The 57,671-nt window shown below is 41.9% G+C and carries 48 protein-coding genes and 1 pseudogene (1 of these 49 running past the window's edge); 30 read left to right on the forward strand and 19 right to left on the reverse strand.

Features of this window, described 5'->3' with window-relative positions:
- The first annotated feature begins 778 nt into the window (after positions 1-778).
- A complete protein-coding gene (locus tag ENH88_RS17245; protein WP_304184101.1) occupies positions 779-2,650 on the forward strand; it encodes a methyl-accepting chemotaxis protein in 1,872 nt (623 codons plus the stop codon).
- A 315-nt stretch (positions 2,651-2,965) separates the two neighbouring features.
- Here ENH88_RS17245 and ENH88_RS17250 read toward each other — a convergent pair whose 3' ends face one another.
- Positions 2,966-3,871, reverse strand: coding sequence for an NYN domain-containing protein (locus tag ENH88_RS17250; RefSeq protein WP_304184102.1), 906 nt, complete (start codon positions 3,869-3,871; stop codon positions 2,966-2,968).
- 607 nt (positions 3,872-4,478) lie between these two features.
- On the opposite strand from ENH88_RS17250, the gene ENH88_RS17255 reads away from it, so the two are divergent.
- The gene (locus ENH88_RS17255; RefSeq protein ID WP_304184103.1) at positions 4,479-5,513 is read left to right on the forward strand and encodes an IS110 family transposase; all 1,035 of its coding nucleotides are present in this window, start codon (positions 4,479-4,481) and stop codon (positions 5,511-5,513) included.
- A gap of 315 nt (positions 5,514-5,828) precedes the next feature.
- On the opposite strand, the gene ENH88_RS17260 is transcribed toward ENH88_RS17255, so the two are convergent.
- Genes ENH88_RS17260 through gpmM form a run of 4 tightly spaced genes read right to left on the reverse strand, consistent with a single transcriptional unit; the run spans position 5,829 to position 10,617 of the window.
- On the reverse strand, positions 5,829-6,593 hold the full coding sequence (locus tag ENH88_RS17260; protein ID WP_304184104.1) for a divergent polysaccharide deacetylase family protein: 765 nt from the start codon (positions 6,591-6,593) through the stop codon (positions 5,829-5,831).
- Positions 6,594-6,634: 41 nt separating this feature from the next.
- Positions 6,635-7,894 carry a S41 family peptidase gene (locus ENH88_RS17265; protein WP_304184105.1) on the reverse strand — a complete coding sequence of 420 codons (1,260 nt, stop codon included), beginning with the start codon at positions 7,892-7,894 and terminating at the stop codon, positions 6,635-6,637.
- A 35-nt stretch (positions 7,895-7,929) separates the two neighbouring features.
- A complete protein-coding gene (locus ENH88_RS17270) occupies positions 7,930-9,069 on the reverse strand; it encodes a murein hydrolase activator EnvC family protein (protein ID WP_304184107.1) in 1,140 nt (379 codons plus the stop codon).
- 3 nt (positions 9,070-9,072) lie between these two features.
- The gene (gpmM, locus tag ENH88_RS17275) at positions 9,073-10,617 is read right to left on the reverse strand and encodes a 2,3-bisphosphoglycerate-independent phosphoglycerate mutase (protein ID WP_304184110.1); all 1,545 of its coding nucleotides are present in this window, start codon (positions 10,615-10,617) and stop codon (positions 9,073-9,075) included.
- A 200-nt stretch (positions 10,618-10,817) separates the two neighbouring features.
- Here gpmM and ENH88_RS17280 point away from each other — a divergent pair, with 200 nt between their 5' ends.
- Genes ENH88_RS17280 through gpsA form a run of 4 tightly spaced genes read left to right on the forward strand, consistent with a single transcriptional unit; the run spans position 10,818 to position 13,076 of the window.
- A complete protein-coding gene (locus ENH88_RS17280) occupies positions 10,818-11,249 on the forward strand; it encodes a rhodanese-like domain-containing protein (protein ID WP_064665456.1) in 432 nt (143 codons plus the stop codon).
- A gap of 31 nt (positions 11,250-11,280) precedes the next feature.
- The gene (gene grxC, locus ENH88_RS17285) at positions 11,281-11,538 is read left to right on the forward strand and encodes a glutaredoxin 3 (RefSeq protein ID WP_304184112.1); all 258 of its coding nucleotides are present in this window, start codon (positions 11,281-11,283) and stop codon (positions 11,536-11,538) included.
- Positions 11,539-11,576: 38 nt separating this feature from the next.
- Entirely contained in the window at positions 11,577-12,065 is a 489-nt protein-coding gene (gene secB, locus ENH88_RS17290) for a protein-export chaperone SecB (RefSeq protein WP_304184116.1), read from the forward strand.
- Positions 12,066-12,068: 3 nt separating this feature from the next.
- A complete protein-coding gene (gene gpsA / locus ENH88_RS17295) occupies positions 12,069-13,076 on the forward strand; it encodes an NAD(P)H-dependent glycerol-3-phosphate dehydrogenase (protein ID WP_304184118.1) in 1,008 nt (335 codons plus the stop codon).
- A 78-nt stretch (positions 13,077-13,154) separates the two neighbouring features.
- On the opposite strand, the gene ENH88_RS17300 is transcribed toward gpsA, so the two are convergent.
- Entirely contained in the window at positions 13,155-16,991 is a 3,837-nt protein-coding gene (locus ENH88_RS17300) for an EAL domain-containing protein (RefSeq protein WP_304184120.1), read from the reverse strand.
- A gap of 163 nt (positions 16,992-17,154) precedes the next feature.
- A complete protein-coding gene (gene trmL, locus ENH88_RS17305) occupies positions 17,155-17,619 on the reverse strand; it encodes a tRNA (uridine(34)/cytosine(34)/5-carboxymethylaminomethyluridine(34)-2'-O)-methyltransferase TrmL (RefSeq protein ID WP_169021215.1) in 465 nt (154 codons plus the stop codon).
- 108 nt (positions 17,620-17,727) lie between these two features.
- Here trmL and ENH88_RS17310 point away from each other — a divergent pair, with 108 nt between their 5' ends.
- The gene (locus ENH88_RS17310) at positions 17,728-18,639 is read left to right on the forward strand and encodes a cation diffusion facilitator family transporter (RefSeq protein WP_145235244.1); all 912 of its coding nucleotides are present in this window, start codon (positions 17,728-17,730) and stop codon (positions 18,637-18,639) included.
- On the opposite strand, the gene ENH88_RS17315 is transcribed toward ENH88_RS17310, so the two are convergent.
- The 3 genes from ENH88_RS17315 to ENH88_RS17325 are packed head-to-tail and all read right to left on the reverse strand — an operon-like array spanning position 18,615 to position 21,653.
- Complete coding sequence (locus ENH88_RS17315; RefSeq protein ID WP_182758424.1) at positions 18,615-19,559, reverse strand: alpha/beta fold hydrolase; 945 nt, start codon at positions 19,557-19,559, stop codon at positions 18,615-18,617. The genes ENH88_RS17310 and ENH88_RS17315 overlap by 25 nt on opposite strands.
- 11 nt (positions 19,560-19,570) lie before the next feature.
- Positions 19,571-20,986 (reverse strand): ATP-binding protein, encoded by a 1,416-nt coding sequence (locus ENH88_RS17320; RefSeq protein WP_304184125.1) that lies wholly within the window; start codon positions 20,984-20,986, stop codon positions 19,571-19,573.
- On the reverse strand, positions 20,964-21,653 hold the full coding sequence (locus ENH88_RS17325; protein WP_304184126.1) for a response regulator: 690 nt from the start codon (positions 21,651-21,653) through the stop codon (positions 20,964-20,966). Before ENH88_RS17325 ends, ENH88_RS17320 begins: the two co-directional genes overlap by 23 nt.
- 169 nt (positions 21,654-21,822) lie before the next feature.
- Between ENH88_RS17325 and ENH88_RS17330 the strand changes: the two genes are divergently transcribed.
- Both ENH88_RS17330 and ENH88_RS23165 read left to right on the forward strand, forming a co-directional pair.
- The gene (locus ENH88_RS17330) at positions 21,823-22,359 is read left to right on the forward strand and encodes a Spy/CpxP family protein refolding chaperone (protein ID WP_304184128.1); all 537 of its coding nucleotides are present in this window, start codon (positions 21,823-21,825) and stop codon (positions 22,357-22,359) included.
- Between the two features lie 399 nt (positions 22,360-22,758).
- Positions 22,759-23,014, forward strand: a pseudogene (locus ENH88_RS23165) (helix-turn-helix domain-containing protein); the annotation flags it as partial.
- 32 nt (positions 23,015-23,046) lie between these two features.
- On the opposite strand, the gene ENH88_RS17340 reads toward ENH88_RS23165, so the two are convergent.
- Genes ENH88_RS17340 through ENH88_RS17350 form a run of 3 tightly spaced genes read right to left on the reverse strand, consistent with a single transcriptional unit; the run spans position 23,047 to position 25,375 of the window.
- Positions 23,047-24,234, reverse strand: coding sequence for a vWA domain-containing protein (locus ENH88_RS17340; RefSeq protein ID WP_304184131.1), 1,188 nt, complete (start codon positions 24,232-24,234; stop codon positions 23,047-23,049).
- A gap of 1 nt (position 24,235) precedes the next feature.
- Positions 24,236-25,084: an AAA family ATPase gene (locus ENH88_RS17345; RefSeq protein ID WP_304184134.1), complete on the reverse strand. Its 849-nt coding sequence runs from the start codon at positions 25,082-25,084 to the stop codon at positions 24,236-24,238.
- Positions 25,085-25,135: 51 nt separating this feature from the next.
- Positions 25,136-25,375, reverse strand: a complete 240-nt coding sequence (locus ENH88_RS17350; RefSeq protein ID WP_304184136.1) for a DUF1653 domain-containing protein — start codon at positions 25,373-25,375, stop codon at positions 25,136-25,138.
- Between the two features lie 60 nt (positions 25,376-25,435).
- Between ENH88_RS17350 and ENH88_RS17355 the strand changes: the two genes are divergently transcribed.
- The 11 genes from ENH88_RS17355 to rpoS all read left to right on the forward strand — a co-directional run bounded on the left by ENH88_RS17355 (position 25,436) and on the right by rpoS (position 33,086).
- Positions 25,436-25,918, forward strand: coding sequence for a DUF2947 domain-containing protein (locus ENH88_RS17355; protein WP_304184138.1), 483 nt, complete (start codon positions 25,436-25,438; stop codon positions 25,916-25,918).
- Positions 25,919-26,008: 90 nt separating this feature from the next.
- A complete protein-coding gene (locus ENH88_RS17360) occupies positions 26,009-26,638 on the forward strand; it encodes a hypothetical protein (RefSeq protein WP_304184139.1) in 630 nt (209 codons plus the stop codon).
- A 62-nt stretch (positions 26,639-26,700) separates the two neighbouring features.
- The gene (gene ftsB / locus ENH88_RS17365) at positions 26,701-26,991 is read left to right on the forward strand and encodes a cell division protein FtsB (protein ID WP_304184141.1); all 291 of its coding nucleotides are present in this window, start codon (positions 26,701-26,703) and stop codon (positions 26,989-26,991) included.
- Positions 26,981-27,682, forward strand: coding sequence for a 2-C-methyl-D-erythritol 4-phosphate cytidylyltransferase (gene ispD / locus ENH88_RS17370; protein ID WP_304184142.1), 702 nt, complete (start codon positions 26,981-26,983; stop codon positions 27,680-27,682). Before ftsB ends, ispD begins: the two co-directional genes overlap by 11 nt.
- Entirely contained in the window at positions 27,679-28,161 is a 483-nt protein-coding gene (ispF, locus tag ENH88_RS17375) for a 2-C-methyl-D-erythritol 2,4-cyclodiphosphate synthase (RefSeq protein ID WP_304184143.1), read from the forward strand. The genes ispD and ispF overlap by 4 nt, the downstream gene beginning before the upstream one ends.
- Positions 28,158-29,207, forward strand: a complete 1,050-nt coding sequence (gene truD, locus ENH88_RS17380) for a tRNA pseudouridine(13) synthase TruD (protein ID WP_304184145.1) — start codon at positions 28,158-28,160, stop codon at positions 29,205-29,207. The genes ispF and truD overlap by 4 nt, the downstream gene beginning before the upstream one ends.
- Entirely contained in the window at positions 29,188-29,952 is a 765-nt protein-coding gene (surE, locus tag ENH88_RS17385) for a 5'/3'-nucleotidase SurE (protein WP_304184146.1), read from the forward strand. The genes truD and surE overlap by 20 nt, the downstream gene beginning before the upstream one ends.
- Positions 29,942-30,580 carry a protein-L-isoaspartate(D-aspartate) O-methyltransferase gene (locus tag ENH88_RS17390; RefSeq protein ID WP_283711149.1) on the forward strand — a complete coding sequence of 213 codons (639 nt, stop codon included), beginning with the start codon at positions 29,942-29,944 and terminating at the stop codon, positions 30,578-30,580. Before surE ends, ENH88_RS17390 begins: the two co-directional genes overlap by 11 nt.
- 9 nt (positions 30,581-30,589) lie before the next feature.
- A complete protein-coding gene (locus ENH88_RS17395) occupies positions 30,590-31,168 on the forward strand; it encodes a YqaA family protein (protein ID WP_304184148.1) in 579 nt (192 codons plus the stop codon).
- Positions 31,169-31,209: 41 nt separating this feature from the next.
- A complete protein-coding gene (locus ENH88_RS17400; RefSeq protein ID WP_304184151.1) occupies positions 31,210-32,034 on the forward strand; it encodes a peptidoglycan DD-metalloendopeptidase family protein in 825 nt (274 codons plus the stop codon).
- 56 nt (positions 32,035-32,090) lie between these two features.
- Complete coding sequence (rpoS, locus tag ENH88_RS17405) at positions 32,091-33,086, forward strand: RNA polymerase sigma factor RpoS (protein WP_064665478.1); 996 nt, start codon at positions 32,091-32,093, stop codon at positions 33,084-33,086.
- 79 nt (positions 33,087-33,165) lie between these two features.
- Here the strand turns inward: rpoS and mutS are convergent, their stop codons facing one another.
- On the reverse strand, positions 33,166-35,736 hold the full coding sequence (mutS, locus tag ENH88_RS17410; RefSeq protein ID WP_304184156.1) for a DNA mismatch repair protein MutS: 2,571 nt from the start codon (positions 35,734-35,736) through the stop codon (positions 33,166-33,168).
- A gap of 21 nt (positions 35,737-35,757) precedes the next feature.
- Between mutS and ENH88_RS17415 the strand changes: the two genes are divergently transcribed.
- Together ENH88_RS17415 and recA are read left to right on the forward strand one after the other, a co-directional pair.
- A complete protein-coding gene (locus ENH88_RS17415) occupies positions 35,758-36,246 on the forward strand; it encodes a CinA family protein (protein ID WP_304184158.1) in 489 nt (162 codons plus the stop codon).
- A gap of 68 nt (positions 36,247-36,314) precedes the next feature.
- Positions 36,315-37,361, forward strand: coding sequence for a recombinase RecA (gene recA / locus ENH88_RS17420; RefSeq protein ID WP_304184159.1), 1,047 nt, complete (start codon positions 36,315-36,317; stop codon positions 37,359-37,361).
- Positions 37,362-37,452: 91 nt separating this feature from the next.
- On the opposite strand, the gene ENH88_RS17425 is transcribed toward recA, so the two are convergent.
- Both ENH88_RS17425 and ENH88_RS17430 read right to left on the reverse strand, forming a co-directional pair.
- The gene (locus ENH88_RS17425; RefSeq protein ID WP_304184162.1) at positions 37,453-39,573 is read right to left on the reverse strand and encodes a TonB-dependent siderophore receptor; all 2,121 of its coding nucleotides are present in this window, start codon (positions 39,571-39,573) and stop codon (positions 37,453-37,455) included.
- A gap of 158 nt (positions 39,574-39,731) precedes the next feature.
- A complete protein-coding gene (locus tag ENH88_RS17430; protein WP_304184164.1) occupies positions 39,732-40,898 on the reverse strand; it encodes a DcaP family trimeric outer membrane transporter in 1,167 nt (388 codons plus the stop codon).
- 304 nt (positions 40,899-41,202) lie between these two features.
- On the opposite strand from ENH88_RS17430, the gene acs reads away from it, so the two are divergent.
- Both acs and ENH88_RS17440 read left to right on the forward strand, forming a co-directional pair.
- A complete protein-coding gene (acs, locus tag ENH88_RS17435; RefSeq protein WP_304184165.1) occupies positions 41,203-43,143 on the forward strand; it encodes an acetate--CoA ligase in 1,941 nt (646 codons plus the stop codon).
- Positions 43,144-43,240: 97 nt separating this feature from the next.
- A complete protein-coding gene (locus ENH88_RS17440; protein ID WP_304184167.1) occupies positions 43,241-43,894 on the forward strand; it encodes a response regulator transcription factor in 654 nt (217 codons plus the stop codon).
- 76 nt (positions 43,895-43,970) lie between these two features.
- Here the strand turns inward: ENH88_RS17440 and purU are convergent, their stop codons facing one another.
- On the reverse strand, positions 43,971-44,801 hold the full coding sequence (gene purU, locus ENH88_RS17445; RefSeq protein WP_304184170.1) for a formyltetrahydrofolate deformylase: 831 nt from the start codon (positions 44,799-44,801) through the stop codon (positions 43,971-43,973).
- A 389-nt stretch (positions 44,802-45,190) separates the two neighbouring features.
- Between purU and ENH88_RS17450 the strand changes: the two genes are divergently transcribed.
- Positions 45,191-48,412, forward strand: coding sequence for an InlB B-repeat-containing protein (locus ENH88_RS17450; protein WP_304184172.1), 3,222 nt, complete (start codon positions 45,191-45,193; stop codon positions 48,410-48,412).
- A gap of 176 nt (positions 48,413-48,588) precedes the next feature.
- On the forward strand, positions 48,589-49,113 hold the full coding sequence (locus ENH88_RS17455) for a DUF1566 domain-containing protein (protein ID WP_304184175.1): 525 nt from the start codon (positions 48,589-48,591) through the stop codon (positions 49,111-49,113).
- Positions 49,114-49,420: 307 nt separating this feature from the next.
- Here the strand turns inward: ENH88_RS17455 and ENH88_RS17460 are convergent, their stop codons facing one another.
- Both ENH88_RS17460 and ENH88_RS17465 read right to left on the reverse strand, forming a co-directional pair.
- Positions 49,421-50,446 carry a helix-turn-helix domain-containing protein gene (locus ENH88_RS17460; protein ID WP_304184176.1) on the reverse strand — a complete coding sequence of 342 codons (1,026 nt, stop codon included), beginning with the start codon at positions 50,444-50,446 and terminating at the stop codon, positions 49,421-49,423.
- Positions 50,443-51,363, reverse strand: coding sequence for a GGDEF domain-containing protein (locus ENH88_RS17465; RefSeq protein WP_304184178.1), 921 nt, complete (start codon positions 51,361-51,363; stop codon positions 50,443-50,445). Before ENH88_RS17465 ends, ENH88_RS17460 begins: the two co-directional genes overlap by 4 nt.
- A 336-nt stretch (positions 51,364-51,699) precedes the next feature.
- On the opposite strand from ENH88_RS17465, the gene ENH88_RS17470 reads away from it, so the two are divergent.
- The 4 genes from ENH88_RS17470 to ENH88_RS17485 form a co-directional block, all read left to right on the forward strand.
- Positions 51,700-54,471: a TonB-dependent receptor gene (locus tag ENH88_RS17470; protein WP_304184180.1), complete on the forward strand. Its 2,772-nt coding sequence runs from the start codon at positions 51,700-51,702 to the stop codon at positions 54,469-54,471.
- 48 nt (positions 54,472-54,519) lie between these two features.
- Positions 54,520-55,842, forward strand: coding sequence for a metallophosphoesterase (locus ENH88_RS17475; protein ID WP_304184188.1), 1,323 nt, complete (start codon positions 54,520-54,522; stop codon positions 55,840-55,842).
- Between the two features lie 204 nt (positions 55,843-56,046).
- Positions 56,047-57,411 carry a hypothetical protein gene (locus ENH88_RS17480; protein WP_304184182.1) on the forward strand — a complete coding sequence of 455 codons (1,365 nt, stop codon included), beginning with the start codon at positions 56,047-56,049 and terminating at the stop codon, positions 57,409-57,411.
- A gap of 107 nt (positions 57,412-57,518) precedes the next feature.
- Positions 57,519-57,671: part of a hypothetical protein coding region (locus tag ENH88_RS17485; protein WP_304184185.1), annotated on the forward strand (this coding region is incomplete at its 3' end). 92 nt of the annotated region lie beyond the right edge of the window; the window shows 153 of its 245 annotated nt.

Here is a 57,671-nt window from a genome sequence, read left to right on the forward strand (position 1 = left end):
GCTTTAAGTCATAAGCTTTAAGTCATAAGCTTTAAGTCATAAGCTTTAAGTCATAAGCTTTAAGTCATAAGCTTTAAGTCATAAGCTTTAAGTCATAAGCTTTAAGTCATAAGCTTTAAGTCATAACTGGCAAACGTGGCCAACTCTATTTTCATTGCCCACTTACAAAATTTTATACAAAAAGAGCTTTAAGTGAATTATTCACAAAGAGGTTTAGAGGCGCTGCGCTTTAGAGATTAACAAAGCATTTTTCTGGTTAGTGCCAAATAGAAAGTGGCACAAGGCAAGACAACCCACCTACTTTGATACCAGTATTGCAAGTGCTGAGGTTGATGGAAAAACGTTACTACTAAAAACTCATGAAGAAGATAAACAGTTGACTAGAAAAATCCTGTTAAACCCTTTCACAGAGGATGATCAGAACAGCAGATCTATAATATCGGTTTCATCCAGAGCGATGGTTTCTTAATCACGGTTTATCATTTTTTTAATGTAGTGATTAGGTAATACAATTATTTTAAATAAAAATATACATGCAGTATTTATACCGTGCTATTTATTTACACTCGTTAGGTTATTAATTTAAGTTTTACATTGAATTAATAATGCTTCTTTTTATATTACCCCTAATTATTTGATTTTAATTTATTTTTCAAATCTTGTATGCGAAAATAAAACAAGGTTGAGATCACTTCTCAATTCATACTCTAAATTAAGCTAACCCCAAGCTGTATTTATCTTCGTTTCTATTTAATTAAAATCAGTATTAGCACTCAATATGAACTCATATTCACTCAAGAAAAAAATATTATTATCGGTTGTTCTCGCGCTGACAATCGTGGTTGTCCTATTGTCATGGTATAGCTACTCCACACAAAAAGCATTATTGTTAAAAAGTAGCGTTGATAGTGTCAGCCTATCGGGTAAGCAACAAGCGGAACGCATTGAAGCATGGTTAGCTGATCGTCAGCGAGTTATTACTTCTGTTGCAGCTAAGATTGAAGATAATACCCTCAATGCACTACAGCAAGCGCAGCGTTCTGGCGATTTTCAGTTAACTTATTATGGCAACAATGATGGCGTAATGATTGACTCAAACCCGAGAATTGACCGTTCAGGGTATGATCCAAGAGCGAGACCTTGGTATCAACAATCACAACAAGCCCGTGAAAGTATTATTACCAAGCCTTATTTAGATGTCGCGTTTAACTTATTAGTGGTAACGATTGCTCAATCTACCCGCGATGGTGTGGTTGGCGGTGATGTATCAATAGCGAGTATTGTTGATAGCGTGAGTAACATGTCATTACCAGCCAATGGTTATGCGATCATGATGCATAACGACGGCACTGTGATTGCTCATCGAGATGCAAGTAAGTTGATGGGTAAAATAACCAATATCGAGGCCAAATTAAATAACCGCCTTATTCAATTAAATGAGCAAACAGGCAAGCTCACCCCAGTGTATTTTTCAGCTGAAGATCGTGAAAAATTATTGTGGAGTGAACAAATTCCTAACACCGATTGGCAACTTGTTTTTGTACTCGACAAACAAACCCTAGAAGCGCCATTACTGAGCCTAATGGTCACTCAGTTAGGATTGGCGAGCTTAGCGCTAATTGTTAGCGTATTAGCTATCTCGTGGCTATTGGGGCTGTTACTTAAACCTCTGAGTCGCGTATCGCAAGCGTTATCACGTATAGCAGCAGGGAATGGCGATTTAACACAGCGTATTAGCGTAGATAGTAAAGATGAAGTCGGGGCATTAGCAGATAGCTTTAACTCTTTTGTGGGTAGTCAACATCAGTTGATCAGTCATATTCGTCAACTGGCGATTGATTTGGATTTAGACGCAGAAAAAAGCCTACTGACAAATCACTCGAGCGTTAATGAATTACAGCGCCAACAGCAAGAAGTCACTATGGTTGCAACCGCGGTTACAGAAATGTCCAGTGCCACCCATGAGATTGCAGCGAATGCTGAAAATACCGCTGCCGCATCGCAGCAATCGGCGCAAAGCAGTATTCAAGGGAAAAGCTTGGTTGATAAAACCAGAACCACGATTAACTCACTAGCCTCTGAAATTGATGAAACCACAGTGGTGATCAGTGAGCTGAGCCTGCATGCACAAGCAATTTCAAGCATTTTAACCACGATTCAAGAGATTGCAGAGCAAACGAATTTACTGGCATTGAATGCTGCAATCGAAGCTGCACGTGCCGGTGAACAAGGCCGTGGTTTTGCCGTTGTCGCCGATGAAGTGCGGGTGTTATCGCATCGTACGCAAAACTCTACCGCAGAGATTTATACCACGATTGAAACGTTGCAAAATACCACTAAAAAAGCGGTTAGCTTGATGGATAGCAGTAAAGGGTTAGCTAATAACAGTGTTAATGATGTCAACGCAGCAGCGCAAGCTTTAGAAGAGATCACTCAAGCAGTGAATGAAATTTCCGACATGGCGGGGCAAATTGCCGTCGCAGCCGAGGAACAAACTCAAGTGACTAACGAAATCACCCGAAACACGGTCGCAATTAAAGATGTCACTGATGAAATCACCTCATCAGCAATGACTCACTTAAGCCAAGCAAAAACACTTAAAGACCGTGCAACTGATCTAAATGAAAAAGTCGCCACCTTTATCCTGTAGTTTTACGTTATAGCTAGTAGGGCGGATACAGTCCTGCTAGCTTCTTTTTAGTTCTAAGTGGTAAGTTTTAAGCCATAAGTGGTAAACGTGGCCACCGCTATTTTTTAGCCCTGTTGCAAAACATTATAAAAAAAGAGCTTTAAGTAAATTATTCACAAAGAGGTTAAGAGGCGCTGCGCTTTAGAGGGATACAAGGCTGACAAAGCATTCGGCAAGTTAGTGGCAGACGTGGGTGGTGGCAATTGATGTCTGAGCCAGTACAAACTACGATCCACTTAATTTCAAATTATTAGATTCTATTGAATCAATTCAGATTTATCGTTTTGATATTTCGACATACCTCTGGGCATAGAGCAACACAATTCTAGCCGAAGCTTCATCATCAAGCATGTTGATTGGCACATCTAACAAATCTGGTAGATCTTCAAATTTTGGTGGTTGCTTTTCCAACCAACGCCAACATTTAGTACGATTTTTTTCTACAGTTAATAGTATTTCAAAAATACCTTCTATGATCTCTGGTTGTCCGTACCAGCCAATAGGTTTAATTGTAGGTTTACGTCCACCTTCAACGGCTCTTGGTAGTTGAGAGCTTTTTAATTCCTCTTCCAAGATATTCTTTCGTGTCCAGTCGGCAAACTTGTCTAATTTTTCGTTTGGCATCCGTACACTGTCTGTTGTAGGTATAACAAGTCCTATCTTAACTTTGTTTAAGGACTGTATTTTTTCAAGGACACGAGACAAATCAGTATCATTTGTGACAAATACTACTTGTTCCAAACTATCATCAGTCATTACATCAAATAATGACTCAACTGCAATATTTACGTCAGTTTGCTTTTCTTCTAACTTCCATATATCAACATACTCACACTCATTCGGGGGCTTTTTAGAGTTGTTTTCATCAACCTTAAAAGCACGTGTTTTATTAATTGCGTAATACCCCTTAATGATTTCAAGTTGAGCTTCTTGCGTATTAAACTGTAATGCTCGATGATAAGTTTGTTGATCTCTAAGAGAGTCTTCAGACATTGCGGCTTTACCGACAATATCTGCTGTAAAGTACTTAATACTTAAATCATTATATGTGTATGGCTGATGAGAAGAGCTTGGTAAAATGTGATTATAAAATAACTTATACAAATCTAACCACTTATGAGGTGTTCGTTTTAAGCAACCGTAATATAAGTTGTATCCATCAATATAAATACGAGTTTTCAAACAAACTTCCTTATTTCAGTTACAAAAAAACCGACACTAAGGTCGGCTTTTTCTCCCTATATTCAGGAGACTCAATGCTGCGCGTGAAAGTAGGGTTAGTTGTTATGTTTAAGTATACACATTTATTTGATTTTAGTGGTCAGACCAGTTGCCTGGCTATTTTTTAGGATTAAATGGTATTAACGTGTTTAAGTATAACGAAATTCTGAAAGGCTAAAATAACACTCTTCATCAAAACAATCCACGACCACCTTTAGAAAAAGGGGGGGAGTAGTTTCAGATAACTGCTTATGACTAACGTGTGTGTAGTGTGTTGTAAGGATACTGGCACGACCAAGTACTTCTTGAATAAGCAATAGATATGCGCATTAATCAACTTGCTCGATAGTAAAGTTATTTAAAAAATGTTGCTGAATGTCTGTTTAATACAAAGCCATCACCCAATTTTATTCTTCCATCGTTGGGTTTCGTTGCTCTCAACCACAACCTACGGTGATTAATTTAACGACGGACGATTCTGTTTTCCTAGAACCTAGATGTATGGACTCCCTCTCCCTGAGGAGGTACGGTTTTAATCCGACAAAAGATTAACCAAAGGAGTCCATACATGAAAGATACTAATATATTGGCTATTGATTTAGCAAAAAATGTTTTTCAAGTCTGCAAGCGAGATCCAAAAGGTAAAATCCTCTTCAACCGAGAGCTTAGCCGAGCAAAGCTAAAAGAGCTGCTTGCTAAGCAGCCACGCTCAGTGGTGGCGATGGAAGCGTGTGGTAGTGCGCAATATTGGGCTAGGCTAGCACGTGCTCTTGGTCACGAAGTCAAAGTCATTTCCGCAAGAACAGTTAAGCCTTTCCAAACTAAGCAAAAAACGGATCGTAATGATGCTTTAGCTATCGCAATCGCCGCTTCTCAAGAGCATATCCATGGTGCTCGTGTGCAATCTGCCGAAGAGCAGGCTCTGCAATCATTGGAGCGAGCTCGTCATTTAGCAAAGACACATCAAATAGCACAGAGTAATCAAATCAGGGGCTTACTTGGAGAGTTTGGTATTATTGTGCCACCAAGCTTATCCCAGCTCCGTAAGCACATTCCTTTTATTCTGGAAGACGCTGAAAATAGCTTGCCTCAGTCTTTTCGTGAAACACTGAATTATTTATGGCAGCACTTGCTACAGCAAATCGAACATGTTGCCATTTTGGAACGCCAGCTCGAAGACGCGGTAAAATATGATACTACCTGTCAAAAGTTGATGAAGTTAGAGGGTGTCGGCCCCATCGGTGCTTTAGGGCTAGCGGTGCGTTTAGGTCAGGGTGAGAATTTTACCAACGGTCGTGAAGCATCAGCAAATATAGGGTTAACGCCAAAGCAACATAGTTCAGGTGGTAAAGAACGTATTGGACATATTTCAAAGCGTAATGCAGATAAGCGACTTCGTTCCACTCTTTTTCAAGGAGCGCCTTCTGTTATCACTCAAGTGAGTAAACGTCCAGCTAGAACAAGCAAAGAGCGTTGGCTACAAGCCTTAGTTGAGAGAAGAGGCAAAAAAATCGCAGCGGTTGCTTTAGCAAACAAAACGGTGAGAACCGCGTATGCGATATTAAAGAATGACACGGAATATCAGCCAATCTCATTGGTTTGATATTCCATGTTGAATCAGCAAAGAGCGATGTAAAGCAGGTAAGACCGACCAATAGAAGCAAGTTAGGTCCAAAGGCACTTTAGATGCCGCTTCCTAGAATTTGCCTATTGGTGCGAGTACATTTTAGGGCGAGGTAGCTCCTCGATAAAGCCCGTATATAAGCACGCATCTATACTTGTTTTTAAAGACAGTTCTTTGTTGATTTACTTAGGGAGTCCATATAAGAACCTAGAACCTTTTCCCTTGCAACTTGTAGCTTTCAACTTAAAATTTACCGCTTACCGCTTACCGCTTACCGCTTACCGCTTACCGCTTTCACCTCGCACTCACTCCTTTGCTCTCTGCCTGCGCGAGCTGTATATATTTACGCTCTACCAGCTGCGATAGCGGCACGAGTTCAAAACCTTGTTGTTCAAGTTCGGGTAGCTTGCGCTGTAAAAATTCGATAGTTTCAGGGTAGGGGTGGGCAATCGCGATGGCGAAGTTGTAACGCTCGGCTTTATATTTTAGTTCGTTGAGGCGAAACTGCAGTTGCTGTTCATTAACGATATTGTCTAAAAATACATGGCGGCCAACATTTTCCACACCATATAAATTAGCCACGTTTTGCGCTTGGCTTAAGCCGGTAGTGCGGCTATCTAAAAAATACAGATTGCGCTTTTTTAGCACTTCCATGGTCCATTTCATGGGCAGGTTTTCTTGGGTAAGCGCTGAGCCCATATGGTTATTCACGCCTTTGACTTGTGGCAGCGTAGCAAGGGCATTGCCGAGTGTATGTTGTAATTGTTGTTTGTTCATATCGCTGGTGAGTGCACCTGGGCCAAGTGCTTTGCTGTTATCGAGTGCTTGCATGGGAATATGCAGCAGTAATTCTTTATCTGATTGACTAGCCAAGCGGGCAAAAATTTGTGAATAGGGGGTATGAGGCAAAATCGAGTACGATATTTTACCGGGTAAATTTAAGGTTTCGAGGTCGCGTTGATGATTGCCAATATCATCGATCACGATGGCTATTTGCTTGCCTGCCGCAACGGCGGGTAAGCTGCAAATAGCCAATAATAGCCAAGCTAGTTTTTTCACGTTTATAATTTTTATTATCTTTTTTTTGTGAGCTAAAACGTTTATTTCATCGTTAATAGCTGCTGCGCTTTTAATAACAGAGGATCGGTTGCGGCTGAATTTGGCCATAACGGATCGTCGCTTCCTTGTTCATTTTTTATTATAACTACTTTATCTATTTGTGAAAGGGTTGATTGATTAATCGCCACGTCGGGGGTCACGCCAATGCCATCAATTGATTGCCCTGATGGGGTAAAGTATTTTGCGGTGGTTAATTTTAATGCCGTATTACCGTTACCAAGTGGGATCAGCGACTGCACTGAGCCTTTGCCAAATGACTGACTACCAATTAACGTGGCGCGGTGGTTGTCTTTTAATGCCGCGGCTAAAATTTCTGCTGCAGAGGCTGAGTTTTCATTGATCAGCACAACAATGGGCGCACCATTTAAAATATCGCCTTTTTTAGCACGGTAATGTTGGTTTGCATCATAGTAGCGCCCTTTGGTGGTGACTATGGTGCCACTGTGTAAAAACAGATCCGATACCGCGACAGCACTTTGTAATGTGCCGCCAGGGTTATCGCGCAGATCAATCACTAAGCCTGTAAGGGCTGCGCCATAATTACTTTGCAGTATTGCTATTTCTCGTGCTACATCATGGAAGGTGTGATTGCTAAAACTATTAATCGCTAAGTAGCCAATTCCAAAACCAGACAAGGAGCTAGTTACGCTCTCTAAGTTAATTTCAGAGCGAGTAAGATTAAAATCAATTGCCTTAACTGCATTGCCGCGTTCAATCGTTAAGATGACAGATGCGGTGCCACTGCTTTTAATCATTTGTGCAACTTGGTTGATGTCTTTATTCATCACCGTTTGCTGATTGATAGCAAGTACCACATCATTTTTTAGGATCCCGGCTATGGCGGCTGGGGAGTTTTTAATGGTGTTGATAATGACAATTTTTTGCTCTTGCTGTTTTACCTCTATGCCAAGTCCTGTATAACGGCCGTTAGTGCTACTAAATAGCGCTTCAAGCTCTTGCTCATCAAGGTACTTAGAATAAGGGTCTAATTGCGCTAGCAAGGCTTCAAATTGCTGGTTGTTTTCGAAACTTTGTTGCAGTGCTAAGTCTTCCACATAATAGGCGTGGATATTAAACAGGATTTCATTTCTTTGCTGGCTTTTTAAATCGCCGACAGTAGTGAGCGCAAAGCTATTAAAACTCAGGCACAAAAAAACACTCACGAGTAATAAATAGCTTATTAGAATGCGATTAACAGCAGAGTGTTGTAACTGCTTGATGTTGAATTGTGTATTTGGCATCAGCTGCTCCCAATGGGGTGCAGCTGTTTAATCACTTAAATGCGTCTGCACCATTTTACAGGATTTACTGCGCGTCCTTTGTGGCGTATTTCAAAGTATAGACCAGAATCTGCTTGTCCGCCGCTTTGTCCAACTAATGCGATGATGTCGCCTTGACGAACCATATCGCCGACGTCTTTTAACAGGGTTTGGGTATGACCGTATAAGCTCATAAAGCCGTCACCATGATCAAGCACAATCACCCAGCCATAGCCTTTTAACCAATCAGCAAATACAACTTGGCCGTTGTGAACACTTTGCACGTTACTGCCTTCTTGCGCGCCAATTAATACGCCTTTCCAGTCAATGCCGCCGTGTTTTCGTTGTCCGAAACTATGTTCTATTTTGCCTTTTGTTGGCCAGTTTAACTTTCCTTTACTGCTCGCTAAGCCGAGTAGTTCAACTTTTTGAGTTTTCTCTTTTTCAAGTTCTTGCAGGGTTGTGACTAAGGTCTTTTCGTTCTCTTTTAGGTAATCAATAGAGTTTTTTGTTGAGCTAAGTTTAGTTTTTAGTTCTTTAATATTGGCTTTACGTTGCTGCTGTGCAGCGATTAGCGCTTGATGGCGAGTGGCTTGCTCTTTATGTAAGGCAACCAAATGGAGTTTGGTTTTTTCAAGTTCAGCTTGCACCGCTTCGATTTCCAGCAGTAAGGCTTTTAACTCTTCAATTTGTTCAATACGTGCTTTGTTAAGATAATTGTAATAACTTAATGCGCGCTCAACCTGCGCGGTGTTTTCTTGATTCAACAGCATTTTTGAGTAGTCATGCCCGCCGGACATATAAGCACTTTTAATTTGTGCGGCAAGTGCTTGTTGCTGTTCTTGGCGTTTTTGCTCAAGCGCGTTAGCTTGTTGCTGTTGCTGTTTTTGTTGTTTTTCGGTATCGCGAATTGATTGCTCAGCAATATTCAGTGCTTTGGCATTTTTAGCGATATCAAGTTCATGCTGTTGCAGGCTTTTTTGTGATTTAGCGATGTCTTTACGCTGGGCGGCCAATTCGGCTTGGCTTTGTTTTAACGCACTTTGAATTTCACTGAGATCTTTTTTAGTACGGTCTTCATTAGCGACAGCCGAAGCTGCCACCAATGAAGACACAATTAATGTACTAACAATGAATTGTTTAACACATCTACGCATAGTTTATTTCAAAGTCATGATCGGTGTGCCAGTCATTTCGCTTGGTTGCTCCATGCCCATTAGGTGTAGCATGGTTGGTGCAACATCGCTTAAGGCTTTGCCTTCGCTTGGGGTTGCATCACGGCCAACATAAATAAATGGCACAGGTTCACTGGTGTGAGCAGTATGAGCTTGGCCTGTAGTTGGGTTTGCCATTTGCTCGGCATTACCATGATCCGCGGTGATCAGCGCTTCGCCACCAAATTCTTGTAATGCAGCAATAACACGACCAATACAATGATCAACCGCTTCACAGGCTTTTACAGCGGCTTCAAACACACCCGAGTGGCCGACCATATCGCCATTTGGATAGTTACAAATAATCGCGTCGTATTTACCGCTTTGAATGGCTGCCACTAGTTTGTCGGTAAGCATTTCTGAATTCATCTCAGGTTGCAAGTCATAGGTAGCAACTTGTGGTGAAGGTATTAGCTCGCGCGTTTCACCTTCGAATTCATTTTCACGTCCGCCGCTGAAGAAAAACGTCACGTGTGCGTATTTTTCGGTTTCAGAAATACGCAGCTGTGTTTTATGGTGTTTTTCAAACCATTCCCCCAATACATTAGTTAAAGGGACGGTGGCGAAAGCTGCTGGTGCGTCGATATCTGCGGCGTATTCGGTCAACATAACAAAGGCACTTAATTTAGGCGCTTTTTTCTTTGCAAAGCCGTCGAAATCTTTATCAACAAATGCGCGGGTCATTTCACGGGCACGGTCGGCTCTAAAGTTTAAGAAAATAACGGTATCGCCATCATTTATTTGTACTGGGTCTTGGCCTTGTGGTGCAATTGCTGTGGCAGCTACGAACTCATCATTTTCATCACGCTCATATGCTGCAGCTAATCCTTCGACTGCGTTAGCGTAATTATGTTGTGCAATACCACTGACCATTAGGTCATAGGCTTGTTCAACACGGTTCCAGCGATTATCGCGGTCCATTGCGTAGTAACGACCAATGATAGAAGCAAGACGACCACAATTTAGTTTGCTAAACAGTGCTTCAATACGCTCAATCGATGTCTTAGCACTGCGTGGCGGGGTATCTCGGCCATCTAAAAATGCATGAAAGTACACTTCTTTAGCGCCGCGAGCCGCTGCTAATTCGATTGCAGCGACAATATGATCTTCATGACTATGCACACCGCCTGGACTTAGTAAGCCCATTAAATGAACGGCTTTACCGGCATTGACGGCTTTATCTATGTTTTCAACTAACACTGGGTTATGGGCAAATTCACCGTCGTCTATTGCTTTAGTTATCCGAGTGAAGTCTTGATAAACCACACGACCTGCGCCTAGATTGACGTGGCCAACTTCTGAGTTACCCATTTGCCCATCAGGAAGACCAACATCTAAACCCGAGCCAGAAATTAGGGTATGCGGGCGAGTGGCCCAAAGTTCATCTAAAACAGGGGTGTTAGCCGCTAAAATTGCATTACTTTGTGCATCTTCACGGTATCCCCAACCATCTAAAATCATTAATACGAGAGGTTTTTTATGCTGTGTCATTTTGGTTCCTGAAAATTAGCTCCTGTTGCAGCTAAGCATACCGTGTTTTGTAGTTATGATCAGCAATCAAAGCTGCATATTAAAATATTTCACTCTCTGGTAATTTCTAATCAAGCACGTATACTTGCGTGGCTAGGGCATTGCCCTTACGTTTAACCCCAGCGCCAAAGGCGCGGGACAATTTTCATAGTGGAAGACGCATGGATCAATATATTGAATTTGTCGGTAATCATCCGATATTAAGTTTAGCGTGGGTTGCTTTGGTTGCACTCATTGTCGGCGGTTGGTTTAAAAGTAAGTTTTCAGCAATTCGTCAAATAAACCCGCAGCAATTAACGTTACTCATTAACCGTGAAGACGGTTTAGTTGTAGATATACGTGCCCAAAAAGAATTTAATAATGGTCGTATTGCAGGCGCTGAGCACCTTAGCCCTGAAAAAGCAAAACAATCTGACTTCTCAAGCCTTGAAAAGTCGAAGAGTAAACCCATTATATTGGTATGCACCACAGGCATGACTGCCTCAGGTATCGCAACTGCCATGCATAAAGCTGGTTTTGAATCAGTGTATGTGTTGTCTGGCGGTATGGGGGCATGGCAAAGTGCCGGTCTACCAACGACAACAGGTCGCTAATTAATTTAGTTAGGCCGCTAGAGGAATTGTTATGAGTAAGGTTGTTCTTTACACCAAAGCGTATTGTCCTTTTTGCCAGCGAGCATTGGCATTGCTAACCAGTAAAGGTGTGCAATTTAAGAATATAGATATCGGTGTACAGCCTGAATTACGCGATGAAATGATCGCCAAAGCAGGCGGCGCGAGCACAGTACCGCAAATCTTTATTAATGATGAGCATATCGGCGGCTGTGACGACATGATGGCAATTGAAGCCCAAGGCAAGCTTGACGCAAAGTTAAACGCTTAAGTATTTATTATAAAAACGATTAAAAGTTAGGAATTATCATGAACGAAGAAAATCAGAACGTAGCAGCACAACAAGAAACTGGCGCACAATTTACTATTCAACGTATTTACACAAAAGACGTGTCTTTTGAAACGCCTAATTCACCTGCTATTTTCCAAAAAGAATGGACACCAGAAGTTAAGCTTGACCTTGATACACGTTCAAACAAATTAGACGAAGGTGTGTTTGAAGTTGTTTTAGCATTGACAGTTACAGCGTCAATTGGCGAAGAAACTGCATTCTTATGTGAAATTCAACAAGCGGGTATTTTCACCATCGCTGAAGTTGAAGAAGTACAACTTGCACACATGCTAGGCGCATTCTGCCCGAATGTACTGTTCCCATATGCGCGTGAAGCGGTATCTAACTTAGTTAACCGTGGTACGTTCCCACAGCTTAACCTTGCACCTGTTAACTTTGACGCGTTATTCGCGCAATACATGCAGCAACGTGCAGCGCAAGCTGAACAGGCAACTGCAGACGCTTAATTGATGAATACAGTCAATTCAGCTGTTACAGTATTAGGGGCGGGGTCTTATGGCACCGCCCTTGCTATTTGTTTAGCCCGAAACGGTCACACTGTGACGCTTTGGGGGCGCAATAGCGATGACGTTGCTACGCTTGCAGCTGAGCGGAAAAATCAACGTTACCTACCAGACGTCACTTTCCCTGATACTTTACACCTTGAAGCCGACTTACATACTGCGGTGACTGCAAGCCAAGTAATTTTGGTTGTGGTACCAAGCCATGCATTTGGCGATACATTACAGCAAATTAAGCCTTCATTACTTGATGGTGCGCAAGTTGCGTGGGCGACCAAAGGCTTAGAGCCAGATACCGGTCGATTACTGCAAGAAGTTGCCCAGCAAGAACTCGGCGATGATGTGCCGCTGGCTGTGGTATCAGGTCCTACCTTCGCCAAAGAAATGGCAATGGGGTTACCTACAGCTATTTCAGTGTCGTCAACATCAACAACCTTTGCAAAACAGCTCGCTGATTTACTGCATTGCGGTCGCTCATTTCGGGTCTATAACAATAATGATTTTATTGGTATTCAACTCGGTGGTGCGGTTAAAAATGTGATTGCGATTGGTGCAGGTATGTCTGATGGTTTTGGTTTTGGTGCTAATGCTAGAACTGCCCTTATCACCCGTGGTTTAGCTGAACTATGCCGGTTAGGTTGTGCACTGGGCGCGAAATCTGAAACCTTTATGGGTATGGCCGGTCTTGGTGATTTGATCCTCACCTGTACAGACAATCAGTCTCGTAACCGTCGTTTTGGTTTAGCACTGGGTAAAGGTGAAGGTGTTGAGCAGGCGATAGCATCAATTGGTCAAGTGGTAGAAGGTTACCGCAACACCAAAGAAGTCTATTTACTTGCACAACGTACCGGTATTGAAATGCCGATCACCGAGCAAATCTATCAGGTACTTTATGAAAATAAAGATGTGAAAGAAGCGGCGATGGCGTTATTAGGTCGCGAGCAAAAATCAGAATAATTTTTATACCCAAACCACCTCAAGATGCAGTAGTCAGCGTTGTGTCAATCATTACGCTGACCACAGCTAAAATTTAGGTTACTCATTGCTCGAGCTAGATTGTTTGTTCTGGTTATTTTTTGCAATAAAAGTAGCCACTTTATCAGCATGAAGCGGGCGGCTATAATAATAACCTTGCATGGTATTACAACCCATAATATGCAGCATGTAAGCCTGCTCTTTCGTTTCAACTCCTTCGGCAACTACATCTATTTTTAGGTATTTCGCCAGGCGAATAATGGTCGCGGTGATATTACGGTCCTGTTCGCTATCAATGATGTCTTTAATAAAAGAGCGGTCTATTTTTAACGTATCGATAGGAAAACGCTTTAAATAACCAAGTGATGAATGCCCAGTGCCAAAGTCATCTAACGCAATAGTAAAGCCAAGCGCTTTTAGGCGGTTCATTTGCTGCTGTGCAAATTCGGGGTTATCCATCATGGCACTTTCGGTGATTTCCAGCTCTACACAGCGCGCTGGTACATCGTAGTGTGTTAAGCATTCGGTGAGCGTTTCTATTAAGCTATTTTGCTGAAAATGCAGTGCAGAAATATTAATTGCCACTTTACCAAAACCGACCCGTTCATTACGCCATAATTCGAGCTGTTTAAATAACTGCTTCATTAATAATAAAGTCAGAGGAATGATCGCGCCATTTTGTTCGGCCAACGGTATAAATTCAGCTGGGCTAATAAGGCTGCCATCAGCTTGTGGCCAACGAACTAATGCCTCAAAACCATGGATTTGGTTTTTATCAGCATTATATTTTACTTGATAAAATAATTGAAAATCTTGATGTTCAATGGCTCTAAATAGCGCACTTTCTTTACTGAGTTCATTTGAGTCTATGGTGTGTTTAGATTTATCAAAAAACTGATAGTTGTTATGGCCCACTTTTTTTGCGTGGTTAAGCGCACTGTTGGCGCTGCGCATCAGTGCCTCGCTGCTATAGCCGTTTTCAGGGTACACGGCTATGCCACAACAGGCTGAAATAAAGCTTTCTATACCATCAAGTATAAACGGTGTTTGAAACTGTTTAAGGATATTATCAGCAAGCTTTTTAGCGAAAAAGATGGTCATTCCTGAATATAAATAAGGCGGCACCAAAATCGCAAATTCATCGCCCCCTAAGCGGGCGAGTGTATAGCCAGAATCAAGGTTGCGGGAGAGTCTACCTGCCACCTCTTTTAGTAACTCATCACCAATTGCGTGACCGAGAGATTCATTGATTTTATTGAAGTTATCTAAATCGATAAAAATAATCAGCAAGTCAGGGAAGTTGTTGTTACAGCTGTTAATTGCTTTATTAACCGATTCAATAAAAATAGTACGGTTAGACAGCCCAGTAACAGCATCTCGGGTGGTTAGTTTTAACATTGCACGTTCATTGTTTTTGCGTGCGGTTACATCTGAAAATAAACCAATATAATGTGCGCTACTGTTACGCAAGTTAGGCGTTTTTACTTTGGTAATCGACAGATCTAGTGCATAAGGTTGGCCGTCTTTGCGTAAATTCCAAATTTCTCCGGACCAATAACCATCGGTCTCTAAATCATTATGGATGAGGCTTTCTAGTTTTTTATCGCGGCCATTTACAGTTAAGGCTTTTGGTTTTTTACCCACAACATCTGCCAAAGTGAATCCACAAATTGTTGTAAATGCTTGGTTTATATTTGTTATTTGAAAATGTTCATTGGCAATCCAAATCGCATCTTTTGATTGCGCCATTAGTGCGTTAGCTAAATTGTGTTTCGCAGCGCTTTTTAATTTATAAATAATTAGCAGCAGTAACAGAGCAAAAATAATCGTTAAAATTACATAGTTGAACCAGTTGGGAAAGTTAAAAGCGGTTTGTTTGATCGTTAACACTAACGGCTCGCTACTTACTTGATTAAGGTTTTTAACTTCCAGGTAAATATTTTTTTTATTACTCGCCAGTGACAACATAGATTGCGTGCTTGGCAGGGATTGCCAAAGCCCATTGGGGTCAAGCCGATAAGAGAGCCGCATGGGTAAATTGCTATTACTAGTGAACCACACAGATATGCCTTGCAGCGGTTGCTGCGCATTCACGGCATTTGTTGCTAAGTGATAATAGTGTTGGTCACTTTCTTGATAGTGCAAGGTTAGGTGACTGACTGAAAATAAACTATTTTGCGGTATTGCTTGTGTGGCATGTACTTCTAATAACGTACTGCCGTTATCTGCGAACAGCAGCATTACTTTGTCACGGTAGCTTACGGTAAATAGTGCCTCTGGCAGTTGTTCATGAGTAATTGAATCAGCGATATTTGCGGCCATGCTGTGAGTGGCATTTTCAACCCATATGTTAGTACTTGGCTTGTAGAGCTTTATTGCTTGGGAATCGACTATCCATAGTGCATTTAGCGGGGCTTCATAAATGGCTGAAGTGTCAAACACACTGACTTTATGAAACTGTATGCTTTTTGTTGTTTGTGCAAAGTTTTCAGATGTTTGCCATAACCCGTTATTTGTCGCAAGCCAAAGCCTTGATGAGTTGCGTTGATAATAAATATCTTTGATCTCGCCAAGGGATTCAGTTTGCAGCGCTATTGCTGTGACTTGTTGCTTGGCAATGTAATACAACTGCTGGCCATCACTTGCTAAATACTGCTCATCACTGAGGGTTGTTAAAGCGCTAATGTTGCTAATTGGCAGTGTGAGATTTTGTTGTTGAGTTGCAAAATCATAATTGATTAATTGTTTGTTGGTTGCTATCCACAATGTTGTTGGTGCTGTGAAATGCAGCATGTTTACTTGCTCTTGCAGCAATAAATTAAATGTTTGGTTGCGGGCACTGTATAAATATAATCCGCTGGCGGTTGTAATTGCCCACTTATCATCGCGTAAATAGTTAATACCGAGTACTTTTTTATCCTCAGTAAAGCTCGCTATCTGCGCCAGCATTTTAAAGTATTGCTGTATTCTGGGAGTTGGGCTATTGGTGATCGGCGTGGCAATAATTTGCATTGCAGGAAGTTTTAACCAATTTTTACTCGTCGTTTGTAACCACAATTGTTGATTGTTTTGCTTCATTGATAAAAACCGAGCAGGAGAATTATAAAATAAAGGTTTGCTGTTTTTGGTTGTTAAATCATATTTATAAGCTTGATTATCATGTAAGTAGTAAAGTTGCTCTTGAAAGTAAGTTAGTTTTTGCACCGGTGTGTGGTTGAGTTTTATTGTTTCTAATGACTGAGTGTTATTGAATAGATAATGTTGTTCATTACTGGTGCTGATAAGCAGTGCTGGAGATGTTTGGCTTGGGCTTAACTGGCTAATTTCTGTAGGTGCAGTGAGCTGGGATATAATCGTATTACTGGCAATATCAAAGCGACTGGCTAAATTCCCGCCTGAATGCAGCCATAGGCTGTTATTAAACCCTAATGTAAGTTCGACTATTTGCTCAGAAAAAGCGAATACAGCATGCAGCTGTTGATCTTTTATTGTGTAAATCTGGCCTAAGTACAAAAAATAAAAGCCGTGATCTGTAGTAAATATTTGCTGCGTTAAGGAGGTATCGGTTAGTTGAATGAGTTGATTGTTTATTAAGTTTATTAAACTTAATCCTTGCTCAGTATTAATTAATAACCATGATTTATAAGTGGCTACCTGTAAAATATCACGCGTTGCAAATGACGAAAAGGGAGGCGTTTGGCCACTAAAAAGGTGGGCTGAGTCGTAGTTAAATAAGCCTTTCTCAGTGGCGAGCCAAAACGCGTTACTCGGGCTTTGAGTAAAATCATTAATAGCGGGTATCGAAAGCTCGTTGGCGTTTAATTCAGCTACACTCGCGTTTACATTAATAATAAATAACATGCTGATAAAGCAGCATGTTTTAAGTATAAACCGCATTGCAATCCATTGAATAAGTTTAAAAAGAACTTATTTAGAATAGTGCAGGAATAGATAAAGTGCGAATCGACGTGAGTGAAATTTATTGTATTGCGCGCAATTGAATTTGTAAGGCAATCAGTGGCTAAAACGCCTAACGAAGTAGGCGCTTTATTTGTATGGTTTACTGGGCGTTAGGAAAGCCTAATTGCCGCCATGATTCATAAACAAACACTGCCACTGCATTGGATAAGTTCATGCTTCTACTGTTAGCTTGCATTGGAATACGCACGCGTTGTTCATTTGGTAATGATTGAATTAAATCATCTGGTAAGCCACGAGTTTCTGGACCAAATACCAAACAGTCACCCGCTTCGTAACTTGCTTGGTGATGGAATTGGCTGCCCTTAGTGGTGCACGCGTAGACTTTTTTTGGCTGACATTTTTCAAGATATGCTGCAAACGAGGCATGGCGTTGCACATGGCTAAATTCATGGTAATCAAGGCCCGCTCTTTTTACGCGCTTATCGTCCCACTCAAAGCCCAAAGGCTCGATTAAATGCAAAGCATAGCCCGTATTTGCACACAGGCGAATAATATTCCCTGTGTTAGGTGGAATTTCAGGTTGGTATAAAACGATATCAAGCATAACGAGCCTTATTGGTGATCTACATTTTGACGTTCGAGAGTATACACGAAACAGATAAAAAAAATGATATACTCATTTTAAGTAAACACTTTAAGCATAGGCAAAAACGTGCATCAGCGCAGTTATGAGTTTTGGGTAAAAACAGCAAGTGTGGTCACTATGGTGATGGTGAGTTTAATGATTGCTGCTAAATGTTGGGCATGGCTTGCGTCTGGCTCTGCCTCTATGCTCGGATCACTCACCGATTCTTTGATGGATATTACCGCTTCAGCAATGAGTTTTATGGTGCTCTTTTATGCACTGCGCCCAGCTGATGACGATCATCGTTTTGGTCATGGTAAAGCCGAAGCCTTGGCGGGTTTAGGGCAAGCGGCATTTATTGCAGGCTCTGGCTGTTTATTGGCGTTTCATGGTATAGAGCGATTATTTAATCCTGTGGTACTAAGTCATTCAATGCTCGGGGTATGGGTTAGTCTATTTGCGATTGCTTGCACCTTAGTGGTGGTTTATGTACAAACTCAAGTCATTAAGCACACCGAGTCAATTGCAGTTAAAGCAGACTCTGTGCATTACAAAGGTGATATAATTTTAAATGCAGCAGTACTGCTGGCCATACTGCTTGCGCAAAATGATATGCTGTACGCGGATCCTATTTTTGCCATTGGCGTTGCGGGTTATTTGCTTTATAACAGTTGGGATATTGCTAGGCAAAGCGCTGACCATTTAATGGATAAAGAGCTACCTGAGGACGAAAAAGCCAGTATTATATCAATCGCTAACAGCCATAACGATGTATTTGGCGTACATGACGTACGCACGCGACAAGGTGGTAAAGTTAAGTTTATTCAAATGCATTTAGAGCTTGAAGATCAACTTCCCTTGATCCGTGCTCATTATGTAGCGGATGAAGTAGTGGCGATGATCCAACAAGAATTTAATTGTGAAATGGATATTTTGATCCATCAAGATCCAATGTCATTGAGTAATAGCCGCGCTCAAGTTAATGAATCACAAAACTGATAAAAACGGCTAAGCACAGCTTTGCGAATGGTGTCTTGTTCAAATAGTAACTCGTGCTTAGCATTCGCAAATGTTTGTAAAATAGCATTACTTTGACGGTGAACTAAGGCTAATTGGGCTTGGTTATCAACCACAGTATCATTCTCAGCACTGGCTACAAAAAGTGGAATCGATAGCTGTTGTTTTTCAAGAGTTGCCATAAAGCCAAAAGCTTCATTCAACCAGCCGTAAGTCACCCCGCCTAATTGTAGCGCGCTATCCGTTTGGTAGGTTTGTCTAAATAAATCATAGCGAGTTTCGCTACTGGTAAGGTCATTCTGTGCGAATTCATCAGGCAGGTAATCTGCTTGGCCAAACGCATAGTGTTTATTAAAACCAAACAAACAGGCAGCACGGGCGGCAAGTTTAGCCAGTGGTTTGGGAGTACCTTTAGTGAAAATATCAAACATGGGCGAAGACAAAAATACCCCACTGTAGTTATGTTCAAACCGGGTCAGGAAATCAAAGGCAATCGCGCCGCCCATTGAATGCCCTAGGATGACTTTTTTGCCTTGGTAGAGTTTACTGACAATTAGACGGTCAAACAGTGCTAAATCATCAGCATAATCACTAAATTTATTAACAAAACCTTTATGAGGATTGGCTAAAGCGCGATAAGAACGGCCTTGTCCTTGATGATCAATAATAAACACCGCATAGTTATTTTTATATAACTCCCAGATTAGCTCTTGGTATTTATCTAATCCTTCAATACGTCCAGAGCAAATAACAATAGCGGCTTTGGCATGCTCAGGTATCACATAGCCATAATATAAATCGCCATTATCGGTAGTCAGCTGCGCTTTGTGCAACTGCTGCTGAAAAAACTGCGTTATCTCAGGTTGTTGGGTAAGTAAGTTTTGCTCTGTGCTGTAAAACATAATGGCCATGATTATTTTTGTTTATCCAGAGGTAAGGCGATACGCACACATAACCCGCTTGGTTGTTTATTATGCAGCGTTAAACTGCCAGAATGGGCGACAATTGCATTTTTAGCAATCGCTAAGCCAAGTCCTGTGCCGCCGCTAGTTCTGTCTCGTGCATCAGATTGGCGGAAAAAAGGCTCACATAATTTGCCTAAATTTTGCGGTTCGACGCCCGGCCCATCATCACTGATCTCTATATAAATAGCATCGCTTAAACTCAATGTTAGGGTGATTGTTTGCTCTGCATATTTTATTGCGTTGCGTAAAACATTCTCTAGCGCACTGGCAATGAGACTCTCGTCACAATAAATATCAACATTGAGTTGACCATTTATAATTAATTGCTTATTGGTCTGTTTAGCTTCAAATTGCGCATCATTCAAAACATGATCAATAATGATCTGTAAGGATTGTTGATGCAGCGATAGCGCCTGACTTTTCGCCTCTAAGCGCGATACTTGCAGCACATCAGCGATCATTTTATCGAGCTGATTTGCTTCTTTTTCAATGCGTAATAAATAGGTTTGGTTTTCTTCTGGGGTCTGCATTTGCGCAAGACCCGTAGCCATTTTAAGGCGAGTTAGGGGGGAACGCAACTCGTGAGATATATCAGCCAATAAGCGCTTTTGTGCAGAAATCAGTTGCTCTAACTGACTTGCCATACTATTAAAGTCGCGGCCAAGTACGCCCAGTTCATCTTGCCTGTTTGGATCAATTTCAGCGCGCGCGGTTAAATCGCCGTCAGAGAGCTTAATTGCAGCTTGCTTTAAGTGATTAATAGGAGCAATTAGGTTACGACTAAATATAAAACTTAAAGTTAATGAAGCTAGTAAAGCAATGATCACTTTTAGCCAAATCGGCATCAGCTTTAACCGTATAAAAAAAGGTGGTTGATGATTCTCATCAATTTCGTATAGGTAAAATTGCCCCTCAGGAAGGTTTATTTTTATCGGTCCGAATGCTTGATAATACTCGGTAAAAATAATTTGTGGCGGCATGTTTTTAGTGAAATTAAGTAAACTTAAATCAATCTCACTTGATGGTACTCTGCTACTGATAGAATGATCTGGCTGATCTGAATTTAAATATAGTAACTTTTGTTTTGCAAGCCGCGGATGAGTTAAAATTTCGGCAATCGATTTATTATGTTTGACTACCATACGTTCGATGCCTTTGGCCGTGTATTGCAAGTTTTTCTGCATGGGCCCATGTAAGTTCTCATAACTGACTTGATTGGTCGCAATGTTACTTAAAAACACCAATGCAGTTATGGTGCCTATTACTGTTAGCCAAAACCACACAAAAATTTTAAAAAATAAAAAGTGTTTGGGGTGCTTAAGCCAAGCTAAACGAGTTTTGCTATTCTCCTTGGATAAAGACATAACCCGTTCCTCGCATGGTTTTAATACGTTCAGCACTATTAAATTCGGCAATTTTTTTGCGAATATTACTGACATGCATATCAATAGAGCGGTCAAAAGAAGCCAAACGTCTGCCTAGCACTTGTTCACTGATTTGTTCTTTACTGACCACTTCACCCGCATGTTTAACTAATAAGGCCAATACTTCATATTCAGTACCGGTTAGCCTCAATGGGTGTTCATCAACAGATGCTTCACGGGCCGCTAAATTGATAATGATATTATTCACACTGAGTTTATTAGAACTGTTATTGGTTAAACTGGTAATGTGTTCAATACGACGAGTAATCGCTTTAACCCGTGCGAGTAATTCACGATGATTAAATGGTTTAGGAATGTAATCATCAGCCCCTAGTTCAAGGCCAAAAATACGGTCAAAGTCTTCACCTTTGGCGGTTAGCATGATCACCGGCGTTAACTTTTTTTGCCTAAGTTGTTTAAGTACTTCAAAGCCATCGAGTTTTGGTAACATTACATCGAGTAAAATTAATGCATATTCTCGCTCAAGCGCTTGTTTTAAACCTTGCTCGCCATCGTGGGCAGATTCTATTTGAAACCCTTGCGCAATTAAGTACTCCGAGAGTAACTCACATAAACCGGTATCATCATCAATCATTAATAGTTTCATTTGCTCACCTTAACCACGCTGGAATAACTTCATTTTACGCCTTAACGCACTTAAAAGTGAACCTTTACACAACCTTTACATTGCTTTGCGTTGCTTTGCACTTGGTTAGTTATAGTGAACATAACAACTGAACAGGCAGTAAGTTCGCAACCAACCAAAGGTAATGATTATGACTATTTCAAGTAAAGTTTCTAAACTAGTATTAATTTGTGGATTAGCGACAGCAACATTAGGCACTGGCGCCGTAATTGCAAAAGAAGGCATGGCTCATAAACCTGGCCATTCTCAACAACACAAACAAGCACGCTTTTTACTCTCTGAGCGTGGCGTTAAAAAGCTTGATTTAACCGAGCAACAACAAACCCAGTTAAAAAGCATTTTTGCTGATCAAAAAGCGCAATATAAAGCGCTTCGTGGTACTGACAAAGAAGCGATGAAACAAGCTCGCGCGGCACATAAAGCACAAATGAAAGCATTATTAGATATGCCAACCTTTGATGAAGCCGCGGCAAAAGAGTTATTAGCGCAGCGCCAAAGCAAGGGCGAGCAATTTGGCTTAATCAACCTTAAAACGCAGCACCAAGTATGGCAAGTATTAAATGCCGAGCAACGTGAAAAGTATCAAGAAATTAAACAGCATATGCGTAAAAAAAGCCACAAAAAAGGTGACCACAAACGCAGCCGTGCTGAGCAAGCAGCAGGCTAAGTAATTACCAAAATTACTAAAGCGAAAAATGAAGCGCGGGAGAGCTCCCGCGCTTTTTTGTATTCACTTCTAGCCATCCATGTAGCGAGTTTACCTCGTCGCTGGCTTTCGTCACTTAAAGACTTTTTTGCACAAGGAGAAGTGAATGAGCGTAAATGAGAAGAAAAATGCCACGGGCTTCGAGCGACGAGCTTCGAATACAGCCTAGCAGCTAGTCACTTCCTAAAACCTAGGCCCTATTTTTACAATTACTTCTCTAAAAGCGCAGCGCCTTATAACCTCTTTGTGAATAAATTTTAATTGCGCGGGATAAAACCGCGCCTACGTACTGGTAGCAGGCTTTATATCACGCCATAATGCTAACTTGATAAGTCTACGTAAGTTACGTATATTTAAGCACATTCACAAGGCAAGCTAACCTTACGCACTTATGCTTGAGTGACGCAATGGGCTCGCCATTTCACCCGATGAAATAATCAATATTCGCGAAGCATTTAATATGTCGCGCGGGGTATTTGCAAACTTATTACATACATCGGCAAGAACCCTTGAAAACTGGGAGCAAGGCCGCAGCGCACCGAATGGTCAAGCTATTACTTTATTAAAGCTGGTGCAGCGCCATCCAGAAACATTGAATTATATAGCTGAATTGTAGAGTTGGCTTTTCTAGCCCCTATAATCTAGCACCTATGTTAGCTCTTTTATCGCATTACTTATGCCATCTAAACTCAGTGGATACATACGGTTATTCATTAGCTGCTTGATAAAATCAATTGATTGGTAATAACGCCAGTGTTCAACCGGTTGTGGGTTGAGCCAAGCGACTTTATCAAAGTGATTGGTGATGCGATTAAGCCATACACTACCAGGCTCTTCGTTGTAGTGTTCCACTGAGCCACCCGCATAGGCTATTTCATACGGGCCCATAGTGGCATCGCCGACAAATATGACCTTGTAGTCGCTGGTGAATTTGTTGATCAGCGTCATGGTGTCAATGACGTTTGAGTGGCGGCGTTGGTTGTCTTGCCAAACATGTTCATATAAACAGTTATGGAAGTAGTAAAATTCTAAGTGTTTAAACTCGCTGTGGGCGGCGCTAAATAGCTCTTCACAGGTGTGAATGTAGTCATCCATTGAACCGCCAATATCAAACAGCATTAATACTTTTACCGCGTTGTGGCGCTCTGGGGCCATTTTTACATCAAGCATGCCGCCTTGTTTGGCGGTAGCGCGAATGGTCTCGTTTAAATCGAGGGTGTCACTGGCGCCAGTGCGAGCAAATTTGCGCAGTTTTTTAAGCGCCAGTTTTATGGTGCGTGAGCCAATTTCGCGGTCAGAATCTAGATTACGGTATTCGCGCTTATCCCATACTTTTACCGCTTGGCGGTTGCGGTTGCCGTCTTGACCAATCCGCACGCCTTCTGGGTTGTAGCCATACGCGCCAAACGGCGATGTACCACCTGTGCCTACCCATTTATTGCCGCCGGCGTGGCGTTTTTGTTGCTCTTCTAGGCGCTGTTTGAGGGTTTTCATTAACTCATCAAGGCCGCCCATGGCTTTAAGTTGGGCTTTTTCTTCATCAGTAAGGTGTTTTTCAAACTCTTTGCGCAGCCAATCTTCGGGTAAGTTGTACTGCTGTTTTAAGCTCTCGAGTAAGTTGAGATCGGCAATGCCGCTAAAATAATCGGCAAACGCTTTATCAAAACGGTCAAAGTGGGTTTCGTCTTTAACCATAATGGTACGGGCTAAATAATAAAACCCGTCAACATCGGCAAATACCGCGCCTTTTTTTAGCGCGTTGATCAAATCAAGCAGCTCGCGCAAACTGACCGGTAAACGGTATTCACGCAGTTTGAAGAAAAACGCAACCAACATCTTAACGGCGACTCATAAAGGCAAGTTTTTCAATCAGGCTGATATCTTGCTCATTTTTTAAAAGCGCGCCAAACATTGGCATTAAACCGCCTTTTTGAGTTTTGTCATGCAGGGTTTTTGCGTCGATGTCTTCAGCCATTAGCAGTTTTAACCAATCAAGTAACTCGCTGGTGGAAGGCTTTTTCTTAATACCATTGACTTCGCGTAGATTAAAGAATACTTCCAGCGCTTGGCGTACTAAATCTTGTTTTACGTGTGGGTGGTGAACATCGATAATTTGCTGCATTTCATCACTTGATGGAAAATCAATGTAATGGAAAAAACAACGGCGTAAAAAGGCATCGGGCAGTTCTTTTTCGTTATTAGAAGTGATGATCACAATAGGGCGTTGTTTTGCGATTACACGCTTGCCGGTTTCATAAACATGAAACTCCATTTTATCGAGTTCTAATAGTAAGTCGTTCGGGAATTCGATGTCGGCTTTGTCTATTTCATCAATTAATAATACCGGGCGTTTGTTCTGTTCTTCACCATAGGTAAATGCCTGCCACAGTTTACCTTTAATAATATAGTTGCCAATGTCGTTTACGCGTTCATCGCCTAATTGGCTGTCACGCAAACGTGATACTGCATCGTATTCATACAAGCCTTGCTGGGCTTTAGTGGTCGATTTGATATGCCATTGGATAAGTGTGGTATCTAAACTTTTAGCCAGCTCCTCAGCCAGCATGGTTTTACCTGTGCCAGGCTCGCCTTTTATAAGCAGCGGCTTTTCCAGCAATATTGCCGCATTAACCGCTTGTTTTAACGCTGAACTTGCGATGTAGTTATCAGTAGAATTAAATTGCACGTAAATACCTATCTGGTCTGAGCAGTAAACAATATGGCTATCATGCCATAGTTAATCGGCTTCACCAAGGTATGCAAAGCGAGCAATAATTTGGCCGTCTTTTTCTATCGTTTCGCTAAACATACTCAATGGGCGTGCCCAAATGCCAAACTCACCATACAAGGCTTGGTAAATAACTAATTGTTCGTCGGTTTCACTGTGAGTGGCGACGTACAGAACTTTGTACTTTGGGCCTTTGTAGTGTTGGTATATGCCTGATTTGAGGGTATGTGGTTTTATTGCTGTAGTCATGTTTTGATCTCTTGTATAATTTGTCTTTGCACTTTTAATGCTAACTAATTTGCCAATACTATGAACTATATTTCGTTAGATGATTACAAAAAAGCCTGGGTTTTTCGTCATCAAGATGCGCCAGTAACAGAACAAGACCTTGCCTTAATTAAACCTATGAGCCATGAGCGTGCCGCTGTTTTATGGAGCACTATGGTGAGCCGTGAACATGACCATCCTGATTTTTTTGAAAAAACAGACTGGTGTGGCAACGAAGACAATTTCTCGCAAACAATTGCGTGGGAAGCAGCCTGGGAAGAGGGCGCAGAGCAATTGCCCGCAGAGATTTTAGCTCACCTTGATTGGCAAGCAAATACCACCATCTATTTTTGTATCGCCCGCGATAATATTATCGAAACCAGTTTTGATGTGTTCAAACGCAATTGGCAGAACTTTATGTTTTTAGCCGATGGTAGTCTATTGCTTGGTAAAAAGCGTAACGAAGTAGTGCAGTTTTTAGCAACTGGCGATGCAAAATTAGGCGTAAAGGCAGACGTTAAATAGTTTGAACTTGAGTTAGGTAAAGAGCAGAGCTTAAAAAGCAGTCAATACTGTGCTATAAAACAAGCAACTAGATGTTTTTGAGTACAATCGTTGGCTGCAAGCGACCCCTTTCAACAAGTCGATATTTGGCAATCTGATGCGCAGCGTGTGCTATACACACAGCTGTGTAATGCCTTTTATGCGCGAGAAATTGCTTTGTTAGTCGCTGAACCTAATGAGCAACGCCTGCGTAAACGATTAAAAAGCCTTCCTTTTTATATTGAACGTGCGGCAGCCGCGGTGGTTAATGGTCAGGTTCCTTTTCAGTTAGATCCCCATAATGGCAGTTGGCTTGATAAGCAAAAGTTGCAGCCGCCTAACGAAAAAAGTAATGATGATTTTTACCAAACACATAAAAAAGTGGGTTTAATTGTGCCGCTTTTACTCAATCGCGCAAATCAAACCCGTGTTGCAATAGACAGCATCGACCAAGTAAGCGACAATAAACTTCATTGTAATGAACATGGTTGGTTTGATGACCAAGGTCAGCCGCTTGAAGGGCAATCTGTGGTGTTATTAAAACCTACAAAAGCAACAATGGCCGCCGCATGCTGTGGCCATCAGTGGTCTTTTGCTAAACGCACGACACCGCGAACGTTATCACTGAGAGAAATGCTGCTAGCAGGCAATATCAATTGGCGCAATTTAAAACGTCCCCATGTTCGAGTTAAAAAAATATAATACCAGTCGCCTTAAGCGCATTATAAATTTGTACTGGTAGAGTAAAAATCAAGGAGTGTTTAATGCGACTGTTTCAACTCACGCTGCTGTGTTTAGCGTTATTTGTACAATACCGATTATGGTTTGGCCACAACGGTGTACAAGATTATAGTCGTTTACAAGCCGCTGTTACTGCTCATCAAGAAACCAACGCTCAACTACTTAAGCGAAATAAAGTACTTAAAGCTGACATTGAAGATTTAAAGCTTGGTCAAGAAGGGGTGGAAGAGCGTGCCCGTAATGAATTAGGGATGATCAAACCCGGCGAAACATTTATTCGTGTTTTACCTGGGCAACAATTAAATGAAAACTAATTATACCCTTGCCGTTATAGTCCCAGCCGCTGGTGTGGGAAGTCGGATGCAACACTCGGCCCCTAAGCAATACATACGTTTGGCAGGCAAAACCATTCTTGAGCATACGCTGGTTAAATTAGCGCAACTTAAACAAGCAGCCAGTATTATAGTGGTGATCAGTGATGAAGACCCATACTTTGACTCTCTGGAATTTATTGATCAGCGTATTGTCCGTGCCAGCGGCGGCAAAGAACGCGCAGACTCAGTACTGAATGGTTTATTAGTCCTTGCAGATAACCCGCCTGATTGGGTGTTAGTGCATGATGCGGCAAGGCCGTTAGTGACACTTGCAGATATTGAGCGCTTACTAACTGAATGTATTAGCGCAGATGAAGGTGGCATTTTAGCCAGTAAAGTGAAAGATACCATTAAGCGTGGCACCACACATAGTGAGCAAACCGTACCACGAGATGACTTATGGCAAGCGTTGACTCCGCAATTATTTAAGTATCAGGAGTTAACGCAGGCACTACAAACTGCGCTCGCTCAGCAGGTAACAATTACTGATGAAGCCTCGGCAATTGAGTGGGCAAAGAAGCCCGTTCGGCTGGTGGCGGGGCGCAGCGATAATATTAAAATAACCACCCCAGAAGATTTAGATTTAGCCAACTTTTTACTCCAAAAACAACACAGTGAGAATGCATCATGATTCGAATCGGCCATGGCTTCGATGTCCATAAATTTGCTGGCGAAGGCCCGTTAACTATTTGTGGTGAAAAGATTGCTTACCCACAAGGCTTTTTAGCGCACTCAGATGGTGATGTTGCTATTCATGCATTATGCGATGCTATTTTAGGTGCATTGGCGATGGGCGATATTGGCAAACACTTCCCTGATACCGCCAGTGAGTATGAGAATATAGACAGCCGTATTTTATTACGCCATGTGGTTGATTTAGCAAAACAGCAAGGCTATGTACTGGGCAATGCCGATGTCACGATAGTGGCACAAGCGCCAAAGATGCTACCGCACATTCAAGCTATGCGTACTAATTTAGCCGCTGATTTAAATGCTGAGATTAGCCAAGTAAACGTAAAAGCCACCACCACGGAAAAGCTCGGTTTTGAAGGCCGTAAAGAAGGTATTTCAAGTCATGCCGTAGTGCTCATGAGCAAGCAATCACTATGAGCGAGCTAAATTATTTATACGGTGCGCCATTATCTAAAGCTGATTTTAAAACCACCGCTGAAGATTTTATGGTTGATGAAGACTTAGGCATAGAATTTACTGGTAGTGGTGAACATGTTTGTTTGCAGGTGGTAAAAAAAGGCGAAAACACCCAATACGTTGCTAAGTTACTTGCTCAAAAAGCCGGTATTTCGCCACGTGACGTAAGTTACGCCGGTATGAAAGATCGCCACGGTGTATGTAGCCAATGGTTTAGTGTGCCAGTACCAATTAAAAAAGACATTGATTTTACTGAGCTTAACAGTGAATCACTGTTTATCATTGCTCAGCAACGCCATAATCGTAAGCTACGTACGGGTTGCCATAAAGGTAATAAATTTACCATTACGCTACGCAATGTCACCCAGCCGTTAGATATCCTTTGTAGAATTAATGCCGTACGTGCCGGTGTACCAAACTATTTTGGTGAACAACGCTTTGGTCATGATGGGCACAACCTTGAAATGGCCAAGCGAATGTTTGCCGGTGAGCGCATTCGTGACAAAAAACTGCGCGGTTTAATTATCTCTGCGGCACGCTCTTACGTGTTTAATCAAATCGTGAACTTACGTGTTGCTGAGCACGGCTTGGCGAAAACCATGCACCGTGAAGTGTTTATGCTCAGTGGTAGTAATGCTTTTTTTGAAGATGCCATTAGCGATGAAAATATCGCACGACTTGCCTCTGGCGACATTATGATGTCAGCACCTTTGGTCGGCAAAAGTGAAAAAGGCCTCACCGCACAAGAAAAAATATGGCTAGAGCCGTATCAAGATTGGTGTGAAGGGCTTGGTGAGTTAGGACTTAAAAATGAACGTAGAATGCTGCGTTTGATACCACAAGATTTAACCGTTGCAACGATTGACGAAACCACCATTAAATTAAGTTTTGGCCTTCCTAAAGGCACCTTTGCCACGGCATTATTACGTGAGCTGGTGGACTACACAGATGCAAGCCCCCGAGTACATAAAAAACAGGACGCTGAAAATGAAAATTCTGCTAAGTAATGACGATGGCGTAAATGCAAAAGGCATTGCGGTGCTGTACCAAGCGCTGACGCAAATTGCTGAGGTTACCTTAGTGGCGCCTGATCGCAATTGCAGCGGTGCAAGCAACTCATTAACCTTAATGAATCCACTGCGGGCCACCACGCTTGATAACGGCTTTATTTCGGTCAATGGCACACCAACCGATTGCGTACATTTGGGTGTGAATGAATTACTGACTGAAAAGCCCGACTTGGTGGTTGCGGGTATTAATCACGGCGCCAATTTAGGGGATGATACTTTGTACTCAGGTACCGTCGCAGCTGCAACCGAAGGCCGTCATTTAGGCTTGCCCGCAGTGGCCGTATCTTTGTGTTCAAAAGAAGGCAATCATTTTGAAACGGCAGCAGCGGTGACTGTAAGCATAATTAAAGAGCTGGCTTCTCATCCACTGCCAAAAGATCAAATCATTAATATCAATGTGCCAGATATTCCATTAGCTGAGCTAAAAGGCGTGCAAGTTACCCGTTTAGGTGCGCGCCATAAAGCCGAAACCATGACAAAACAACAAGATCCATGGGGCCGTGATATTTATTGGTACGGTGTTTTGGGCGCTGAAAGCGATGCCGGTGAGGGCACTGACTTTTATGCTATCAATAATGGCTATGCCTCGGTTACACCATTAAGTGTTGATATGACGGCGAAAGACAGTTTGATAGCGGTAGGAAATTGGCTGAAAACAATGGAGATCAACGGTGCTGGCTAATTATACTCGCAGCGCTCGTGCGCTGGCTGAATTATTACAGCGTGAGGGGGTTGAAGATAGTGTGGTGCTCAGTGCTATTGCTGATATTCCACGGCATTTGTTTATTGATGATGTGCTTAAACACAAAGCATATCAAAATACAGCATTGCCAATCGGCCAAGGGCAAACAATCTCACAGCCATATATTGTTGCGCGAATGACGGAGCTGTTACGTTTAGCGGGAGTACGTGAAAAAGTGCTCGAAATTGGCACAGGTTCAGGTTACCAAACCGCGATACTGGCTAAAACCTTTACAAAAGTATTTTCGGTGGAACGCATTAAAGCGTTACAATGGCAAGCTAAGCGCCGTTTACATAACCTCGATCTTTATAACGTGTCCATGAAACATGGCGATGGTTGGCAAGGTTGGCAATCGCAAGCGCCATTTGATGGCATTATTGTCACTGCTGCAGCATCGCAGGTACCGCAAGCATTACTTGACCAACTCAGTGATGGTGGGGTGATGATTGCACCAATAGGTAATGAAGATCAACAACTGGTTATGGTTGTGCGCGAAGGCGAAAAATTTACTCAACATGTTATTGCGCCAGTTAGGTTTGTGCCTTTAGTGCCTGGCGATATTGAATAGGAAGTCACTTTGAAATTGTTTACCAAGTTGTATGATATGGCATTAGTGTGGGCAAAGCATCGCCACGCCGAGCGTTATTTAGCAGGGATGAGTTTTGCTGAATCAGTTATTTTTCCTATTCCACCGGATGTCATGCTCGCGCCTATGTCGCTTGCACAACCTAGCAAAGCATGGCGTTATGCAACATTTGCTACTGTTGCTTCTGTACTTGGTGGTGTGTTTGGTTATTTATTAGGGTTTTGGTTATTTGAGCCTGTAGTCGAGCCATTAATTGCGCAAATGGGCTGGCAAGAAAAGTTTAATACCGCCTTAAATTGGTTTAAAGATTATGGCGTATGGGTGGTGTTTTTAGCTGGTTTTTCGCCAATACCTTATAAAGTGTTTACCATAGGTGCAGGGCTTTTACACATGGCGTTTTTACCTTTTTTATTAGCATCTGCTGTTGGCCGTGGCGCGCGTTTCTTTTTAGTCTCAGCACTAATGAAATGGGGTGGAGTAAAAATGGAGCAAAAATTACGTCAATATGTTGAAGCACTTGGCTGGGGATTAGTGATTTTAGTGGTGGTTGCATACTTTTTACTACGTTAAGCATTAAAAACCACAGTTATTAATACAAGGAGCAAAACACCATGAATAAGCGGTACATTTTCTATGTTACTTTATTTACAAGTGTTTTGCTCAGTGCTTGCTCTTCTCGTCAAGCTCCTGCTCCAGTCAGTAGTTTAAATACCAGCGTTAAACCTTATACTAGTAGAGTTAATATTAATGGCGACCGCTACACGGTTAAAAAAGGCGATACGTTATACTCGATAGCCTTTAGCGCTCAGCAAGATTTCCGCACGCTGGCAAAAAATAATGATATACCAGCCCCTTATATTATCCGCCCAGGGCAAACAATCTCTTTTAAAAACGTACCTAAAAAAATTAAAAAGCACAAAAAATATACGAAACCGAGTAAAAAGTCTACAAATGAAACACAAAAAAATAACAAAAAATTAAAGAAAGATCTTGATCAGCCAAAACAACGAGAGTATGTTCAAAAACAAGCTAATAGAAAAGTTAGTAATACTAATAGTTTGCCCTCCACGAAAGTTCAGTGGTCGTGGCCAGCTAAAGGAACAGTAACGCAGCGGTTTTCAAGCAAAGAAAATGGCTATAAAGGGTTACAAATTACTAATAAAAAAGGTGTCGCTGTTTTTGCCGCAGCACAAGGGACAGTTGTTTATGCGGGTAATGCACTTAGGGGATACGGTAATTTAATTATTTTGAAACATAATGATGATTACCTTAGTGCTTATGCACATAACTCTAAGTTGTTAGTTAAAGAAAAACAGGATGTGAAAGCTGGGCAAAAAATTGCAGAGATTGGCAGTTCAGATTCTGACGTAACGGCATTGCGTTTTGAGATCCGTTATCGAGGACAAGCTGTTAATCCCGAGAAGTATTTGCCTTAGCTATCGGGTATTGATCACAGTGATATAAGATCACTTATTTGCTTGAGGGTACGCTCATGGGTAACACAGCAAAAATAGAGAAAACGAAAAACGCGGTTGATGATAAATTTGATGATATAGCGGTAGAAGATGCTGCTTCTGAATTATTAGATGACGTCGATAAAGATGATGATAAAGAAGATGAAATATTTGCCAAAGAGGAAATCACTAAGAATTTAGATGCGACTCAACTATATCTAGGTGAGATTGGTTTTTCACCGCTGTTGAGCGCCGAAGAAGAAGTGTTTTTTGCCCGCAAAGCGTTAAAAGGCTGTAGTGCCTCCCGCAAACGCATGATTGAAAGTAACCTCCGTTTAGTTGTAAAAATCGCCCGCCGTTATAATAATCGTGGCCTTGCGTTACTTGATTTAATTGAAGAAGGTAACCTTGGCTTGATCCGCGCGGTTGAAAAATTTGACCCTGAACGTGGTTTTAGATTTTCTACTTATGCGACTTGGTGGATCCGTCAAACCATTGAACGTGCCATCATGAATCAAACTCGCACAATTCGTTTACCAATCCATGTTGTAAAAGAGCTAAATGTTTATTTACGCACCGCACGTGAACTAACCCAAAAGCTCGATCATGAACCGACAGCAGAAGAAATTGCAGCCTCTTTAGATAGACCCGTTGAAGACGTTACTAAAATGCTGCGTTTAAATGAAAAAATCACCTCTGTAGATACGCCCATTGGCGGCGAAAATGACAAAGCATTGCTAGATATCATCGCCGATGAAAAAGGTTTTGGCCCGGAAGGTGAAGTCCAAAACAATGATATTAATAAGCATATTGTTGACTGGTTAGGTGAGCTTAATCCTAAGCAACGTGAAGTGCTTGCTCGTCGTTTTGGTTTATTAGGCTATGAGCCATCAACGCTTGAAGATGTTGGCCGTGAAATTGGTTTAACCCGTGAGCGAGTAAGACAAATTCAAGTAGAGGCACTACGCCGCTTAAAAGATATTTTACAACATGAAGGGTTAAGCACTGATAGCTTGTTTGATCAGTTCTCATAACACACAAAAATAGACACACATTATAGCCAAATTTGAGTAGCTGAAGAGATAATCTCTTCAGCTATTTTTTTGCTCAAATTTAAAGTAATGCTTTTAATTTATAAAGTAAGTCTTGGGCTTGACGCGGGCTTAAGTCATCTACATCAATCTCAGCGAGTTGTGCTTCTACCTGTGATGGTTCAGCTGCAAATAATGAGGGCTGTACTGCATTAATATCGGCAGTAACTGGCTGATGATTTTCGAGCATTTTAAGCTTTTGCTTAGCTTGTTTGATCACGGCTTTTGGTACCCCAGCTAGGGCGGCTACTTGCAAACCAAAGCTTTTGCTTGCAGCGCCATCAAGTACCGTATGCATAAAGGCAATGGTGTCGTTATGCTCTATTGCATCTAAATGAACATTCACCAGTCCAGCTTGTTGCTCGGCAAGTTCGGTTAATTCAAAATAATGGGTGGCAAACAAGGTTTTTGCCGATATTTTTGATGCTAAATGATCCGCAGTTGCATAAGCCAGTGATAGACCATCGTAAGTACTGGTGCCACGGCCAATTTCATCCATTAGCACGAGTGACTGCGCGGTAGCATTGTTTAAAATAGTGGCGGTTTCAGTCATCTCGACCATAAAAGTTGAACGCCCTGATGCTAAGTCATCGCTGGCGCCAATGCGGGTAAATATACGGTCGATATTACCAATCTTAGCGCTGTCTGCTGGCACAAAGCTACCAATGTGCGCCATTAACACAATAAGTGCTGTTTGGCGCATATAGGTTGATTTACCACCCATATTTGGCCCTGTGATGATCAGCATTTTACGCTGTGCATTAAGCTCTACAGGGTTGGCGATAAATGGGTCTTTCATGACTTGTTCAACCACTGGGTGGCGGCCTTGCTTGATGCTGATATCGTCACTATCACAAAGTTCAGGTTTAGCATAATTAAGCGCAATCGCACGCTCAGCTAAGTTATTTAGCACATCTAAATCTGCCAATGCGGCTGCCATCATTTGTAGCTGCTCAATGTGTGGAGCAATAAACTCAAACAGTTGTTCGTATAGCTGTTTTTCAAGCGCCAGTGCTTTTGATTGGCTGCCTAGTACTTTGTCTTCGTGCTCTTTAAGCTCAGGAATTATATAACGTTCATTATTCTTAAGCGTTTGGCGACGAATATAATCAGCGGGCACTAAATGTGCATTGGCACGACTTACTTCAATAAAAAAGCCATGCACGCGGTTATAACCGATTTTAAGGGTGCTAATACCGGTGCGTTCACGCTCGCGCTGTTCGAGTTGTTCAAGAATGTCGGTAGCGCCTTGACTGAGTGAACGCCACTCATCGAGTTCACTGTTGTAACCTGGGGCAATTACACCGCCATCACGAATAAGTACCGGTGGGTTTTCAATCACGGCTTGTTCGAGTAATTGCTGTAACTCAGGTAATTCAGGAGATTGCGCAACGATTTGACTAATACGTGGATCGCTGGCATCGGTTAATAATTGGTGTAATGGTGCAAGGGCTTGCAGTGCACTGCGCAAACGGGTTAAATCGCGCGGACGAGCGGTCCACAAGGCTAAACGAGCAATAACTCGTTCTATATCACCTATTTGTTTTAATGACTCATGTAGCTCACCACACAGCTGTACGTCGATAATGGCACTAATGGCATTGAGGCGAGCATTAAGTTCAGGTTTAGAACGTATTGGCGTATGAATACGACGCTTTAATAGCCGTGATCCCATCGCTGTTGCTGTTTTATCAAGTACTTGTGCTAAGGTGTTTTCAAAACCACCAGAAAGATTGACTGTCAGCTCTAAGTTTTTACGGGTGGCGGCATCTAAGATCACCGCATGTTCGTTATGCTCTAAAGTGATGGCGCGAATATGGGGAAGGGCAATACGTTGCGTGTCTTTCACATATTGCATAAGGCAACCGGCGGCAACTAATGCAGCAGTTGCTTTATCAACCCCAAAACCGACTAAATCTTTAGTACCAAACTGCTCGCATAACAAATGTTGGGCGGTGTCTAAATCAAACTCCCACTCAGGGCGACGACGAATACCTTTAATATGCTCAATTAAATGAAAATTGCTAAAGTCTTCGCTATAAAGTAATTCTGCCGGTGCTAAGCGTTGTAAGGTTGAACTGAATGCTTCTTCAGTATTTACTTCAACAATATTAAAACGGCCTGAGTTAATATCTAAGTAGGCAACCCCAAATACACCTTTTTTACTTTGCCAAACGCTGGTCAGTAAATTATCTTGGCGCTCTTGTAATAATGCTTCATCAGAAATAGTCCCTGGGGTAACAATACGTACCACTTTACGTTCAACAGGCCCTTTACTGGTCGCAGGGTCGCCTATTTGCTCACATATGGCTACTGATTCACCCATTTGTACTAAGCGGGCTAAATAGTTTTCTACCGCATGATAGGGGACGCCTGCCATCGGAATAGGATCGCCGCCGGCTTTACCACGGTGAGTTTGTGAAATATCAAGCAGTTGCGCAGCGCGCTTAGCATCATCAAAAAATAGCTCGTAAAAGTCACCCATGCGATAAAACATTAAAATATCACGATGCTCAGATTTTATTTTTAGATACTGCTGCATCATTGGCGTTTGTTGACTTATAGTGTGTGGTGCATAAAGATCGAACGACATGTATTTACCCAAAGGCTGAATATGGAATTACATCAAGAGATTAAAACACTTGCTGCACAATTAGGGGCTATTTTAACGGATAAACGCTTATGGATCACTAGTGCTGAATCATGTACTGGTGGAGGAGTCAGTTATGCGCTAACAGATACCCCAGGTAGCTCGGCGTATATTGACCGTGCATTCGTCACTTACAGTAATCAAGCAAAGCAGGATTTACTGGGTGTTGCAGAGCAAACCTTAGCTTTATATGGCGCAGTGAGCGAGCAAACAGTGTTGCAAATGGCGGCCGGTGCTTGCAAGGCCGCTGGGGCTGATATTTCGGTTGCGGTATCGGGTATTGCAGGCCCTGGTGGTGGCAGTGCAGAAAAACCAGTGGGTTTAGTATGGTTTTGTGTTCAAATTGGCGATAAACAGTATCCGAGTCAACAACTATTTGCTGGTGATAGAGCGCAAGTTAGGCTGCAAGCCATTGTTTATTCTTTAAAAACTATTATAGAAAAGATAAATTGATAAAATTAGCTTGATACTGTGATTTCATACAGTATACTTGTCTGCATTAGCTGGATTTGGAGAGTAAAATGAACGATAACAAACAAAAAGCATTGGACGCTGCTTTATCTCAAATTGAACGTCAATTTGGTAAAGGCTCAATTATGAAATTGGGTGACAACAAAGCGTTAGATATTGACGCTATATCAACGGGCTCTCTGGGCATTGATATCGCATTAGGCATAGGTGGTTTACCTATGGGACGTATTGTTGAGATATATGGCCCTGAATCATCAGGTAAAACCACGCTAACATTACAAGTTATTGCTGAAGCACAAAAAGAAGGTAAAACCTGCGCATTCGTTGATGCTGAGCACGCACTTGATCCAATTTACGCTCAAAAATTAGGCGTGAACATTGATGAATTATTAGTTTCCCAACCAGATACCGGTGAGCAAGCGCTAGAGATCTGCGACATGTTAGTACGCTCAAGCGCGGTTGACGTGGTTGTGGTCGACTCGGTTGCTGCATTAACACCAAAAGCCGAAATTGAAGGCGACATGGGCGATTCGCACATGGGTCTACAAGCACGTTTAATGTCACAAGCATTACGTAAGCTAACCGGTAATATCAAACGTTCTAACACTTTATGTATTTTCATTAACCAAATCCGTATGAAAATTGGTGTTATGTTTGGTAACCCTGAAACCACTACCGGCGGTAACGCACTTAAATTCTACGCGTCAGTACGTTTAGATATTCGTCGTATCGGCTCTGTTAAAGAGGGCGATGAAGTGGTGGGTAACGAAACCCGCGTTAAAGTAGTGAAAAACAAAGTTGCTCCACCGTTTAAACAAGCTGAATTTATTATCATGTACGGTGAAGGTATCTCTAAACATGGTGAGTTAATTGATTTAGGCGTTAAGCATAAGTTGGTTGAAAAAGCAGGTGCTTGGTACAGCTACAATGGTAATAAAGTTGGTCAAGGTAAGTCTAACTCAATCAAGTTCTTAAAAGAGAACCCTGAGATTTCAAATGAGATTGAAGGTAAGTTACGTGACATGTTGTTATTAAAAGCGACAATCAAGCCTGACGATGTTGAAGATGCTTTACTAGCAGATGATGCTGAGCTTTAAAGGTATTGAATAAGCGCGATTTGACCCGAGCTTAATCGTAAAAAAGCCGCTAAATTATTTAGCGGCTTTTTTGTGTTTATAGTTTGCTAGCTTATAGCTGCCAATTTACTGAGACTGCATAGTTACGTGGTGCACCGTAGTAACCTTGCTCCCAATACAGACTATGGATGTATTTTTCATTAGTGACGTTATTAACATTGAAAGACACGCCGATATTATCGGTAATATCGTAAGTCGCCATCAGGTTTAAGATACCGAATGCATCTTGTTTGGTAACAGGTATAACACCCAGCGCTGTAATTGGCTGAATACGTTTCGTGTCATCTTGCCAGCGGTAATTTAAGCCAAACGTTAGCCCTTCAATTTCAGGCACTTTATGAGTAACAGCAAGTTTATACTGATTTTTTGGGGTATAATTTTTAACTAGCTCATCACCGTCGATATTGATGTTGCTATAACTGAAACTAGTACTGAGAGTGTCAGTTATTTTACCGCTAAGCTCCACTTCAAAACCATCACTGTTAATGCCGTCTGCGCCATAGTAACGGGTGTCATCAGGTGCGGAGCCTGGAATTGCAACCGCAAGACCAACTTGCTTGGCATCAAAGTACGCAAGGGTAACAAACAGATCACTATCTAGTAATTGTGCTTTTACGCCTATTTCACTGCTTTTACCTGTGATTGGATCGAGGTAATCTCCATTGATCTCTCGCTCTGTCTGCGGCACAAATGTTTCTGTGTAGCTGGCATACGCTGCTAGATTGTCGTTAATATCGTACACAGTGCCAAAATAAGGAATGGTTTTATCCGCTTTTTTATCTTTGGCAACACCATACGACATACCTTTAGACTGCCAGTTAACTTGACTAACACCGGCCAAAAAGCTGAGTGAGTCGGTAGCACGAATACGCGTAGAAATATAAGCAGAACGTTGTCTGTTCGTAACATCTCCACCGGTTAAGCCATCCGCAAGCGTTGCCACTGGCGCTACGCCATCCCAGCCACCAAGCTCTGGCATGGGAGGATAACCATTGCCCGTGGTGTTGTCATACAGTGACTTATCATAATTATCCATATCAGCTTGGTTTACCCCAAACGACAGGTCATGTTCCATACCGAACAAATTAAATTTACCCGCAGCGTATAAATCAAAAATATCGTGCGTATCTTTATGGTCATACTCACTGGCATAACCCGTTAAGCCAAGGCCGGTTTCACGATCTGGAGTACCATAAACATAGAATAACTCAGAATCTTGCTCATTCACTAAATGCGCGTAATTTGCTTTTAAAAACCAGGTATTTGTGATGCTTTGTTCAACTGAGATAAAAACTTGTTCAGTCGAGTTATTCCAGTATGACCAATCAGATGCTGTGCTTGTCGACACATCAAAATTTGTTGCGCTGCCATCGCTATAATAAAGTGGTAATGCTCCCCAAAGTGGGCTGTCGGCATCTTTTTGTTGATTGACATAATTTACCGATAAAGTCGTACTGTCGGTAAGCTGGCCTTCATAGGCAAGGTAGTAAATAGTTTTATCTTGCTCGTAGCGATCTAAGTATGAGTCTGTTTTTTGCTTAGTAAACGCAACACGAACAGCCTGATTTTCAGTTAACGCCGTTGCAGCGTCGAGTTCCAAGCGTTTGTTATTCCATGAGCCATAAGAGGCAGAAGCACTAACTTTAGTTTGATATGTTGGCTTTTTTAGCACCATGTTAACGGTTGCAGAAGGGTTACCAGCGCCTGTCATTAAACCATTTGCGCCGCGAACAACTTCTACGCTTTCAAAAATAGAAGTATCAAGGGTACCTTGAATCGAGCCGTTATCTTGTGGGGTGCCCATGCCGTTTACTTGGAAGTTAGTAATTTCAAAACCACGGGCTTTAAAATAGGTGCGATCTGTTTCTATTTGTTCAACGGTGACACCGGGGGTTGTTTCTAAAACTGCATTGATATCATCGAGAGAAAAATCGTCCATTAAGGCGCGCGATATAACCGAGATCGATTGCGGCGTTTCTTTAATGGTTAAACCCAATTTTGTTGCTGACTGAGCATCTTCCGTAATGTAGTTTTTATGGTGTTGTCCATACACAGCTATCTTTTCAAGGGGGTCATTGTTGTTATTTTCTTCAGTTGCGTGAGCAACACCACCTAAAGCGAGCGAGGTAAACACTGCTAATTTAGATAAACGTAAAAACTGCGGGGCAGACATGTGACATTCCATAAAGTTCAAAAGAAGCACGTAATTTAATCTAAATGACAATGATTTGCAATTCTGTGTTGTGTTTTAGTTAATAAAAAGTGTGATTGGTGGGCAATAAAAAAAGCGGCCAAAGCCGCTTAAGGAAGTAATATAATTTTATTTTTAACTTAGAATGCGTACTTCACTGAGAACTGTAAGCGTTCCATATCGCCATCTACGCCACTTTCTAGTTCACGCTCTGCATGTTTAAACTCAGCACCAAAGGTTAAGCGTTTAACCGGTGAGTATAGAATGTTTGCGCTATAGCTTTGACTAGACTCGGTCGGATCACCTGAAATTGAAAGTAAGTCTGTGTTGTTATCGGCTGAGAAAAACGAGTATAAAAAGGTCGAACGCCATTTGCTGTTCCATTTATGTTGATAAGCGATAAAACCAGACGTTGAATCAATCGCATCTAAATCATTACCGTTAAGTACCGCACCATGTGCTACATTAACGCCAACATAGCGACCTAAACCTTTACCTTGGGTAAGCATAAATTTAAGGTTGTCTTCACCAAACTTCACCATACCCGATGCACTGATACCAAATGAGGTTTCATCGGCATCAACACCGCCAACCTTGTACGTTAATTGGCGAGCAAGTGCAGCAACGACAAAGTTACCCCAATCTGCTTTGTGCGTGTAGCGTGCAGTAAAATCAGGCAATGAAGCATCATCGGTTACTGCCATTCCACCACCTGGTGTAGTAATTGTGCTTTCTGGATTTTCTAAAGAGAAAGACCATGCGCCCGTAGTGTATTTAATTTGAGATTGACGCACAAATACAGTGCCTTCTGCTGGGCCTATAAAATCAAGAGCCTCTGGTAATGCACCTACGTTTTGAAAGTTTGACCATGTTTGACCAAATAACCAGCCGTCATAGGAAATAAAGGCATGGCGAATACGCGGAGAATATGAATTAGAAACACGTTCGTTACCACCTGGCGCCGAGGCTAAAAAATCGAGCTCTATATGTGTTTTAACGGTTTTACCGTTATCTAATAATGTCGCAGTGCCAAAGTTAAAGCGAGATTCACGTGCGTGCATATCAAATACTGCATCTGAGTTGTCATCGTTACCAACAGGGGTTGTGCTTGGAACATAAAAGTCACGGCCAACGCTTGTACCAGCAGGCGCACCCGCTGAATAATCACTCCACATTGCGTCGAGTTTTACATAACCGCCATAAGTAACATCAGTGCCACCAATGGTTGCTGCCTGAGCTGTGGCTGTCAGTGCGCACAGTACGGCAGTGGCGGTAAGTGTTTTTAATGCTATTGCTTTAGTTGTCATAGTCAAAGTCCTATTCTGGGCTACTTGTTGCATTATTGTAATTATGTTGTGATACCACTTTTGATTAAGTATGCTCTTTACTCAATTACCTATTGGTCTATTAGACTAAGGTGGCAGGTTGCTTTGTAACGCAACCAAATCATTAACACCTTGTATTAATAGTGCAAAAACTTAATATTTGAAAGTATGTTTGGGTACATAGAAATAAATCAAAGATAATACAACTAAGGTCTAATACTTTCGTTCGCTATGCTGAGTGATCCTTAAGATAGGCCTTAGGCAAGTAATTAAAATGGAGACGAGTATGTCACAAAGTATCTATCCAGTTCCTGCACAGATCAAGAATGCAGCCTTAGTTGATAACGATAAATATAATACACTTTACAAGCAATCTATTGATGACCCTGAAGGTTTTTGGGCAGAGCACGGTAAACGTCTCGATTGGTCAACACCTTTCACGAAAGTGAAAAACACCTCTTTTGATAAAGGCCATATCAGTATTAAATGGTATGAAGATGGCGAACTTAATGCTTCCTATAACTGTATTGACCGCCACCTTGCGACTAAAGCAGATAAAACCGCTTTAATTTGGGAAGGTGACGATCCATCGCAAAGTGAACATATTTCTTATCAACAACTGCATGACGAAGTGGCAAAATTTGCCAACGGTTTGAAAAAACTCGGTGTGAAAAAAGGCGATCGTATCGCGATTTACATGCCCATGTCACCGCAAGCTGTTTATGCAATGCAAGCATGTGCGCGTTTAGGCGCCATTCACTCTGTGGTTTTTGGTGGTTTTTCACCATCAGCGATTGCAGATCGGATTAAAGATTCAGGCGCTAAAATTGTCATTACTTCTGACGAAGGCCGCCGTGCAGGTAATACTGTGCCGCTAAAAGCCAATGTTGATGAAGCCGTAGCGCAACAGTCGGTCACTACCATCGAACACGTTGTTGTACATCAGTTAACGGGTGGCGACGTACAATGGCATGAACATGATGTATGGTGGCATGATTTAGTTGCTGATCAAGCCGCAGAGTGTGCACCAGAGCCGATGAATGCAGAAGATCCACTCTTTATTCTTTACACTTCAGGTTCAACAGGTCAGCCTAAAGGGGTGGTGCATACCACCGGTGGTTATTTAGTATATGCATCGATGACTCACGAATATGTGTTTGATCTAAAAGAAGATGATATCTTTTGGTGTAGCGCCGATGTGGGCTGGATCACAGGTCACAGCTATATAGCATACGGCCCATTAGTTAATGGCTGTACGCAAGTCTTATTTGAAGGTGTACCAACGTATCCAACCGCAGGGCGTATGGGTGAAGTGGTTGATAAGCACAAGGTGACTATTCTATATACAGCACCAACGGCAATTCGTGCACTGATGGCCAAAGGCGATGAGCCAACAGCAACTTCAAACCGCGATAGCCTACGTATTTTGGGCTCGGTGGGTGAGCCAATCAATCCAGAAGCGTGGACTTGGTATTACGAAAGCATTGGTAAGAGTAACTGCCCAATTGTCGATACTTGGTGGCAAACCGAAACCGGTGGCATCATGATCACGCCTTTACCTGGCGCGACGGATATGAAACCAGGTTCCGCAACACGGCCATTCTTTGGTATTGCGCCCGCACTATTTGATGCAGAAGGTAACACTTTGGAAGGCGCAGTTGATGGGAATTTAGTTATTCTTGATAGCTGGCCATCACAAGCTCGTACTGTTTACGGCGATCATGAACGTTTTGAACAAACTTATTTCTCAGCTTATCCGGGTGTGTACTTCACGGGTGACGGTTGTCGCCGTGATGAAGATGGTTACTACTGGATCACCGGCCGTGTTGATGACGTGCTAAACGTATCAGGACATCGCTTAGGTACTGCCGAAATTGAAAGTGCATTGGTTGCTCACCCTGCGGTTGCCGAAGCCGCTGTAGTAGGTTACCCGCACGATATTAAAGGCCAAGGTATTTATGTTTACCTTACGCCAAACGAAGGTGTAACGGTCAGTGACGAATTAACCAAAGAAGTACGTAACTGGGTTCGTAAAGAGCTTAGCCCAATTGCTTCGCCAGATATGATCCAATGGTCACCCGGTTTACCGAAAACTCGCTCAGGTAAGATCATGCGCCGTATTTTACGTAAGATCGCTGCAAATGAGCACGAGCAACTAGGTGATACCTCAACACTTGCAGACCCAGGTGTGGTTGATGAATTAATCGAGAACCGATTAAATCGTTAAATATGCGTTAAAAACTTGATTAGAAGTTGATTCTAAACGTAGTATATCGGCTGTCAGCTATTCGATAGATGGCAGCCGAATTCATTAGGAGTGAACCATGAGTCAGTTTTTAATAGCGGATGACCACCCGTTATTTCGCGAAGCACTAAAAGGGGCATTAACTGCAAAGTTTGACGACTTAGAAGTTTTCGAATCAGAAAATTTTGCAACAACATTGCAGGTGTTAAGTGAACAAGAAGATTTAGATATCTTATTACTAGACCTACATATGCCAGGTAGTGGCGATTTATATGGCCTAATTCGCATTCGTGAAGATTACCCAAGTTTACCGATTGCCGTTGTCTCTGGCAGTGAAGATATCAATATTGTTTCAAAAGTAATGAGCTATGGGGCGATGGGATTCATTCCTAAATCTTCATCATCAGATGATATTGCCGGAGCAATTAATCAAATACTCGATGGCGATGTATGGCTACCACCCGAGCTTAAAGACAAAGTAGCGAGCGTTACCAACGAAGATAAAGAAATCGCCGCTCAAGTTGCCTCACTCACGCCACAGCAATATAAAGTGCTGCAGTACTTGCACGAAGGTTTGTTGAATAAACAGATCGCCTATGAACTACATATTTCAGAAGCAACGATCAAAGCGCACATCACCGCGATATTCCGTAAGCTTGGCGTGTATAACCGCACGCAAGCGGTGTTAATCGCTGCAAAATTACAACTCGAACCCATCGAGCAAACACACTAAGTACAGTATAAAAGTAGTCAATAATAATAAAAATAAAGAGGCGTTGCGCCTCTTCATTCTACTCTATTTCTAAAGCTTAGCTAAATACGACGGTTCGGTTACCATTAATAAATAGCTTATGTTCTGATGCTAATTGCAGTGCTTTACAAAACACGGTTTTCTCTACATCTTTGCCCATTTTAGCCATCATTTCCGCGGTATTCGCATGGTTTACATGGGTGACGTCTTGCATAATAATCGGCCCTTCATCAAGCTCATTATTAACAAAGTGCGCCGTTGCACCAATGATCTTTACACCCCGTTCAAATGCCTGGTGATATGGCTTAGCACCGATAAATGCTGGCAAAAAAGAATGATGAATATTGATAATTTTACCGTCAAAGCGGCCTACAAATTCAGGGCTTAAAATCCGCATATATTTGGCAAGGCCAATGATATCGGGATTGTAGCTGGCAATTAAGTCACCCACTTGCAGGTCGTGTTCAGCGCGTGATAGCCCTTCATGGCTTACCACATGAAACGGCACCTCAAAGCCCTTCGCCAATGGCGCTAAGTCAGGGTAATTAGCGATCACAGCCAGTACTTCAATATTCAGTGCTTGCTCAAATTGTTTTAGTAATACGCCGCCTAAGCAGTGGGCTTCTTTAGTCGCTAATAACACCACTTTAGTTTTCTCGTCAGTGTGCAGTGCTAATTGCGCGCCATCGGGCAGTAAAGCCTGTAATTGATTTAAAAAATCAGCATGTGGTTGGCCGGTTAATTCAGTGCGCATAAAAAAGCGCTTAGCATCTTTATCTACAAATTCATTATTGCGGGTAATATTTAAATTATGCTGATGACAAAGTCCGGTGATTTTCGCTATTAAGCCTACGGCATCCGCACATTGCGTGGTTAGTATCGTGTTCATTTTTCCTCATTCTAATCCCGTGAACAGTGGCTCCATTATTTGTTAATTTGTCACTATTGCAAGGGCTTTATCAAGTAATTGATTATTACTCATGGTTATTATCCGATGCGGGGTAAATCTTAAGAGCGCGGGATGCGTTAAATTAACCCCGTAGCAGACTTTAAGTCGCGTTGATTTCACTTCCGATAAAAATATTTAATTGTTTTGAGTGAATTTCAAACAAAATACATGTGTGTAAATTTCATTGCTCACAGGTTAGTGTTATGTTGTTAATTTGCTTTTATAATTGAATTATTAAACACGGCGTTTTTATTATCACCTTAATGTTTACGCTGTTAGTCACTAACAAAAATTAATGTAATTACCTATTAAGTCTTCAAGGAACTGACATGAAAAATAGTGCGTTATTTGTATTGTGTGCTTTGCTTACCGCCTGTGGTGGTAGTGATGACAATAAAACAACAAATCAAACAACCATACAAAGTTACACTATAACTACCAATGTTGAAGGTGAAGGGCAGCTACAACCTACAAGCCTTGTTTTAAAGCAGGGGGAGAGTGGCACATTTGAACTACAGCCTGAACAAGGGTACCAAGTTGCCAGCGTTGAAGGGTGTAACGGTACATATAGCAACAATATCTACACTATTGAAAATGCAGCACAATCATGCCAAGTAACCGCGAAATTTGAAGCAAGAGCAATTAATGTCACATTTAAGAGCGATGAGTATATTTCACTTTATGCAGATCAAAATGATTACGTTTATGGGGATTCTGTAGTAATTAACTATGAATTAAGCTCAGGTTATTTATTAAATGAAATAACAGGTTGTAACGGTGCATTGAATGACGAGCTGTATAAAGTTGATGCGCTCACAACTGACTGCCAAATAACAGCAACTACCTTGCCAACAAGTCAATTATTTAGTGGTGAAGATGAAGCACAAGTCAATGTAACCGTTTTAGATGGTAAAGGAAGTATTCTATCGTCAAGTAAAGGGGTTATTGAACCATCTAACCCTAAATTACCAGCCTTGAATAGCTCACTTGAGTTTGAACGTGATTTACTTGCCGTTGATATTGCAACCGAAGCAGGGCAAACCATCGAGCTGCAAATAGCCTATGAAAACTCCTTACCTACACAATTTACCTATCAAAAATTAATAGATCAGCAATGGCAAGCATTAGACCAAGAAAACGTAGCAGTAAGTGAGGACAGATTAACACTTACATTAACTTTAACCGATGGTGGGGCCGGCGATAGTGATGGCGTAATAAATGGTGTTATTAAAGATCCTGGCGGCCCAGCTGTAGTAAAAATGCACACTGTCACTATAAACCAGTCAGCCGGAGGAGCTATAACGCCAGAGAGTCTAGCAGTGGCTCATGGTGATACGGCATTATTTACTATTTCAACTGATGCAGGTTATACCCTTGAAAGTGTAACAGGGTGTAACGGCAATTTAAATGGAACCAGTTATCAAACGGCAGCAATTACACAAAACTGTGAAATATCAGCAGAGTACTCACTTACGTCATTTTTAGTTACAGCTCAAGCGGGCGAAGGCGGGCAAATATCGCCACTTGAACAGCTGGCTTCTTATGGAGATACTCTAAGATTTACCGTTACAGCAGATGATGATCAAAATATCGAGTCAGTCCAAGGCTGTAATGGTTCACTAGCAGGAAATATATATACCACAGGTGTTATAACAGGTGAATGTGAGGTGCGCGCAACATTTGACCCTCAAATAGTACTCGTGACTGCACAGGCAGGTATGGGGGGCAGTATTTCGCCCATGAGCCAAGAACTTAATATTGGGCAGCAAGCAAGCCTAATAGTGACACCAAATGAAGGTTACAGTATTGCCAATGTTACTGGCTGTAGTGGCAGCTTGAATGGCAACACTTATACTACAAGTGCAGTAACGGCAAATTGCCAAGTACAAGCTAGTTTTAGTATTGATAGCTACACACTAAGCGCGAGTGCGGGCGAGGGTGGTACGGTTAACCCCGCCACGCAAAACGTAAACCATGGCAGTAGCGCTCAAATTACAATTACACCAAACGAAGGTTACAGCATTGACGGGGTTACAGGCTGTAGCGGCAGCTTAAATGGCAACACTTACACCACAAGTGCAGTAACGGCAAATTGCCAAGTACAAGCCAGTTTTAGCATTAATAGTTATACAGTAAGCTCCAGTGCAGGTGAAGGTGGAGCAGTTAGCCCTGCCACACAAAGCGTAAATCATGGTAGCAGTGCGCAAATTACAATTACACCAAAAGAAGGTTACAGCATTGACGCGGTAACAGGGTGTAGCGGCAGTTTAAATGGAAACACTTACACCACAGGTGCTGTGACGGCAAATTGCCAAGTGCAAGCTAGTTTTAGTATTAATAGCTACACAGTAAGCGCCAGTGCTGGTGAAGGTGGTGCAGTTACTCCTACAGCACAAAGTGTTAATTATGGCAGTAGCGCGCAAGTTAGTGTAACAACTGACGAAGGCTATATGATAGAACGCGTATATGGCTGTGAAGGGGGATTGGTTGAAAGCGTTTTCACTACAGGATTAATTACTTCGCAATGTACAGTAACTGCTGAGTTTAAAATTATACCTAAAGCTCCCACAATTTCTGCACAAGCTTCAGTACAGAGTATTACTGTCAGCTGGGATAGCTTAGACAATATTGCAGGGTATACCCTTTATTATGCAACAAGTGAAGCTATAACGCCGGATAACTACAACGACTTCGGTGGGGTTAAAGTAGAGTTTGATACATCAACTACTACGCATGAACTTACCAACTTACAAAGTAATACAACGTACTACATTATAATGACAAGCCACATAACAGGCACTGAGTCAGATGTGAGCAATAAATTAGCCATCACAACACAAATAAATATTACCATGCCATTGAATGACACCGGCATAACGTGGTGTGCTGATGACAGTAACAACAACCTTGACTGTCCAGTTACCGGTTACGAGGGGCAAGACGCCGAGCACGGCCGTGATGCAAAAGCCAAAGCGGGCACACTTAAAAAAGTCGGTGGTGGTAATGCTGGGTTTGACTTAACTAAGTTGGATGTCAATGGCAATGACTTACCAGAATCTGCAACAACATGGTCGTGCGTGCGCGATAATCACACAGGGCTAATATGGGAAGTAAAAACCGATGACGGCGGCCTGCATGATAAAAACGACCGTTATAATTGGTATAACCCTAATAGCAACAGCAATGGCGGAAGCCCTGGCTACCAAGATTACGGTGGCGATATTTGCTACGGTTATGATGTCAATAACGAAGCTAGTTACTGCAATACCTTCGCGTATGTTGAGCGAGTGAACATACAAAGTTTATGTGGTGCCAGCGATTGGCGTATGCCAACACGATTAGAGCTAATGGGCATTGTGGACAATGGCACTAAAAATCCAGCGATTGACACGCAGTACTTCCCGCAAACTCGGTCAAGTTTGTTTTGGTCGTCGTCGCCCTATGCCGAAATAATCTATGGCGCATGGAGCGTCGATTTCGGCCATGGTATTGTTCGCTACGTCTTTAAGGACGACGGTTTCCATGTGCGGTTGGTGCGAGCCAGACCCTAAAAAAATGATCACTGATTTAATGAATCATCGAGTCATTGATGTTAACACCTGACAGATACGGAGTGTGCGGATGAACTTTAAAGAGTTGGATGTATGGAGCGCTATAAAACCCTCATTGCAACACACGATAGCCAAAAGCTTAAAGGGCAAGCTTATAATATGAGTAAGGAGAAATAATGAATACCATACTTAAACTTACCACTGGCTTGGTTAGCCTGTGTTTCTTAGGTAATGCTATAGCCAATGGCAGTTGTACTAATGAAAATACAGCTATTCCCTATAGTACGCCCAGTAGTGATTTTACACTCCATGATAACGGCACGGTTACGCACAATACTACAGGCTTAATGTGGATGCGCTGCAGCATTGGGCAAACATGGGAAGATGAAAGCTGTACCGGTGATGCAAGTGGTTTTACTTGGCAGCAAGCCTTAGCTCAAAACGGTACTGCGTATGCGGGTTACAGTGATTGGCGAGTACCAAATAAAAATGAATTGGCCTCTATTTTAGAGCAGCGTTGTTATAACCCGATTATAAATGAGGCTATTTTCCCAGATACGCCAGCTAATCATTTTTGGTCGTCGTCGCCCTATGCCGACTATAGCAATTACGCATTGGGCGTCAATGTCGGTATTGGCTTTGTTTTCTACTACTATAAGGGCAACGATTTCCATGTGCGGTTGGTGCGAGCCAGACAGTAATTTTGATTTATATCGCGTTATATTTCATACTAGGGGAAGCTCTAATGCGGGGTAAATCCGCAACTACGTTTGAGATAAATGCTTTAGCAAATAGGTTGAATCAATTTCTTTACTGTAGCTTTATAAATGTATATGACATACATGTTTTAGGTGATAATAAAGACGCGCTTTAAGTTTATCTGCACTTTGAGAGCAGCCACTTTGCCAGTCATTAATTAATTCATCAAGTGGAGTTTTCATACATAAAAAATATTAACCTTATCATTTATAATGGCATATGAGTCGTAGGTTGGTAATAATTGTTAATTTAATTGTTTGTAATGATGCTTCGTAACTGTGAGGGAGTCGTCCCCGTCCAGCGTTTGAAGGCGCGGCGAAAATTTGTTAAGTCACTAAAGTTAAGTTCATTTGCGAGGGTTTCGTTACTTTGCGCTAAGGTGGTGATATTAAACACCGCGGTTTGGCGATTGATGCAATCTTGCAAGGCGCTAAAACGAGTATGGTGTTGTTTTAGTTTGCGCTTAAAAGTGGCGGGGCTCATAACGAAATGCTGAGCAACGGTTTCGAGGTTTTGTTGTGGGTGAGCACTGACATGATTGCGCACTAATTGCAGCCAAGATGCCGCAGGTAAAGGTTGTTGCTGGATGGCTGCCAATGATTGCTGCAATAAGCTTGGGCAACTATCTATTAAGTGTTTGTTATACAACTGATCACTAATACTGACCATAAATAATTGTTGTGAAAACTTGCAGTTGGCTTGCAGATTGGTTTGATATTGCTCTATGTGTGTGGGCTGCGCATAGGGAAATGAAAAACAGAGATCGCTGTTATTACCTATTCGCCATTTACAGGTTGCGGCGATAAAACTGGCAAATAATTCGCAGCAAAATTGTTCTACGATTGCATTTATTGCCCCAAAACTGAGGTTGATAATGAAGTAATGTCGGCCTTGGTGGTATTTATGTTCGGCATTAAATAAGTTAAAGCCATGCAAAGGAGTGCGTGTGAGTAGTTTTTGCAGTGTGCGTAAACTTTCGGCTTGAGAAAATGCGCTGTATAACGGGTTGTGATTAAGTAGTTTACGCCCGAGTAAAAAACTGAGTTGGTGTTGATTATCAAATTGACGACAGTTTTCTTGTAATCGATAAAATTGCTCAACACTGAGCGAAGCCGTTCCTGCGGCAAAATCTTGGTAAAATAATTTTGTGCCTTTGAGTAATTTATCAGGGTGTACCCCTCGGTGTTTGGCTAAATCAACTAATTGCGCCGCCCATGATTGTAAACCTTGGCAAGGAGAGTCGATATAGCTGCTGTTGCTAAGTCTTGCACTCACGCAGTATGTCCGTGTAAGTGCTTATTAGTTAATAACCTTTGATGCAATTGACTGAGTAAACCTGAGGTTGAGTCACGGTGCGTTGCGGCCACTAAACTGGTGTGTACTTTTTGTTTGTAGGTCACTGCCTTGTCGCTGCTATTAAACGAAAACGCTTCTAACGCACTGACTAACGACACGCTTAGCTGCTCTGCGATAGCCAGTTCGGTGTTAGGTAACATGACAATAAAGCAATCACTGGCGTAACGGCAGACTAAATCTTGCTCGCGCACATTGAGGGTGATTACTTGAGCAAACTCTTGTAACAGCTTATCGCCTTCGGCATCACCAAATTGACGATTAAAGCGATCAAACTGGGCAATATCTAACATCAGTAATGAAAACCCATGCAGGCTATGATGGAGCAAATTTAGCTCGCGGCTGATCTGGCTTTTCATATAATCGGCGCTGGCTAGGCCGCTAATGGCATCGCTGAGTTGATGCTCTCGATAAAAGCGTTCGCGATTACGTAATTGTTGATTAATGGTCATTTGCTCTTGGTGCCAATGATACAAAGCCATAGTCATTAAAATCATGCCAAATGGTGCGGGAATAGATTCTATGGTACTGAGCCATGCTTGCTCTTCGCTATAGCTGACAAACTCATCAATAAAATCGAGCGTCATCGACAGGTTCATAATCGCAAGGCCTGAGAATAATAAGTTGGTTACCCGTCCCTTTGGCCTACTTAGCAGAATAAAAAATATCCACAATAGCGTCATGGCAGTAATACCGCCTTCACCAGCTACATCAAACCAATCTATCTGACTATGGCCTTTGTAGTGACCGTAGCTCAGTGTCAGGGTTAATACGCTGGTTAACATCACCACTAAAATAAGCAGTAATGAGCGATGTAATTTTAAAAACGATAAATTCATGTTGAGCTCAATAGGTCATATTTGATAGGCAGAATAAGCAAACCGCTTAAACACCACTAGGGTCAGATTAGCTCACAGTGATGACATATTTTTTACGGTGCTAAGTTTCCAAACTGATTATTGTTCATGTTCGAATCAAAAAAACCTAAAAACAGGGGGTCAAATTAGCTCATTTTGGCGTATTTAACGGCTGAAAAAAGCCTAACAACAGTGAATTAACAGTGTTGCGTTAAGTGCTGACATATTTCTTTCATGATTGCCCCTTAGGGTGTTGCTGCGAGCCAAGCATGGCCAAGTAAATAATTAAAATCACTAGTAGCAACCAAGAGAACAATTATGAACCCTTTTATTAAATCGAGTATTGCATTAGCGTGTTGTGGCATTTTATATGCGACTCCAGCCTTAGCCGATGGCCGTGTACAAGGCCGTATTACCGATGCCAGCCAAAGCGTGTATTTTGGCGGCGCGAAAGTATCAGTTAAAGAATTAAACTTAAATACCGTTAGTAACCGCGATGGCTCTTTTTCATTTAATAAGTTGCCAGCGGGTGATTACACTTTAGTGGTTGAATACATTGGGGCACCATCGGTAGAACAAAAAATTACGGTGGTGGATTCACAGGTTTTCACCCAACAAATTATTATTGGTGCGCAACAAGATGCCATGGATAACATTATTGTCTATGGCCAAAGTGCCGGTCAAGCAGGCGCAATTAACCGTCAAAAGAACGCAACTAATTTAAAATCAGTGGTTAGTGCAGACTCGATTGGCCAGTTCCCTGATCAAAATGCCGCTGAGGCATTACAACGTTTACCGGGTATTTTTATCGCCCGCGACCAAGGTGAAGGACGGTTTGTTGGTATTCGCGGTATTGATCCTAACTTAAACAACGTCACAGTAAACGGCTTAAATGTACCGTCGCCTGAAGCGGGTGTTCGCTCTGTAGCGATGGACGTATTACCAAGTGAACTAATTCAAAGTTTAGAAGTAAGTAAAACCGTTACCCCAGATATGGATGCCAGTGCCGTTGGTGGGTCAATCGAAGTTAAAAGCCTCAGTGCCTTTGACAGAGCGGGTGAGAGTTATAGCTTTACTGCACAAGGCTCGTATAACGAACTAGAATCTAAAACCAGCCCTAAGCTTTCGGGCAGCTACACCAATATTTATGAGCTTGATGGTGGTCTTGATCTAGGTGTAGCAACAGCTATTTCGTGGTTTAAGCGTGATTTTGGTTCTCGTAATATGGAAACCGACGGTGGTTGGAGTGAATTTGATGTTGAAGATGCCGTAAGCGGTGATGATGTTGCAATATTCGGTGCAGAAGAAATTGAGCAGCGCCATTATAAAATTACTCGTGAACGTTTAGGTGCAGCCCTTAATTTAGATCTGCACAGTGGTGCAATGGATAAGTATTATTTACGCACACTTTACAGTGATTTTTCTGATGATGAATTCCGCCAACGCAATGAATATAAATTTAGTGACGGCAAATTAGTTGATAGCAACGGCGACGGCGCTAATTTTAGCGGTGCAGAAATGGACCGCGATACCAAAGACCGTTATGAACAACAGAGTATCTTATCTATGGTACTCGGCGGCGAAAATCAATTGGATAATTGGTTTGTTGAATACAATGTAGGGTATTCAAAATCAGAAGAAAAAGAGCCAAACCGTTTAGACGTTACCTTTGCTGGTGCAGACATTGATATGGGCTACATTGCGCGCGTTGACACGCCGGTACTGAGCCAATCGGCTAATGCCCATGATTTAAGCCTGTTTGCGATGGACAAAATTGAAGCGGCCAACAATCTCAGCGAAGATGAAGAGCTTAGCTTTAAACTTGATTTTAGCCGTGACTTTGTGTGGCAAAATAACAACGGTGAATTTAAATTTGGTTTTAAACACCAAAATCGCGAAAAGCGTAATGACGTTAACGCATCGATTTATGATGGTGGCTTTTTAGATGCGATGGGCAGTGACTTTGCAGCCCCTGAACCTGACTTTGATTTAGGCAGCTTTGGGCCTGGCCTTAACCGCGGCGCAATCCACGCTTTTTATAAGGCAAATAAAGCGGCATTTGATTTTAATAGTAACGAATCAAAGGTTGAATCTGACGGTGAAAGTTATGTAAGTAATGAAGATATTACCGCTGCCTATGCGATGATCAGCATGGATATTGATAACTTACATGTTGTTGCCGGTGTACGCTATGAAGGCACGCAATTTGATACCAGCGGTAACCAAGTTGAATTAGTGGTTGATGAAATTAACGATACTGAAACGGTTACCACCACCCCTTGGCAAGTAAGTAAAGATTACGACTACTTTTTACCAAGCCTAAATTTACGCTATAGCATTAGCGATAAATTGGTGACGCGTTTTGCCTACACCAATACCATCGCGCGGCCAACCTTTAGTAATTCGGCGGCGTATCAATTAATTGAAACTGAAACCGTAGAAGACGAGGGCGTGCAGGTCACCGAGCGTAAAGCCGAAGTTGGTAACCCTGACTTAGACCCGTATGAATCAATGAACTTAGACGCATCAATTGAATACTACCCAGGTACAATTGGGGTGTTATCGGCGGGTATTTTCTATAAAGACATCGACAACTTTATTATTCAACAAGAAGTGCAAGATAATGGTGATTGGGATGGTTTTGACGAAGTAGTGCAAATGGTTAATGGCGGTAAAGCGTCATTAACGGGTATTGAGCTAAATTGGAACAAAACCTTTAAATCAGGATTCGTGCTTGGCGCAAATGGTACCTTTATTGATGCCGACGACAAGTTACCAAACCAAGCTGATACCGTGGCAAATATCATTGTTGGTTATGAGAATAATGCCATTAGTACTCGTTTAAGTGCGTCATATAAAAGTGAAAGCTATCAGTTTGATGATGCAGATATGGCGGTTTATGAAGACAGCCATATGCAACTGGATTTTAGCAGCAAATACTATTTCAACGACACCATGAATGTGTATTTTAATGCTACCAACCTAACTGATGAGCCTATGTATTTGTATCACGGTGAAAAGCGTTACAACTATCAGTATGAGTCTTACGGGCGTACCTTTGAGCTAGGTTTTACGTTTTCTTCTTTGTAAGGTGAATATATGAGCCTGCTTAACAGTAGGCTCATTGTTGAGGATATTATGATTAATAAAACTATTTTATATATTGCACTAACCGCATGTTTAGCAACGGTTGGTTGCACTGCTCAAAGTAACAAACAAAGCAGTGATGATACTGCAAGAGCGACTAAAAAAGCCTCCGACAAGATTGAATTTTTAGCGTTTGGTGATGGTGGCTATCATGTTGACTATCCAAAAACTAAACACATAACCAACCCTAAAAATAAGCAACAGTTTATAGCCGCGGAGCTGGCTGATTGGTTAGCAGATTATCGCCCGCGCGATGAGTTTGACCATGCACCAATATATATTTATCCAGGCACTGAGATTGCTACGGAGCAAGGGGGCGCACAGGCTGTGGGCATTGCAATGGCAAAATTGTGTGAAACAAAAGCATGCCAATTTGCCATTCAGCTCGGTGATAACGTATACCCTGATGGTGCCGATGCTAATGATGGTAAAGACGATCAAAAGCGCTTATACGATCTTGTTTATGCGCCACTTGAACCGTTATTTCAAGCGGATCCAAATTTAGTGGTGTATTCCGCGTTAGGCAATCACGATTGGAAAAGTTCGCGTAAAGGGGTGGCACTGCAAACCCAGTGGATGGCGCAGCAAGCTAACTTTTTTATGGGTGAAAATGGCTACTACAGTTACAAAATGGGTGAGCCGGGTAACGATGTAGAATTTTTTGTGCTCGATACCAATATGCTTTTAGCGGGGCAGACTTTTTATGAAGTACCACTAAATCCTGATGGTAGTGAGGGCGATGAGCAACAAGCGATAAAAGAGGGCCGTGCGGAGCTGGAAATTCACGATCAGCATGAAGGGCCACAAAATGGCGAGGATCTGGCGCAACTAGCATGGCTAGAGCAGGGCATTGCAAACTCTACCGCGAAATGGAAACTGGTTTATGGCCATCATATTTTATGGTCAATTGGTGGCACTAAATACAGTGAAGGGCATGTACTGCGTAAATTACTAATGCCTACATTGTGTAAGTATGCGGATGGTTATATTGCCGGCCATGAGCATGACTTAGAGCTACTAACTGATGATTGCTCAAAATTTGATACTGGTAATAGCGTTGGTAAATTACCGCTGATCATCTCAGGGGCTGCATCAAAAATGCGTGGTAAGCACACCCCGTTTGCACAGTTTCAACAGCGCCAATACCCTGAGTATGAGTTGCTTTGGTCAAAAAGCTTTGTGTGGGGGTTTAGTCATATCAGTCTTGATAACCAAACTAATCAGCTGGATGTGAGCTTTTACACCACACCGCGAGATTTAACCGGCAAGGTCATTGATGAGGGGCGTTTTAGCTTTTCTAAACGTACTCGCTAGCTCGCTATTGTGCACAAAAAAACCAGTGTTGCGACGCTAGTTTTGTTATTTTAATGTATATAAGTGTGCATTTAGGTTGCACATTTACACAGTTATTTACGAATTGGTAAATAACTGTAAGTTGAGGTAATGCTTTGTAAATCATGGAATTTTTCACTTTGTTAATGGTCATATTCAAACTATTAACAATAAGGAATTGATTCCATGCGTTACCCTTTATTTAAAACTGCACTAACAACCACTTTACTTGCAACCCTTACTGCGTGTTCGGGTGATGACTCAAGCTCGAGTGAAAGTGGCTATATCCAATTATATAATGGCTCTTACAATAGCCCGTACACCCGTTTATTTATCGAAGATGCTGAACGTTCCGGAGCTGATTTTGCAGATGTAACCACTCGCCATAATTACAGCACTAATAACTATGATGTGAGCTTTAAGTACCTTGATGCAAACGACAGTTATATAACGATCAGTGAAAAAGCAGTGTCCGTAAAAGACGACATGACCCAATTATGGGTGATGAATGGTGATTTTTCAGAGCCGACATTCAGTGAGCTAAGTGTGCCTACGGGCGGCGATGAGGGTTCAGCTAACTTAGGCTTTTTTAATATAGTTGGCGAAAACCTGAGTTTTGATGTGTATTTAGCAAATGATGATGGCTTATTTGCAACCGCTGAACTGATTGCCTCACCTACTTATTTAAATGAGTTGGCGCTACAAAACTTTGATGAAGGCTATTACACCTTATACTTAACGCAAAGTGGCAGTACCGACGTGTTATTTGAATCAGCCTCTGTGTATTTTAATGATGAGGCGAGTTATGTGGTGATGATCCGGCCAAGTTATGCCACCGAAGAAAACGGTATCACCCTTGATGTGGTGACAGCAAGTAATAGCGTTACTGCACTTAAGCACCAAAATGCACAGGGGCAGCTGCGTTTTATCAATACCATTGATGATTATTCACAAGTCAGCTTTAGTGCAACGCGTGGTTCGCAAACGAGTGCCACAGATGTAACCTCAAACGATATGTATTCTAACTATATTGAGCTTGATCCTAACAGTTACAGTATTGCGATGTTGGATGAGACGGGTAACAAAATTGTCGATAACTTTTTACTTACCCTTGAGCGTGAACAAAGTAACCTTGGCGTTTTCTACAATGACAAAGATTACGGCCCACGGATGATGACGGTAAAAGAAACCTTAACCCCGAGTAGCTATAGCCATAAAGTGACTGTGGTTAACTTAATTGATAGTTACGCTGGGCAAGATATTAGCGACGTTGATGTCGTCTTTACTCTCAATGGTGAAACGGTTGATGATGCTAAAAATATCATTGATGGCATCGATCAATACGACCAAGAAGAACAAATCGTTGATAATGAAATTTACACCACCTATGTGCTTTATGAAGACAATGGCCAGCAAATTGTACTTATGCAACAAGGCGATATGGACTTTAGCCAAGAAGGTAACTACATCTTAATTTTAGAACATGATGAAACAAGTAGCACTGGTTACAAAATGACGCTAGAGCGCACCGTTACTGACTCGGTAGAATAATCCGATTTAAATCTCAGCCTTAGCGCCGCGAGGCTGAGATTGTTTGGGTATATTTTCAATACACTTTACGTTATAAGGAAGTATTAAAAGTAGCCAAGGATTGAAAAATGGATGATGTCATAGGGCTGATAGTCATTTTATCGTTAGTTGTAGTCGCAGGCTCGATTGCTGGGTTAATTGCGTTAACTAAAGTGAGTACATTAAAACAAGAAGTTGCAGCCTTAAAAAAACAACTGCACGCAGTGATAGCGAACAATGCT

This window comes from Pseudoalteromonas prydzensis, from assembly GCF_011050055.1.
GTDB lineage: Bacteria > Pseudomonadota > Gammaproteobacteria > Enterobacterales > Alteromonadaceae > Pseudoalteromonas > Pseudoalteromonas prydzensis_A.

Bases quoted from the DNA above. Each gene is read 5' to 3' on its own strand.
- ENH88_RS17245 (WP_304184101.1), top strand. From the start codon at position 779: ATGAACTCATATTCACTCAAGAAAAAAATATTATTATCGGTTGTTCTC.
- ENH88_RS17255 (WP_304184103.1), top strand. From the start codon at position 4,479: ATGAAAGATACTAATATATTGGCTATTGATTTAGCAAAAAATGTTTTT.
- ENH88_RS17265 (WP_304184105.1), bottom strand. From the start codon at position 7,894: ATGCCAAATACACAATTCAACATCAAGCAGTTACAACACTCTGCTGTT.
- ENH88_RS17270 (WP_304184107.1), bottom strand. From the start codon at position 9,069: ATGCGTAGATGTGTTAAACAATTCATTGTTAGTACATTAATTGTGTCT.
- gpmM (WP_304184110.1), bottom strand. From the start codon at position 10,617: ATGACACAGCATAAAAAACCTCTCGTATTAATGATTTTAGATGGTTGG.
- ENH88_RS17280 (WP_064665456.1), top strand. From the start codon at position 10,818: ATGGATCAATATATTGAATTTGTCGGTAATCATCCGATATTAAGTTTA.
- grxC (WP_304184112.1), top strand. From the start codon at position 11,281: ATGAGTAAGGTTGTTCTTTACACCAAAGCGTATTGTCCTTTTTGCCAG.
- secB (WP_304184116.1), top strand. From the start codon at position 11,577: ATGAACGAAGAAAATCAGAACGTAGCAGCACAACAAGAAACTGGCGCA.
- gpsA (WP_304184118.1), top strand. From the start codon at position 12,069: ATGAATACAGTCAATTCAGCTGTTACAGTATTAGGGGCGGGGTCTTAT.
- ENH88_RS17300 (WP_304184120.1), bottom strand. From the start codon at position 16,991: ATGCGGTTTATACTTAAAACATGCTGCTTTATCAGCATGTTATTTATT.
- trmL (WP_169021215.1), bottom strand. From the start codon at position 17,619: ATGCTTGATATCGTTTTATACCAACCTGAAATTCCACCTAACACAGGG.
- ENH88_RS17315 (WP_182758424.1), bottom strand. From the start codon at position 19,559: ATGTTTTACAGCACAGAGCAAAACTTACTTACCCAACAACCTGAGATA.
- ENH88_RS17320 (WP_304184125.1), bottom strand. From the start codon at position 20,986: ATGTCTTTATCCAAGGAGAATAGCAAAACTCGTTTAGCTTGGCTTAAG.
- ENH88_RS17325 (WP_304184126.1), bottom strand. From the start codon at position 21,653: ATGAAACTATTAATGATTGATGATGATACCGGTTTATGTGAGTTACTC.
- ENH88_RS17330 (WP_304184128.1), top strand. From the start codon at position 21,823: ATGACTATTTCAAGTAAAGTTTCTAAACTAGTATTAATTTGTGGATTA.
- ENH88_RS17340 (WP_304184131.1), bottom strand. From the start codon at position 24,234: ATGTTGGTTGCGTTTTTCTTCAAACTGCGTGAATACCGTTTACCGGTC.
- ENH88_RS17350 (WP_304184136.1), bottom strand. From the start codon at position 25,375: ATGACTACAGCAATAAAACCACATACCCTCAAATCAGGCATATACCAA.
- ENH88_RS17355 (WP_304184138.1), top strand. From the start codon at position 25,436: ATGAACTATATTTCGTTAGATGATTACAAAAAAGCCTGGGTTTTTCGT.
- ftsB (WP_304184141.1), top strand. From the start codon at position 26,701: ATGCGACTGTTTCAACTCACGCTGCTGTGTTTAGCGTTATTTGTACAA.
- ispD (WP_304184142.1), top strand. From the start codon at position 26,981: ATGAAAACTAATTATACCCTTGCCGTTATAGTCCCAGCCGCTGGTGTG.
- ispF (WP_304184143.1), top strand. From the start codon at position 27,679: ATGATTCGAATCGGCCATGGCTTCGATGTCCATAAATTTGCTGGCGAA.
- truD (WP_304184145.1), top strand. From the start codon at position 28,158: ATGAGCGAGCTAAATTATTTATACGGTGCGCCATTATCTAAAGCTGAT.
- surE (WP_304184146.1), top strand. From the start codon at position 29,188: ATGAAAATTCTGCTAAGTAATGACGATGGCGTAAATGCAAAAGGCATT.
- ENH88_RS17400 (WP_304184151.1), top strand. From the start codon at position 31,210: ATGAATAAGCGGTACATTTTCTATGTTACTTTATTTACAAGTGTTTTG.
- rpoS (WP_064665478.1), top strand. From the start codon at position 32,091: ATGGGTAACACAGCAAAAATAGAGAAAACGAAAAACGCGGTTGATGAT.
- mutS (WP_304184156.1), bottom strand. From the start codon at position 35,736: ATGTCGTTCGATCTTTATGCACCACACACTATAAGTCAACAAACGCCA.
- ENH88_RS17415 (WP_304184158.1), top strand. From the start codon at position 35,758: ATGGAATTACATCAAGAGATTAAAACACTTGCTGCACAATTAGGGGCT.
- recA (WP_304184159.1), top strand. From the start codon at position 36,315: ATGAACGATAACAAACAAAAAGCATTGGACGCTGCTTTATCTCAAATT.
- ENH88_RS17425 (WP_304184162.1), bottom strand. From the start codon at position 39,573: ATGTCTGCCCCGCAGTTTTTACGTTTATCTAAATTAGCAGTGTTTACC.
- ENH88_RS17430 (WP_304184164.1), bottom strand. From the start codon at position 40,898: ATGACAACTAAAGCAATAGCATTAAAAACACTTACCGCCACTGCCGTA.
- acs (WP_304184165.1), top strand. From the start codon at position 41,203: ATGTCACAAAGTATCTATCCAGTTCCTGCACAGATCAAGAATGCAGCC.
- ENH88_RS17440 (WP_304184167.1), top strand. From the start codon at position 43,241: ATGAGTCAGTTTTTAATAGCGGATGACCACCCGTTATTTCGCGAAGCA.
- purU (WP_304184170.1), bottom strand. From the start codon at position 44,801: ATGAACACGATACTAACCACGCAATGTGCGGATGCCGTAGGCTTAATA.
- ENH88_RS17450 (WP_304184172.1), top strand. From the start codon at position 45,191: ATGAAAAATAGTGCGTTATTTGTATTGTGTGCTTTGCTTACCGCCTGT.
- ENH88_RS17455 (WP_304184175.1), top strand. From the start codon at position 48,589: ATGAATACCATACTTAAACTTACCACTGGCTTGGTTAGCCTGTGTTTC.
- ENH88_RS17465 (WP_304184178.1), bottom strand. From the start codon at position 51,363: ATGAATTTATCGTTTTTAAAATTACATCGCTCATTACTGCTTATTTTA.
- ENH88_RS17470 (WP_304184180.1), top strand. From the start codon at position 51,700: ATGAACCCTTTTATTAAATCGAGTATTGCATTAGCGTGTTGTGGCATT.
- ENH88_RS17475 (WP_304184188.1), top strand. From the start codon at position 54,520: ATGATTAATAAAACTATTTTATATATTGCACTAACCGCATGTTTAGCA.
- ENH88_RS17480 (WP_304184182.1), top strand. From the start codon at position 56,047: ATGCGTTACCCTTTATTTAAAACTGCACTAACAACCACTTTACTTGCA.